Genomic DNA, 46,048 nt, shown 5'->3' on the forward strand with positions numbered 1-46,048 from the left:
ATCCGAAAAATTTGTTAGGCCGGACTTAAGTAGAACGGAGACACAGTGCGAAGGCCTTTTTGGATGGAAATGTATATTTCATAAGTATTTAACTATCAAATAATTACAAAATAACGTCAATGGTAGAGCAACGAAGGATCTTTTAGCCCAGATTTAAAACGTAACGCTAAGCTCTATGTGGTAATATTTACAACAAATTAGCATACAATGCTGATTACAGGGATAACTAAGTAGGCTAAAACTTAATGCTGATCTCTACTGAATCGGTTCCGTTTTTAGGTAACACCCAATCCGGACCTTCCTGTATTAACCGTTTGGCTTCTGCATCGGCCTTTTTGTTCAGCGATTTGATAACGGAAATGTTGGTAGGCCGTCCGTTGCTTTTAACTTTGAAACTTAAAATCACAAATTGTTCAGGTCCTTTAGGGTTATAAAGCTTATTGTTATGCGCTAAATACTGGCTATAGTTAACGGTAGAAACCGGAATAGGTTTCGTAATCTCATTCGCCGATTTTCCATCCAGGTTTTGTTCTGCACGCAGTGTAATTTTTGGTGCAGCGATGTTGTCTTTTTTACGCCCGTTCGAACCTGTGATCAACGCAATTTCGTTTAATGATTTATCGCCACTCAATGCATTTCTGATGGCATTAGGATCTTGCAGACCAGCCACAGGTAATTCTTTAAAGCCAATAGCATTAATTAATAGGTCTTTATCTTTGGCATTACTATCAGCAGGTAAATAGAAATAGCCTTTTGCATCGGTTGCCGTTACATTTTTGGAACCAGCTAATTTTACTACAGCTCCCTGAACAGGCTGTCCATTACTTTGATCTACTACATTACCACTAAATGCAATTTTGTTTGAGGTTACAGCGGGTTCGGCTGCCGCCATTGCCTCATTTAAAGTAACACCGCCCGGTTTGGAATCGCTAAGGCTTATGCGGCTCATTGCCTTTGCGCCATTATTATCAGCTGTGATTTTTGCGGCTTTTACCTCAGCATTTTGTTGCACTGTATTCTTTGCAGCAATGGTAGTTTTTGTATTTTTTGCCAGATCTCCCGTTTTGGATGCTGTAATTGCTTTATCAACTAAGGTAGCCTTAGTCGTGTTTTGCTTAACAATTTCTTCTTTAGCTTTTGTTTGGGCAGAGGCAATACCCGTGGTGCTATCTAAGTGAACCAATACACCTTCCTTTTGATGTGCAGCCAGTTCAGCATTTCTGCGGTTGGTTTCGCGCATAAAAAACAGAATGCTCACCGCAATAAAAGCTACTGTTGCAGTTGCCGCAATACTTAGCCTTTGGGTGGTAATGCCCCAAAGCTTACGCTTTACGGGCTTTTCTGATACACGATCGTAAAGTTGTTTTTGTAAAATGGACAGCGTTTGCCTGCGTTTTGGCGACTGCTTCAATCCTTCCAGAGCTTCTGCAACGAAAGGATCTTCCAAAGCCTGTTTTTCTACAAAATGCATAGCCCTCGCATCAAGCTTACCATCCAGGTAATCTTCCAGTACATCAATATCTAACCAATCGTTATTCACTACTGTTCTTCTCTATACAAATCTTTAAATTCCGCTTGCCATTCTGGATGTAACTCTTCACTTTAAGCATATCGTAACCCGTAATATCGGCTACTTCTTTATAGCATTTTTCTTGTAAATAAAATAAATCTACGCTTTTTCGCTGTTCTTCAGGCAAAGTTTCCATACACTTTTCCATAATGGTAAGCTGCGTTTCTTTTGTGTTGTCTATATCAAGATGCACAAAATCAGTATTTTCCACAAAAGTATCGTCTATGGATACATTATTTTGCTTAGCTGATTTCCGCAAGGCCATTAAACAATGGTTCCGCGTTAACACGTGGAGCCAGCTTTTAAAGTTCTGTACCTCATGTACTTTTAGCTTTGTTACCAGTTCTTCAAAAATCTGCATCACGGCATCCTTACTTTGCTCTTCATCTTTAAAGTAGTTTATACAAACCCCGAATACCAAATGCATGTATTTGTTGTAAAGCGTACCTAATGCATCCAGATCGCCCGTATTTTTATACTGGGCAATCAGTTTGGCATCGTCTTGCGGGGCGTTCCCGGCTGTGTTTTTTATAAACCTCAAAAATTGGTCGCTATTTCGAATTATCTTCCAAGTATAAAAAATATTTCTGAGTATCAATATGGAAAAACCCGAAGAACTACATCATCCTTAAAAATTTAAGACTATGAAAAAGCTTCTATTCTCTCTAATTGCAGTTTTTTTGCTGATGGGGTTCAAACAGTTTGATGGCCGAACGATTAACGGTGTGATTACCGATGCGACATCTGTTTTACCGGGGGCATCAATCATGACAAATTATAGTAAACGTGTTGCTACCGCAGATTTGAAGGGCAGATACAGTATCCAGATAACCGAGAAAGATACGGAGCTCAAGATCTCATATATTGGTTATAAAGCCCAAACCATAAAAATTGGAAAACGAAAAACGATAGACGTGATAATGGTTGCAGATAACACGACTTTAAATGAGGTTGTCGTTGTTGGTTATGGAATGCAACGAAAAAGTATAACGACATCATCTGTTGCTGTAGTTTCCAATCAGGCTTTAGCCGGAAGAGTTGCGGGATTATCTGTTTCGGGCGGGCAAAAAGGTATGGAGTACAGAAGCGAAGAAAGTTATAAAGGCGTTGCCGAAAATACCTTTCACAAAGTAAAAAGCGACCCCTTATCTACCTTTTCAATTGATGTTGATGCGGCATCGTATAGCAATGTCAGGCGGTTCATTAACGGAGGTAGCCTGCCTGAACAGGATGCGGTGCGGATTGAGGAGATGATCAACTATTTTGATTATGAATATGAGCAGCCAAAAGGTAATGATCCTGTTAATATCATTACCGAAATGGCTCCCGCACCGTGGAATAACACCCATAAACTGGTGCAAATTGGTTTACAGGCTAAAACTGTTACAGCCGAAAAGCTACCGGCATCCAATTTGGTTTTTCTGATCGATGTTTCCGGTTCGATGAGTGCAGCGAACAAACTTCCTTTACTGATTTCGTCATTCAAATTATTAACCGATCAACTTAGAGAAAAAGATAAGGTTGCAATTGTGGTTTATGCCGGAAATTCTGGTGTGGTTTTGCCTGCAACACATGGAAATGAAAAAATCCGGATTAAAGATGCCCTCGATAAATTAAGCGCTGGTGGTTCTACTGCTGGCGGACAGGGCATTAAGCTTGCCTATAAAATTGCTTCAGAAAATTTTATAAAAGGAGGCAACAACCGCGTAATTTTAGCTACCGATGGTGACTTTAATGTTGGAGCAAGCAGTGATTCGGATATGGAAAAGCTGATTGAAGACAAAAGAAAAAGTGGTGTGTTTTTGACCGTTTTAGGTTACGGCATGGGTAACTATAAAGATAGCAAAATGGAAATACTTGCCGATAAAGGAAATGGCAATTATGCCTATATCGATAATTTAACGGAAGCGCGGAAAGTATTGGTAAATGAATTTGGCGGAACCTTATTTACAGTTGCCAAAGATGTTAAACTGCAAATTGAATTTAATCCGGCTGAGGTTCAGTCTTACCGTTTAATTGGATATGAAAACAGGCTTCTGGCAAAAGAAGATTTTAATAACGATGAAAAGGATGCAGGAGAAATAGGTTCGGGCCATAGTGTTACTGCGCTCTATGAAATTATTCCGACGGGAGTTAACGACAGTTTTACCGTAGCTGTAGATGATTTGAAATATCAAAAAATAACGCCATCAAATACCAGCAATTCAAATGAACTGCTTACCATTAAACTTCGTTATAAAGAACCTTCAGGTAGCAGAAGTAAGTTATTGGTGAAAGCCGTAAACAAAAACACTTTAAACATTAATTCAACAAGCGATAATTTTAGGTTTGCTGCTTCAGTCGCTGAATTTGGCATGATTTTAAAAAGTTCAGCATTCAAACAAAAAGCTAATTTTGATCAGGTAATCGCTTTGGCCGAAACGGCAAAAGGGAAAGACAGGGAGGGTTATCGCTCCGAATTTTTAAGCCTAGTAAAATCGGCGAAATTAATGGCCAAAGATTTGCTAAGCATAAAAGATAAACTCATCATGAATGAAAAAAATTAATGTGGCATCTGCAACCCTGGCATTTCTGTTATTAACAAGCCTTAATGTTAGCGCACAGATCAAACTGAGCGATATCTTTAAAAAGGTAACTGAGAAGCAAGGTTCTACAACCGCTGCTTCGGGAACACCCTCTGCTTTTGAAATAGGACAGGGAATTAAAGAAGCGCTACAAATCGGTGTTTCTGCGGGCGCAGACAGGCTTTCGGTTAAAGATGGATTTTTAGGCAATCTGGCTGTTAAAATCCTGATGCCTCCTGAGGCACAAAAAGTTGAAAGGACATTACGTGGCATAGGTTTAAACAAGCTTTGCGATAATGTGATTGTAAGTTTAAACCGAGCGGCCGAGGATGCTGCTACTGAAGCAAAACCTATTTTTATATCGGCCATTAAACAGATGACCTTAACTGATGCGACCAATATACTTTTGGGTAATAAAGACGCCGCGACCGAATATTTTAAGCGAGTAACGACTGCTCAATTGATGCAAAAATTTAGTCCGATTGTAACAGCGAGTTTAAATAAGGTAAACGCGACCAGATATTACAGCGATTTAACTACACAATATAACCGTTTGCCCCTGGTGAAACCTGTAAACACCAACCTGACGGAATATGTTACACAAAAAGCAATAGATGGTTTATTTGTTGAGATAGCCAAAGAAGAGTTGAAAATCAGGGGTAACCTGAGTTCAAGAAGTACCACGCTGCTGCAAAAAGTATTTGGATACGCGGACAGGAAAAAGAGTTAATTTTGTGTGTTTCGTGCAGACACAAACCAGGGCGGAGGATTTTAAAGGTTGTAGAATGCACCGACTTTGTTAATAAACCTGATGGCAGCGGCAGCCCCGAAGCATGAGGGCTATAGCAAACAGCAGGACTGCAGTCCGCCAAAAAGATGTGCCCTTTCATTTTCAAAAAAAGATTATGAAAACCTCATCCTTTCTGTATACAAGGCCTTTTTAGACTTTCGAAGTTAGCCTTGCTCATTCCCAATACCAAACTTCGAAAGTTTGCCGAAAAAAAATAAAGAAATTTAAAGTAATATTGAGTCTCATCCGTTTACTTGGATATCAAGCAAAATTTAGTGCCAACAAACGAGCCTCAAAATATCATTTCAACGGTTGCCAATTATGGTAAACGCTTGTTCAGTTTCATCCGGGGGCGGGTGAATACGGATGAGGATGCAGAAGATATCTTACAGGATGTTTGGTTTCAACTCAGCAACCAACCCGAAACGGGCGCCATTGAGCAGATTAGCGGCTGGCTATATCGGGTGGCCAGAAATAAGATTACCGATAAGTACCGCAAACAAAAGGAAGAATCGTTAGAAGATTTCACCTTCGAAGGTGAAGATGGGGAAATCAATTTTAAAGAAATTCTACTGGCCGAAGCTTATTCGCCGGAAGAAGAAAGTTTGAAAAAACTGTTTTGGGATCAATTGTTTCTGGCACTGGAAGAACTGCCCGAAAATCAGCGCTATATATATGTTCAGAACGAACTGGAAGAACGTACCTTTCAGGAACTGGCTGATGAAAGCGGTGAAAACATCAAAACATTAATATCGAGAAAGGGTTATGCGGTAAAACACCTCCGTAACCGTTTACAAAACTTATATCAGGAGTTTATTAACTATTAAATTTACAGGCATGATGAATAGAAATTTTAATCGTGGTAAAAAATTCATGTTCTTTTTCCCTGTAGCGGTGCTTATTGCAGCGGTGCTGGGCTATGTAGTGATGTGTTTATGGAACTGGATTTTGCCGGAAGTTGCCCACACGGGGCGACTTAATTACTGGCAGGCCCTTGGTTTGCTTGTGCTGTGCCGGATATTGTTCGGAAATTTTAACAAAGGAGGACACGGTGGCGGCGGCTTCCGTGAGCGTGCGAAGAACATGCGTGCTAAATGGGATTCGATGAACGAAGAGGAGCGCGCAAAATTTAAAGAAGAATATAAGCGGAGGTGTGGCGGATGGCGCCATCATTGTAATAAGGAATAGCCTGGAAGCCTCGATTAATTCGGGGCTTTTTTGTTGTACTGACAAATCAAACAAGGTAGTGTTATCGACAACCGGAGCCCGGAATGGAGAGGTCTATCAAGGCAGATTTTTCACCCGAACTTTCGGGACTGTGCTTCAGGTGAAATGACGGTCGATTTTTCAAACGACTTTGTACTTATTCTATCGGCCGATCGGCGAGTTAATCTGTTAAAAGATCCTTCGATTCGCTACCATTGACAGAATCCTATAGAAGAATCGTCATTTCGACTGGAGCATGTCGATTTTCATCGGGAGCGAAATGCCCGCCTGTGCGGACAGGCCTGCCCGTACAGGCGGGGAGAAATCTTTTGAGACAGATTTAGCTTCGCTGATCACTTCGTGGTTCTCGACTGCGTTGCACTCCGCTCCAAATGACGACTTGGAAGAGGCTGTCATTCAAATTGATTTTTATAAAATAAATCTTATTCTATCGTCTGGTTTCTCGCCGACAGAGCGTTAGTCTGTTAAAAAGATCCTTCACTTTGTTCAGGATGACATGATTATGGAAATCTCTTCAGCATAAAAAAATCAAAATAATTTAAAGTAAAAATAAACTTACCCCGTCTTCCTCTATAAATAACAAAAAAACAGCGTCGTTAATTTAAAAAGCTTACAGTAAGTTAATTACGCTGATGATAAAACATTGGGAAATGAAAAAAATATTAAAAACTATAGGATTTGGGATGGTACTTGGAGCAATCGCTTTCTTCATCCCGTTTGTGTTCAAATTTATATTGGCCATTGCAGTGATCGGTTTGATGTTCAGGATTTTTTCTGGTAGGCGTCGCCATTATTTCTATAATCGCTTTAACGGTTTCGGGAATCATTATAGCCCAATTGTACCGATCGACAACCAATGGTACAGGCCAGCCATACAAGGCAGTGGAACAGTTAATTACATTAATATAAATGATTAAGAGGAAATGAGAACATTTAAAATATTATTGGCATTGGCTGTTGCCGCAGGAACATTCTACAGCTTAAATGTACTGGCCACTCAATATGGATACCGGGATCGGTTAGATTTTAAAAACAGGCATTATCACGGCGGTTGTGATCACGGTCAATACAGCAATCATGGCTTTAGTCATCATCGTACGCCGGTTTCGGACACCATTATTCCACCAGATAGTATAAACAAAGTAAGTAGATAACCCAGATGTCAAAAGTACTTTTTTTAAGCGATCCATCTCAAGCTGATGTTAACCCGATTTTGGGTATGGCAAACGAGATGATTAACAGGGGAGAGCAGGTCACTTTTTTTAGTTCGGATGAATTTAAGGCGCCCATAGAACAAATCGGCGCAGACTTTAAGGCCTATAATCAGGGGTTGAATATTTTTCAGGCGCAAGAGACTAGAAATGAAGAAGAACCACCCAAATCAGGATTGATCAGCGCCTTGCTGGAGCCGATGAAATTTATCGATGATATTTTGGTTCAGTTAAGGGGCTTAAAATTTGATTATGCGGTTTTCTCACCATCGTATCCCTATGCAAATATCATTACACAGTTGCTGGATATCCCTAAAACTAAACAAGTAGCTTATCATTAATATTGGCTTCGGCCGATAAATTAACAACGTAAATAACAATTAAAATTTAATCACATGTACAACGAATATAGATGCCATCAGGGCAGGCATGGCATTTTTGGCCGGGGAGCAGGAAAATTTAACGGCCCATTTGGTCACCATAAACATGCCATGTTTACTCAGGGCTTCAGAAAGGTGCCAGCCAATATAGAAGAAACAGAAAGTAATTTTATTATTGAGCTTTTTGCACCAGCTTTGGTTAAAGAAAACTTAAAAGTAGTAACTGAGGATGAAGTATTAACATTTCTTACGAACCCAAAGAAGATGCAGATCCTAGTAAAAAATATAGCAGGCGAGAATATAGCAACGGTGCTTTCGAAAGAGCGTTTAGTCTAAACGGAAAAATTTTGGTTGAAAATATCTCAGCCAGGTATGCTGATGGAATTTTACAGGTTACGCTACCTAAAAACCCCGAAACGAATATCCCAGAGAAATCTATTCTGGTAGACTAAGTTTCGTCTATTATAATTTCGAGGCCTCAATTGTTTAAGCAGTTGGGGCTATTTTGTTTTTAGTGCAAATGAATTACCCGGCATCATTTTTAAATGCTTATGTAAGAAAATAAATGCGGGTTTGTTATTAGCCGTATTTTAAGGTACTTTTGTTAAAAGACATAAACACAATAGATTGAATTTTAACGACTTTAATTTTAACCCCGATTTATACGAAGGCTTGATGGCCATGGGGTATAAAAGCGCTACTCCAATACAAGAACATGCCATTCCGGTAATTTTGGATAATCATGATCTGATTGCCTGTGCGCAAACAGGTACAGGAAAAACGGCCAGCTATCTTTTACCGGTAATGGATAAAATCAGCAAAGCAGCCGATAGACACAACAATACTTTAATCCTGGCACCGACACGAGAACTTGCACAACAGATTGATTTACAGGTAGAAGCTCTGGCTTATTTTACCAATATCAGCTCTTTGGCAGTTTACGGTGGTGGAGATGGCATTGCTTATGAACAGCAAAAACGGTCGATGCGAGAAGGTGTGGATATTATTATTGCCACTCCAGGCAGGTTAATGGCACATTTATCTTCAGGGGTATTAAAACTGGAACATTTACAGCATTTGATTTTGGATGAAGCTGATAGAATGTTGGATATGGGCTTTTATGATGATATTATCCGCATTATCAGTTACCTGCCCAAAAAAAGGCAAACGCTTTTGTTTTCAGCTACCATGGCTCCAAAAATAAGAGCAATGGCTGGCAAGATTTTGCACGAACCCAAACAAATTACCATTTCACTTGCTAAACCTGCTGAAGGGATTGACCAACAAGCCTATAATATTCATGATCAGCAAAAACAGGCTTTGTTAACGGAAATTTTCAAAAGCGGCCAATACAAAAGCAGTATTATTTTTGCCTCTACAAAAGAAAAGGTAAAGGCACTATATAAAGCTTTTAAAGGTTTAGGCATCAAAGCAGAAGCTTTTCACTCGGATTTAGGGCAAAAAGAACGTGAAGATATTCTGTTGGCCTTTAAGAACCGTAGATTACCTATTCTAATCGGAACGGATGTATTATCTCGTGGAATCGATGTAGAAGGTATCGATCTGGTGATCAATTATGATGTTCCTGGCGATCCGGCTGATTATGTGCACCGAATTGGTCGTACAGCACGGGCAGCAACAAAAGGTACCGCTATTACCCTGGTGAACGGACGAGACAAACGCAAGTTTGATAACATTGAGAAATTGATTGAGAAAGCAGTTCCGCGTATGCCACTCCCTGAAAGTGTATCTGCCATAGAAATTACACATGTAGAGGAAAAAAAGGCGCCGCATAAAGGAAAGAAAAAGGTTTGGCACAAAAAGAAAAAGCCGAAACCCTCAGTTTAAAGTATTTAAAACGCCATAAGACTGTTCTTACTGGCGTTTTTCTTTTATAGATTATCTTTGCGCTATTAAATGGCAAACTTCATTCTTATCGGTTTATGTATTTTAGTGGGTATTCTTTTCAGAAAGAGCAAATCTTTGCCTAAAGATGCACACAAAGGCATTAATGCATGGATCATCTATATTGCGCTCCCAGCCGTTTCGTTTAAATACCTGCCACATATTACGTGGACAAAAGAGCTGCTTTTTCCTGCTTTGGCCCCGGTTTGTATCTGGCTGTTCGGGTGGTTATTCATCACCGTTTACAGCCGTATCCGGAACATCAGCAAAGCAAGCTCTGGAGGTTTAAAACTAACCAGTTCTTTAAGCAATACATCATTTGTAGGTTTCCCGCTGATTTTGGCCTATTTTAGCGAGAAGGAACTGGCTATAGCCATTATCTGCGATCAGGTTACTTTTACGTTACTGTCGACCATTGGTGTTATTGTGGCCATCCGTTCGTCACAGCACCAAAAACTAAGCGCAAAATTAGTGTTTAAGAAGGTATTAACCTTTCCGCCGCTTATTGGTTGTGTACTGGCGCTAACCCTGCCAAGTTTCGTAAATCTGGTTCCACTAGATCCGTTATTCGAAAAACTAGCAGCTACGGTGGGGCCATTGGCTTTATTTTCGATAGGTTTACAGCTAAAATTTGGAGGCTGGTTTGGCGAATTGAAACATATCAGTTTTGCTTTACTATATAAACTGATTTTAGCCCCTTTGGTGGTGCTGCTGTTTGCTATAGTTTTAGGAATGAGTGGTACCATTACCAAAATAACGATTTTCGAAATGGCTATGCCAACGTTGTTGACCGCAGGGGTGGTAGCCGATCAGTATAATCTTAACCCAAAACTTTCCAATTTGATAGTAGGGATCGGAATATTGCTTTCGTTTGTTACCACGGGTTTCTGGTGGCTGGTGCTTACTTATTCGGGGCTGGTTTAAAATTGGCCTCTTTGTTTTACCACAGAGTTTAGCGGAGAGGTGACACAAAGAACACAGAGTAGGGTTATGTATAGGTGTAACTTAATCACGAAATTTGATGTATACCGCATATAAATACTAAGCTTTAACCTTAAAACATGCCCGGTTTCTCAGTATCCTTGGTGTAGAACTCGGTGTCCGCTGTGTTTAAAAACAAAAGCCGCAAAATTTCTCCTGCGGCTTCTCGAATAATTCAAATATAATTACAGCGCTAATTTCCTGGCAATTGCAGATGGGATACCTGCCTTGTTTAATAAAATTGCCGTTGTTTTATATTTTACGTAGTTTTTGGTTACGTATAGATAGCCTTTATAATCGTTGCTTGCACCCCATGAATTTTTAACGATATAATATTCTTTACCTGTCTGATCTTTCGCTAAGCCAACAATGTGCATGCCGTGATCATCAGTTGTCTGATAGTTATCAAAAGCAAGCTGGCGGTTTTCCTGCGTAATTTCCATTTCTGGCTGCGGGCCATTAAACATTTCTGCTTTTTGTTTCGCGGTCATTTCAGCAAAAGGGGTTTGCGGAACAAAGGCCACACCATTTTTCCAGCTGAAGTTTTTTTCGCTAACATCTGTAGCCCATGCCACGGTATAGCCACCCTTCAAAGCGTTATCAATAATGTCTGTTAACTCATTAACCTTTACGTTATAAACCTGATCGAAAGACCAGTTATCAGGCACCAATAAAGTGAATTTGCTGTAGAAGGGGTGATCGTTGAAAGACGAAAGTTCTATATAGTTATCGGGATTTAAACCCACCACTTCCTGAGCGAAAGTTTTTGGTGTATATTTTTTTCCATTATAGGTAAAGTTTTCAGGCACGGCGCCCAAATAAGCATCAATTACACTGGTATAAGCTTTTAACCAGTTTGGGGTTAACTCGCCATTAGCATTTTTTACAACAGCTTCTAAAACACCTTTTTCAATATCACCAAGTTCTGCAGTTTTATTGATTTTAGTGCCATAATTTAGCCCGGTGTATACCTCTTGTGGAACGGCACCATATTTCCTGTACATATTGATTACATCATGCAAAGCACCACCATCTCCCAGTGAAACCGCACCATGCATACGCACGTAATTTTTACCTTTTTCTACGTAGGCATTGCGGGCTGAAAAAAGCGGAGATAAGGTTACAGGCTGTTTACCCGCTTTAATCATTTCTGATTCCAGAAAAGAGTTAGTAGAATAGCTCCAGCAGGTACCTGAAGATCCCTGATTCTGAACCGGGGTATTGGCCAGGTTAATGACTTCGGTAAATCTAAACGAAGCTGCACTGTTTTCGCTTTGATTGTTTTTTAAAGAATTAACGAGATTGTCTTGCGCATAAGTCGCTGATACAGATAACGACAAAGCTAAGCCAATCACACTGATTTTGGTGTAGTTGATCATTTTTTATGGATAATTAATAATGGAGCGAATGTAAAAATACTTGGTGATTTAGCACCCCAAAATTTTGGAATAAATCGATAACATTGGTCATATTATTGCAACAATGTTGAATTAACATTCCGGTAAACTGATTGGAATGTTGGTTGCCAGTCCGCCATCAGATGTTTCTTTGTATTTTGCATTCATATCCAGGGCGGTTTCCCACATGGTATTGACTACGGCATCTAAGCTTACTTTTGCTTTATCAGGATTACTCTGTAATGCCAATTGGCTGGCCGTAATCGCTTTGATAGCACCCATGGTGTTTCTCTCGATGCAGGGAATCTGTACCAGGCCACCAATCGGATCGCAGGTTAAACCTAAGTGATGCTCCATGGCAATTTCTGCTGCCATTAAAACCTGCCGTTGCGAACCGCCTAAACATTCGGTTAATGCTGCGGCAGCCATGGCTGAAGACACGCCAATTTCGGCCTGACAGCCACCCATAGCGGCTGAGATTGTTGCTCCTTTTTTGAAAATGCTGCCGATTTCTGAAGCACAGGCAATAAACTGGATGATTTTATCTTCGCTATAACCATTACAAAAAGTAATAAAATATTGTAATACAGCAGGGATTACGCCTGCGGCACCATTTGTAGGTGCAGTTACCACACGACCAAAAGATGCATTTTCTTCATTAACGGCTAATGCAAAACAGCTTACCCAGTCTAAAATATAATTAAAGCCGTTTCCTCCTTTTCTGATGGCTTCTACCCAGCCGGTATAATCTGAATATTCATTTTTGCCAACTAATCGCTTATTCAGCGGAAACGCCCTTCTCGCTACATTTAAGCCTCCCGGTAGGAAACCTGTAGTATGGCATCCGCGATAAATACAATCGCGCATCACAGCAAAATGTTGTAGAATGCCTTTTTTCGTGTCTGTTTCAGTACGCCATGCCAGTTCATTCTCCATTACGATTTCGCTCACCTTTAAACCGGTAGATAAACACCAGTGTAAAAGGTCTTTTGCTTTATCTACAGGAAAAGGGAGGTCTACCTGGGCCTTTTTGTTATTGTCTTCGCCTTCTTTTACCACAAAACCGCCGCCTATAGAGTAATAGGTTTCAGAAAAGGCTTTTCCATCTTTTAAAAATGCCTGAAAAGTGACAGCATTGGGGTGGAAGGGTAAACTTTCGGAAAAAAGGAAAAGGAGATCGTTATCGTAATCAAAATCAATTATTAATTTATCGGCAAGATTTAACTTTTTATCTTTTTGAATGCTTTCGAAAGTCGGGGTAACCGCATCTACATCAAAAGTTACCGGATCCGCGCCTGTTAAACCCAATACGATGGCAACATCGGTTCCATGGCCTTTGCCTGTTTTTGCCAGAGAGCCATACAGCAATATCTTGATGCCCTCAACATTGCTGATGAGGCTGCGCTGTGTGAGCGAAGCCGTAAATTGCTGAGCAGCCCGCCACGGACCTAAAGTATGTGAACTGGATGGGCCAATACCTATTTTGAAAATATCGAAAACCGAAATTTGCTCCTTGATCATGATAAAAGTTAGTTACACAAAGCTAAGATTGTTTTTATGATTTGGATAAATTAATTTTGGCTGTGGATGGAAATGTTTATCTTCGAGAAATCTAATCCAAACGCTTCAAAAATGGAATTTAATTATAACGCTCAAGAAATCGACCTAAGCTATTGCCGTGCCAGTTCAAGCAAAAGATTTACCAATTATATCATCGACCTGGTCGCTTTTTACATTATCTTTTTTGTTGCTTGCATCGGTGTCGGAATTTTACTGCCTGGAATTTTAGATGGAGTTAATGATCTTGTCGACCGGTTAATCGCGATGGTTTGTTATGTCTTTGTAATGTGTTTAACAGAAGCTGTTTCACATGGAAAATCAATCGGAAAGCTGATTACGGGAACTAAAGCCGTAAACTTAGATGGTAGTGAGATCGATTTTGCGAAAGCATTTACCAGGAATATGATCCGGGTGATTCCTTTTAATGCAATCAGCGGGCTTGGTAATCCCTGCGATCCATGGCACGATCGGCTGTCGAACACGATGGTGATTGACGAGAAAAAACTAGCCTTGCAAACGCGAAAGGTAGAACTGTTTGATTCGGTTAAAAATCAAACTCAATAATATCTTTATCCATTAACATCCGTTCTACAAATTTCTGATGGTTTTTTGGTGTGCCTGTAGCCGTCCAGTTTCCGGTAATAATGTTGTTTGCCAGCTGATGTTTGCCGCGCTGGGGTTTAAGTTTGCTTTCTCTGAAAACTTCTTCGTAACTTTCTAAATCACTATTTGTATGTTGTTTTTTAACAATGCGATAAATCCGTTTGGTAAAACGTCGGTCGCCTATTTCTTCTAAAAAGGGGAAGATAATTAACGCCAGCATAACCACGGCGGTAACTCCAATGGCCTGTTCGTAGTAACCAGAACCTACAGCCATGCCGATGGCCGCCACAATCCAGATGATGCAGGCCGTAGTTAACCCTTTAACACGGTTTTCTTCTTTAAAAATTACGCCAGCACCCAGAAAACCAATACCGGTAACAATGTTCGAGGCAATGCGGTCTTGACTGGTTGGCCCTATTTTGATGGATAATATGGTGAATAGGGTTGCGCCTAAACCAATCATCATCATGGTTTTTAATCCGGCAGATTTACTCCTGTATTCGCGTTCTGCCCCGATTATACCACAAAGTAGCGTAGCCAACAAAAATTTATTGATTTCACTTTGTGTAATGAAATGGTTTTGTTCTATAATTTCGTTCATCGCCTTTAATTATCACCGGCAAATTAATAAAAATCATAACATCTTAATCCATTTGCACGGCCACCGTTTGAACTATTTGGAAAATATTTTTCGTAACCTACACCGATTTCGGACGTTCCACCGGTATTGCTATAATTAATTTTAGAAGTTGTAGCATCATGACTAATCCCCAACCGGAATTTTTCACCGTTGGTTCTCCGGTTAAAAATATCGAAGATTACAGAAAACACAATCGCATCATTCCCATTGGAATTCCCATCGTTGCGATACCAGATCCCCGCATTTATACTGGCATACTTATATTGCATGCCGGCACTAAATGATTTCACATTACCTTGTTTATACGCAATTATGGACGGGATAAGGTAATTTCCATCGCGATCGTACTCATCCGGTACCAAGGTTAACTTATAACTTAAATTGCCTGAAATGCGCATGGGTAACCTGGCCTGAAAACCAGATATGGATTCATCCGGACGGTTTAGGTGATGAACCGCCAATCCCATCATGAACTTTCCGACTACAAGGTTGGCACCAGCATTTGAATCGAAATAATAGCGGCTATCTACACTTGGCCTTTCTGCGCCCGATATACTGCCCGGAACATAACCTGTAATATCAATCTGATCGCCAAATACCAGTTTATCCCAATTTAGCTTTTGATTGGTAATGCCACCCTGTAATCCAAATGACAGGGCAAAATCGTTTCCACCAATGATATAGGAATAGCTTAATGCAATATTGTTTTTAAGCAAATAGGCTGTGCCTTCGCTGCTGCGGTTAAAAATGATCCCAATACCGCTGTTTAGTCTACTCAGATTGAGATCTCCTGAAGCAGTCATGTATGAATAATCGCTGGCCAAACCTGTCCATTGATTACGATAGAGCGCATTAAACCTGATGTCGCCTTCAAACTGCCCGGTAAGTGCCGGATTCAGGTAAATTGGCGCATTGTAAAACTGGGAGTAAATGTGGTCTTGAGCTAAAGCTGCCATTGGCAGTAACCAAAACAAAAACATGATTATCCTTCTCGCCATTATCTATCTGATTAAATATATTACGCCGGTTTTTCGGGGAGGGGATGAATCGTAAGTCATTCCTTTCCAGTCGCTTCCATTAATAAATTTGATATCTACTTTCCAGTAATAAACCCCCTGTGGCTGTTCTTGCCCCTTGTACGTGCCGTCCCAACCTTCAAGAGGCGCTCCATCATCCAGTTTCGTTGTTTCCCATAGTAATTCTCCCCATTTGTTAAAAACAGACATGTTCCACTCTTTTATGCCCCGACCTTTTGCTTTAAAGATTTTAATCTCATTTTTGGTGCTTGCAGGCATAAAGGAATTGGGAATGCTTAAATTTCCTGGTACACCGATAATTCTCACCGTTTGAAAAGTAGAAGCAGAACAGCCCTCTTTGTTCATTACTTTCAGGGTTACATCATACGTGCCTTCATTGGCATACGTATGGTTAGGGTTTTGTAAGGTTGATTTAACACCATCACCAAAAGACCACTCCCAGCTAACCGAGCCTGAGCCGATATCTTTAAAGCCAAAAGTATAATTTGGAACAGCTGATTCGTTCCCGGGACTGACCGTGAATGTGGCTGTTGGTGGCGCAACAATATGGATGAAATTGCTTTTTGTTAAGACCTGAGAACAATCCAATGCGTTGATTGCAGTTAAAGTTACATTGTAGTTCACATCCGATCCAATGTAGGTATGCTGTGGTTCAAATTCATTTGAGATAGGGGAGCCATCGCCAAAATCCCAGGCATAACCAATAGCTCCTACACTTGTATTTTTAAATTTAGCAACCAGGTTGGTGCAGCCGGCAGTTTTATCGGCACTGAAACTTACTGTAGGTTGGGCAAGTACGGTTACGCTCTCGATAGCTGAATTTTTCGAACAATCGTTTTCAGCATCTAACCTAATGGTGTATTGTCCTGGTTTAAGGAAAGTATATGGAAAAACGCCTGTATTGGTGGTTGGGACGACCACAGGGGCTTCTCCGGAGTCTTCGTTGGTAATGGTATAAACGAAGCGGCTCGCTCCGCTGGTATTATTTAAAAAGTTAACAGTCCAGGGGGCGCAACCCTTTTTCTCGTTGCCATTTACCACCAGGGCCGGTGTAATATCATTTGGCGATACCCTGATCACGACCGGGGTAGAAGTTGTCTCGCCACAGCTATTCTTAGCTGTCATATTAACAACAAAATCCTTTACCACAAGTGTTTTGAAGGTATGGCTTATTGTTTTCCTATCAGTTAGCGGACCTGATGAAGTACCATCACCAAAATCGTAGGTGTAGGTTGTGCCCGCACTTTCCGGGCTGGTATTGATGAAGTTTACCAGGAGATCAGCACATCCTGTTGTTTTATCAGGCGAAAATATGGCAACAGGTTTAGCATGTACAATAACCGTTGCAGATGTAACAACGGCCGGACCACACGGTAGGGTTGTGGTTAGCGTAATGGTATAGGTTTTATCTTTCCCACTTGGATCAGCCAGAAAAGTGATTGCTGCAGGTTGTGCAAGGGTAGAAGATTGTCCATTGCCAAAGTTCCATGCATAGGTGGCGCTGTTAAGTGGATTTGTGGTGTTGGTGAAAGTAACACTAAGCGGTCCGCACCCTTCTGTTGCGCTTTGTGTAAATGATGGTGTAACACCAGGAAAGGTGCTGAATACTTCGATTTTTTCATCCTGATTACAACCCAGGCTGCTACTAACCTCAAGTTTTATGGTTACGGTTTCATTGCCATTGTTAATGGTGTAACCCGGGAATGTTGGTCCTGTTCCAATTTGAACATTATTGGCAAACCAGGTATAAGTACCATTTCTATCAGGATATAGGGTTGCTGCAATATTGGTTGCATCGAGTTTAAAAGGCGCACAGCCGGTTTTGGTATTGTAGGTTATTTCTGCTTTTGCATTGGGGTTTACTGTTATTTTAATCTGATTGCTTAAACTGTTGCTGCAAACACCACTGGATACCGATCGGCGATAATAAATGCTTACGGTAGGTACTGGCGGCGTAAAGCTGACACTGTTTGCACCTAATACATCGCTCCAGTCGGCTCCATTTAAGCTTGATTGCCATTGATAGCTGTATGTTCCGCTACCGCCGCCTGGCGTACTACCGGTTAAAGCAGCAGCTGCCGTGCCGGTACAGATGTTTTGATCGGCAGAAATGGTATTATTGGTGATCGCTGGCAAAACGGTAATCTGTACCGAATTACTGAATGATGGACAAGAGGTACTGTTTACCACCCTTCTGAAGTAGCTTGAAACTGATGGTGTTATCGTTAAGTCTTTGTTAGTGGCCGAAGGAATGTTGACCCATGTGTTACCATCGGTACTGTTTTGCCACTGGTAAGCATAAGTACCCGCTCCTCCCGTAGGTACGTCGCCGTTGATGGTTGTATTCTGTCCTGAGCAGATAGGTACAGCCGATGCGTTGATATTATTGGTAACTACCGGATAATACGTAATGGTTACCTCATCTGTAGAAGGTGGGCAAGAGCCAAAACCAGTAATGGTCCACCTGAAAGTATAGGTTTGGCCAGGTACCAAACCAGTAACAGAAGTGTTATATAGGCTTGGATCGGTAATGGTAACACCTGTTTGGGCTGATGTGATCATCCACGCGCCACTATTAGGTGCCGGGTTATTTCCATTTAGATTAATGCTGCTTCCGGTGCATAAACTTTGGTCTGGACCCGCGTTGGCTACAACTGTTCCGGGATTTACCGTTATGGTGGTAACCGAAGAGAAAGCTTCTGCACAGCTACCACTTTGCACCACCGCACGGTACTGTGTGGTAATTGTTAAGTTAGCGTATACATACGGATTTGCCGTTGAAGTAATTGTAGACCAGCTTAGCCCATTATCAATTGATCTTTCCCAACGGATAATATTGCCAACCTGCCCTGTTAAATTGATGTTCCCACTATTTGCACCCGCACATAAATTGGCATCGCCTGTTGTAGTACCGCCAACACCGAGTGGGTTAACTGTGATTTGAACATCATCACTGGCTGTAGAACAGTTAGTATCGCTTATTGTCCATCTCAAGGTATAAGTGTTTCCTGCCTGTAAGCCATTAATTGTTGTATTAGCCTGTGTATCGTCAGCAAAAGTTACCGCTGTTGGCGCATTAACGATTGTCCACTTGCCCGTACCAACTGCTGGCGTATTTCCTTTTAAAGTGTAAGTGCCGACATTGCAGATGGCTTCGTCTATGCCTGCATTTGGCAATGTTGCACTTGGCAAAACTGTAATGGTAATATTTACAGGCGTACCTGGGCAGCCATTTATAGATACGGGCGTGATGGTATAGGTTACGTTGCCAGTGGTGGTGCCGGAATTGATTAAAATATCGTTTATCTGCGTTTCTGCTGATGCTACAGTTCTATTGCTGTTACCCGTAATGTTTCCGTTTACCGTGCTGCTGTAAATGTAATTTACCCCTGCAAAATTGCTTGATAAGGTAATGGCTGATGATGTTTTGTTACAGATGGTTGAACTGGCCGATGTAGCAGTAACAATTGGATTAGGCTTCACGGTAACCACCAGGTTAAACGGCGTTCCGTTGCAGTCATCGAAATGCGGAGTAATGGTATAGGTTACACTGGCATCGGTATTGGAATCATTGTTGGTAAGGACATCATTAATGTTTCCTGCCCCATTTGCGGTATATCCGGTTACAGACGATGTTCCGGTTGCTGTCCAGGTGTAGGTTACACCCGCTACGGCTGAAGTGGGGGTATAAGCTACGCTGTTACCGGTACAGATGGTTTTGGTTGCTGCACTGGTTACGCTGATGTCGGGTTTGATTTTTAAGATAATTTCATCGTCGATCTGATTACATGGAGCAGCCAACGTTGTAGTAACCCTTAATGTTAACGTAACTGTACCAGCTCTTTTTTCAGCCGATGTGGGCGTATAAACGGCATTTAAATCATTTCGGCCAGGCGCAAACGTTCCCTGTCCGCCAATCCAGGCCTGCGTGGTTGTGGTTCCGGTTACCGTGCCACTCAATGTAAAACTCGGGTCGTTAAAGCAAATACTTTGATCGGGCCCGGCATTAACTACAGGAGCGGTGCTGAAAGTGATTACCTGGGTATCTTCTGCTGTACCACAATTGTTTTTATGGACAACCTTTATCGTATAAGTATCGTAACTGTCGAATTTTATGGAAGGGTATTTAGAATTTGCCATTGTACCACCAGTAAAGCTGTATGTGCCAGATCCCGATGGCGTAACGGTCCAGGTGTAAGTGTCGGAAAGATCTTTTGTAGTACCGGTTATTAATGTTTTGGTTGGCCCGGTGGTGGTATTGTTAAAATCGTAAGTAGCAAGATTACATAACGTAATATCAGGTGAAAGAGTAGCTTTGGGGCTTTCATTTACTACAACAGTTTGTGGATTACTCGTAACGGTACCGCAGGCCGCCGTGCTGATGCTAAGTGTAATGGTATAGGTGCCAGGACTGGTAAAGTTAAACAGCGGTTCTTTGCTTGCTGCATTGGTGCCTCCTGCAAAGCCAACTGATGGGCTTACTGACCATGAATAGTTATTCGCTGCATTGCAGATATTATCTAAAATAGAAAGATCAGTTGCTTTTAACGTTGTTCCGGTACAGACTGTGTTTGATGGTAAACTGAAACCAGGCTTCGGTGGGTCCTGGATACAGATTTTCATTTCCACCGGATCGGCATTACATGCGCCTGAGTTATTTGATTCTAACCGGATAGTATGTTCGCCATGTGTAGTGAATTGATGTACCAGATTATATGACTTGGGTTGGTTTGCTTTTACAGGTACACCATCTACATACCAGTTATAAGTTACTTCATTGGGCGTACATCCTATGGTATTTGTGTTCGGATTTTCGCCAGCCGTAGAAGTGTTGACAAAAGTAATGTCGGAGTTGGTACAGCCGGGGCTATTAAAAGTAAAAGAATTTATCGGTTTAACCACAACTTTTGCCGATGAAGCAACCGGTGTTCCAACGATGCCGCAAAAGGCGTTCGATACATTGATGGATACGTCAAAAGCATTATAAATGGTTCCTGCACTAGAGGTTGAAACACTTCCGCAGGATGATTTCATGTAGGAGTGTGCTACCATGCCTCCATTATTGATAATCTCGCAGAGTGTGTAAGTAGTTGTAGATTGATCGCCCCAGTTGATGGTATAAATATTGCCTGGGAAATTGTTTTGAATGCCGGAAGGTGAAGTAACATCAACGTTAAAGGTTAAGGTTCCTAACGGCAAACATACCACGGTATTTCCTGTGTTGGCAAAGGCAGTGATGGTTCTGTTATTGATTAACAGGTAAGCTTTGGTGGCAACCGAACCGTCAGGCATTACTGCCTTGGTATAAATGGTATAATGCGATTGCTGGGCTGTAAAACTTTGTATCGGTGTAGGGAAAGACATTGTGGTTGTGCTACCGCCACTACCCTGATCGGTTATTGTTGCCGTAACATTACTATTTGCTGTAGATTCGTTATTGATCAAAAAAGAATTATTGGGCCTACTCATACAAGTGCCAAAAGTTTCTCTATTGTTATTATTTAAGTAGGTTGAGGTGAGCTTGGCTTCAACCGCTGTTCCGGCTTTAATCTCGAAAGGTGTAGAAGCAGCACTGACCGAAGTTGGAAAAGTTGTTTTTACACGAACACGATAGCCTGTACCCGGCGTTAGACCTGTAGGGAGCAATCCATTTACATAGGTGCTATAAAACCCTGTGTATGATCCAATAAGCGTTTCTGCTGCAAAACTTCCATTTTGATCTGATAAATAAAGTTGAAATTGATTTCCCTGAGAGATGCAGCTAGCAGGCATTTGAAAAGGAACGGCAATGGTGCTGCCTGGGGTATATGGTCCGGGATCTGCCATGCCGGTGGTTACCTGTGCAAAAACATTTGGCGCAAGCAGAAACATTCCAAAAAACAGGAGATAAGAAAGCCTTACCCTTTTACAACAAATCTTCATAAACCTCTAATAGTAGGGAATGATTTTATTGTGTTCCGGAAGCTTTGTCAGTTTAACTTGCTTTAGCCTAATATCAGAAATGAGTACTAGACTTGAGACACATCAATAAATATTCGATATAAGTTACGTAGTTTTCATGTTACATATACAAAATTTTACACCAAATAAACTAGATGAGTAGATTGTAACCGCGATAGGTTTCCTTTTGAGTGTACTAGGGGCAAAAAAAAACCCTCAGGGCATTATGCCAAGAGGGTTTTTTTACACGAAATCGTTTCGCTATAAGTGGATATTACATCATACCACCCATACCGCCGCCGCCCATTGGAGGCATTGGAGCACCACCTTCTTCAGGCTCATCTGCTAAAACAACTTCTGTGGTTAATAACATGGCTGCAATTGATGCTGCATTTTCTAGCGCTACACGGCTTACTTTTGTCGGGTCGATAACACCGGCACCGATTAAGTTTTCGTAAGCACCAGTACGTGCATTATAACCAAAATCTGCGGTGCCTTCTTTAACTTTTTGTACTACAATAGAACCTTCAATACCTGCGTTTTCGCAAATTTGACGCAATGGTTCTTCGATAGCACGACGGATAATCTGGATACCCGTATTTTCGTCTTCGTTAACGCCTTTTAAATCAGCGATAGAAGCTACCGCGCGAATGAAAGCTACGCCACCACCGGCAACAATACCTTCTTCAACAGCCGCACGGGTTGCGTGTAAAGCATCATCAACACGGTCTTTTTTCTCTTTCATTTCAACCTCACTAGCTGCACCAACATAAAGTACTGCAACACCGCCAGCCAATTTAGCTAAACGCTCTTGCAATTTTTCTTTATCGTAGTCAGAAGTAGTGGTTTCAATCTGCGCTTTAATCTGGTTAACACGTGCTTTAATATCATCTGTATTGCCTGCACCGTTAATTACAGTTGTATTGTCTTTATCAACAACCACTTTCTCCGCAGAACCTAAGTAAGTTAAATCAGCATTTTCTAATTTGTAACCTCTTTCTTCCGAAATAACGGTACCTCCGGTTAAGATCGCGATGTCTTCTAACATGGCTTTTCTTCTGTCGCCAAATCCCGGAGCTTTAACAGCCACAACTTTCAGTGAACCACGGATTTTGTTAACTACCAAGGTGGCTAAAGCTTCGCCATCCAAATCTTCAGCAATGATTACCAACGGTTTGCCTGTTTGAACAGTTTTTTCTAAAACCGGCAACAATTCTTTCATGTTGCTGATTTTTTTGTCGTAGATTAAAATGTAAGGGCTATCTAATTCAGCTTCCATTTTATCTGCGTTGGTCACAAAATATGGAGATAAGTAACCCCTGTCAAATTGCATACCTTCTACTGTTTTAACTTCAGTCTCAGTACCTTTTGCTTCTTCAACTGTGATTACACCATCTTTACCAACTTTACCCATTGCCTCAGCAATTAAAGCACCGATTACTTCATCGTTGTTAGCAGATATAGATGCAACCTGTTTGATTTTGTTATTATCTTCACCAACAGTTTGTGATTGTGTTTTTAAGTTTTCTACAACTGCAGCAACTGCTTTATCGATACCACGTTTTAAATCCATTGGGTTTGCACCGGCAGCTACGTTTTTAATACCTGTAGTGATGATTGCCTGAGCCAATACAGTAGCGGTAGTCGTACCATCACCAGCAATATCGGCTGTTTTTGAGGCTACTTCTTTAACCATCTGAGCGCCCATGTTCTCCACTGCGTCTTTTAATTCGATTTCTTTCGCTACAGTAACACCATCTTTGGTAATGGCTGGTGATCCGAATTTTTTATCGATAATTACGTTACGTCCTTTTGGACCCAAGGTCACTTTCACTGCATTTGCAAGAATATCAACCCCTCTTTTCAGGGCGTCGCGTGCTTCTACGTTATATTTTACTTGTTTAGACATTTTTTAAAATATTTTAAGTTTTAATGTTGAAAGGTTGAAACATTTCAACTCTTCCGATTTATATAACATTACAACGTTATGACGTTGTAACATTTCAATTTTTACCCAACAACAGCGTAAATATCGGTCTCACGCATAATGAGGTAATCTTTACCTTCGTAAGGGAATTCAGTACCGCCGTATTTACCATAAATTACAACATCGCCAACTTTTACGCTCGCTTTTTTACCTTCAGAATCTTCTTCAGAAACAGAAACTACAGTTCCTTTAGATGGTTTTTCTTTTGCAGTATCAGGGATATACAAACCTGATGCAGTTTTTTCTTCTGCTGCAGCCGGTTCAACGATTACTCTGTTCGAACTGCCAGCAATTGGTTTAAGGTTTAACGCCATAACTTTTATTATTTTTTTATTTTGATTTGATTTTTAACTGAGCATACAATTACACTTTTTATGCCAAGTGATTTTGAGGGACAAATTTTCACCAAACTGTCAATCTTTTCATGTTAAAGGTTCGTGAGCGTGTCAGCATGGCAGTATGTTAGGTTTTTTAACCTGGCTTATGTTTAATTTTTAGTATTCGCTGCGCGACTTTCATGCTAATCCGATATCGCTACCATTGACAGACTCCAATAGAAAAATCGTCATTACTTAGTCGGCTGAAAAAGCCTTTCTCGCATTTGACGATGCCTCTTGTCCTATCAATTTGCTAATTAGCTGTCATTGCTATTGATTTTTATTAAATAAATTATCCATCAGGGTGACAAACCGAGATTTACGGTAATTCCTTTTCTGTTAAATATTTCCAGTATCTCCGCGGTACATGCTGCACATGCAGTTTGGTGTTTTTACGAGCCACGATATTTGCGCTTTTAAAATAATCTTTCCAAAGTGTCGCATATAAGAATTCGTTTTCATCCATTAACTCTGATGCCGGATTTTGTTTACTTGCACCACTGGTAAAACTGATTGTAATTTCTTCAACAGCAATTAAATTATAGTGCAGGCCATATTTCCGTTTCAAATCATAAATTACCCATTGTTGGTCGGCATATCGGTTTTTAAAATGATTGGATATTAAAGGTAATACATTAAAATCAGGATCGATACCAGCATAATATATCCCATCGCCGGTTTTCTGAAAGCGGATAAAAGCTTCCATTCGGTGTTTTTCCCTTTCTACGCTTTTAGCATATTTAGAAAGGGCAATTACATGCTCGTTTCCATAGTTGCTTTCCGCGCCCGCAGCATGTTTAAAAATGTAGATTGAAAATTGAAAGAGGTGGTTGTAAACTTCCGGAATTTCGGATAAATAGCTGCAATAAAATTTGCGGAGCCATTCTTTTTTCAGTTTTTTCTGAAGTCCGGCCCAAACACGGTCTGCCTTTATTGTATCGGTAATCACGGTAAAACTTTCTGCAAAAACTTCAGGCTGAAACATCTCGGTTGATTGGAGCACCACTTTACCGGGCCTGCGCTCAAACCATTCAAAAACGGCTGATAATAGCCCTTGCAGTGAACCATCAAAAATGTAGGTCATTTGTGGGAGTAGTTTAATTGTCATTCTGAACGCAGTGAAGAATCCTCAGGGCAGGAAAAGCAGAATCCAAGAGCTACCTTCCGATTAAAAGATCCTTTACTCCGTTCAGGATAACAGCACGTTTAAAACAATATCATCTGGTTGCTATCCGTTTTTAAATATTTGCTCTTGCTTTCGGCCAGAATAAAAGCCTTGATTTGTGTGCCTTGATAGTCTTTTAACTGATAGGGGCTATCGGCACAGGTTATAAAATGTTTGGCTTTATTATAGGCTATCCCTATTTTTTTGAGCTGATCAATCCTTAGTTTACCAAACTTTCGGGCCTGTACAATCTTCTTTGCTGACATTACGCCGATTCCAGGTATCCGCAGAATCATTTTATAATCTGCCGTATTAACATCAACGGGGAAATGTTGCATATTTCTAATTGCCCAGCTTAATTTTGGATCAATATCAATATCAAGATTTGGGTTGGCATCATTTAAAATTTCCTGTACCTTAAAGCCGTAAAAACGCATAAGCCAATCGGTTTGGTATAAACGGTTTTCCCTTAACAAAGGTGGTTGTGAGCCGAGTATGGGCATCCGCGTATCGTTGCTAATGGGTACATAACCAGAATAATATACTCTTTTTAAGGAAAAATTTTTGTAGAAGGCATTAGCGGTATACATGATGTCTTTATCGCTCTCGGGCGTGGCACCTATGACCATTTGAGTGCTTTGCCCCGCCGGTACAAATTTCGGGATATGTTTGATTAATTTTTTATCTGCCGAAAACTGAGTAATCTGTTTTTGCACGAAGTCGAGTGGTTTAATCACATCGGCATGGTTTTTTTCAGGAGCCAAAAGTTTTAATCCGGCCTCGGTAGGCATTTCCAGGTTGATGCTCATCCGGTCGGCATATAAGCCCGCTTCTTTTATCAATTCATCGCTGGCGCCAGGGATAGTTTTTAAATGAATGTAACCATTGTAATTTTGCTCTAAACGCAATTTTTTTACCACCAAAAGCAGTCTTTCCATGGTAAAATCAGCATTTTTAAAAATCCCTGAACTTAAAAACAATCCCTCTATATAGTTACGGCGATAAAAATTCATGGTAAGATCTACCACTTCATCTACTGTAAAAGCTGCACGTTTGATATCGTTACTTTTACGCGAAACGCAAAATAAACAATCGTAAATGCAATGATTGGTGAGCAGGATTTTTAATAACGAAACACATCTGCCGTCTTCGGTATAGGTATGGCAAATGCCAGAAGTGTGGCTGTTGCCAAGCCCTTTGTTCTCATTCTTTCTTGTGCCTCCGCTTGATGAACAAGAAACATCATATTTAGCAGCGTCAGCAAGAATATTTAATTTTTCTCGGATACGATCAGACATAGGGAAATTTTTACTAACAAAGATAGTTTAATAACTAAAAATATTAGTAAATAAATTAATTTAATCTATTCGAATTTGGAATAATCGTCTAATTGAAAATTATTTACCTTCCCATTCCTTAAAAAAATGTTCCAGGTAAAGCAGCATAAAATGATGTCTTTCTTCTGCTATTGCTTTTCCTGCTTTCGTATTCATCATATCTTTTAACAGCAGCAGTTTTTCGTAAAAATGATTAATGGTAGGCGCTGTGGTATTTTTATAACTTTCTTTGCTGAGGTGTTCTTCTGGTAAAATTGCTGGATCGTAAAGTACCCTGTTTTTAAATCCTCCATAGGTAAAGGCCCTGGCAATGCCGATAGCGCCGATAGCATCTAAACGATCGGCATCCTGAACAATCTGCATTTCTTTTGAAGTAAAACCTGCGCCGTCAAAACTATTTTTGAAAGACATGTTCTGGATAATCAATTTCACATGTGCAATAACATCATTAGGAATAGCAATCGATGTCAGGAACGAGGCAGCCATATTTGGTCCCAGTTCTTCATCTCCATTATTGAATTTAGGATCAGCAATATCATGCAGCAAGGCAGCGAAAGCCACTACAAGTTCATCGCCATTTTCTTGTTGATTGATGTTCTGCGCAGTTTTAAAAACACGTTCTATATGAAACCAGTCATGACCGGCTTCGGCATTGGCTAGTGTTTCTTGAACAAAATTGATGGTTTTTTGAATGGCTGCCTGCATAGTTAAAAGTTTGCTCCAAAGGTATTGGAATTATCTGCAGGACACAAGAAATGATATCAACAGCAACGGTTTAGCTTGCCGTTGCCGTTCTTTTTTCATCATCAGCAATGATCTTGATCAAATCGCTGTGATTTAAAGTTAATAAATGTGGTACTTCAACCTCTAAAATTGCAGCAATTTGAAATAGACGGTCGATCGTTAATTTACTATAACCGAGTTCGATTTTGCTGTAGGCATTTTGAGATATTTTTAGTTTCGCCGCCAGATAATCCTGAGTGTAATCTCTGTATTCTCTTATTTTTCTAATATTCCCGGCTACGTTCTTGGTTTTTAAAGCTAATGCATCTTCCATAAAACGAATAAATTTTTAATGTTTTTATTTATGTACGAAACTTTCATTCCTCTAGATTTTAAGAGTATAAATTTTAGCACGATTAAGAATTACACGTAAAGGGATGATGATTTAAATATGATAACAAAAAAATAACCTAAAATGTTTAGGCATTTTAGGTTAGTCTATCATCTGGTTTTTGTTGTTTAGTTAGCAGTGGTGCTGTTTTAAATGTAGGGTTCTGAGATTAAAAAAAAGGGTTAGAAAAGAATAACCGTCAGGTATTAATATAAGCCCCAGTCATCTTCAAATTCATCTTTTTCGAAATGTTTAACCCATTCGATAAAGAGTAGGCGAAATTTTTCAATTTCGCCTAACACGATGTCTTTATATTCTGGATTGCATATTTCGAACATATCTGCTGCTCTTACCTGGGTTTCCAGTTCACGACAGTTGGTTCTGATGATAGAAGCATTTTCCATTCTTAAAATATACATATCTGCACCTTCTGCACCAACAATTTTTGGGCATAACATCAGGGCGTTTTGCATAATTAAGTTAGCAGTCATTTCAGCCATTTCTCCCTCCAATGTTTCGCAGAACAGGGCAGCATATTTGTACACGGCTCTTGCCTGGTTGTAGAGGCTTTTTGCCCTGCTTACTTTTAACCTAACCTTTTCGGCATCAATGCTTGATAGGTTTTCTTCAGCCTCATCATCTCGGCCAAACCGGCTAAAATGCTCCCATTCGGGCATATGATCCATGTCATCAAATTCCATATTCTTCAAAATTTCTACGTTATGGTACGTAATAGAGCGTAATATATTAATTTCAAACGAAAAAGACTATGCATCAGTTAATGGTGCCCGGCGAGAGCCTTCGTATAATTCATATTCCAATAAACGACAGTCTAATTTACCATTATAAAATTCAATTCTTTTAGCAGATTTTAACCCAATTTTCTTGGCAAGATCGGGGTTTCCGGTGAAAATATAGCCGGAATAGCCTTTGCATTTCGTTTTCATAAAATCACCCATGCGTTTATAGGTCAATTCCAGCTTGCTGTGCACACCTAAGCGTTCGCCATATTCGGGGTTGAAAACAACAACACCATGGCTATCTTCAGGCACTGTTGTCAATTCAAAATCGCATACTTCAAATTCAATTAAAGTATCAACACCTGCTGTTTTAGCATTTCTACGGGATACTTCAACTGCATCTTCCGACAGATCAGAAGCTACAATCTTAAAATCAATATTTTTAATTACCTGATCTTTTAAAATTCTTCTCTCGGCAAAAAAAACTTCTTCATTATAGCCTAAAATATGCATAAAACCATAATTCATACGGTATAAACCGGGGGCACGGTTGGTGGCCAATAGCGCTGCTTCAATAGCCAAGGTTCCCGATCCGCACATGGGGTTGATAAATGGTGATTTCCTATCCCATTTTGTTGCTAAAATAACCCCGGCAGCCAATGCCTCCAGCATAGGGGCTTTCCCTGGTATTTTACGGTAACCATGTTTGGCAAGAGTTTCGCCAGAGGTGTCCATAAAAACATCGGCATCAGCATCTTTCCAGTATAAATGCACTACAGTTTTATTGGCATCCGATCCAGAGTTAGGCCGGATACCTTTTTTCTCTTTCATGCGGTCTACAATCGCATCCTTTACTTTTAAGTTTGCAAAAAGAGGTGTGGTAATATTGGGGTTATCCACATTTGAAGTTACGGAGAAATAACCAGAAAAATCAATCAGTTCTTCCCACTCAATGGCTGCAATTTCTTTGTACAGATCATCTGGTGTAACGGCTTTGAAACTTTTTATGGCATATAGGATCTGACTTGCGCAGCGCAGGTTCAGATTAAGCTTAATGCACTCTGTGAGGGTAATATTGAGTTCAACTCCCGTAGCAAAAGACCGCTCAATGGTATAGCCTAAAGCCGTAACTTCTTCTTGTAGGTAGGGCGATAGGCGCTTATTGCAGGTAATAATAACCTTGCTTTTATTGTGGAAAACTTGCATCATAATATATGCGAAGTTATCAATAAAATTATAGAGATTTGATGTTTATAGTACATTAAGTAGTATTAGATATGGAAATTAAAGGAAAAGTACACGAAGTAGGTGCCACACAACAAGTAAGTGAAACGTTTAAAAAACGTGATTTAATAGTAGAATACGCAGAAAATCCAACATATCCAGAATATATCCGCTTTGAGGCTTTACAAGATAAAACTGCATTATTAGATACATTTAAAGCAGGCGATGAGGTTGAGGTATTCTTTAATTTACGTGGTCGCCCTTGGACAGATAAAACAGGTAAAACATCATATTTTAACAGCTTGGTTATTTGGCGTATCAATGCCGTTGCAGCAAGTGCTCCGGCAGCTACACCAGCTTATGCAGCTCCGGTTGACGTAAGCAATGCGCCAGGTGAAGATGATGATTTGCCATTCTAAATAAAGATTCTTTTTTAAGCAAACAATTTTGAACCATGCCGAGGCTTAGCCTCGGCATTTTTTTTGCTCTTGCAAAACTTCCGGGGTTTGCTGTGGCTCAGGCCGCGTAAACTTCAGAAGTCTAAGGTAATCACCAAATTTCGGAAGTCTTCCCCCTGTTAAAATATGTTAAAAACAAATACTTGGCTGAGCTAATCATTATTTTTGATATCTGTTTAAGATTATGCCCGGTTTTTTATTTTTTTAAAAGCCGATCTGGTTTATGAAAAAAAGAAGTTTTTGGTTGATTACGGTTTTAATGACGGTTGCGCTGCTTGGCGTATTTGTAATGCAATTGTATTACATACGGGAATCGTACAAACTAAAATCTCAGCTTTTTGATGAACAGGTAAATCAAACGCTAACATCGGTAGTAAATAAATTACAGCGTAGAAATGTTGCCGATCACTTAAACCGTAAAGATGCTGAAAATAAGTTAAAGCAGTTACAGGATTCGAGGCAGCGCGCATTGGACATTAAGGATTTAAGGCAACAATATGCACGGGAAGCCGAGCTGCGGCAAGCGGAACGCGAAAATCAGATTGAAAGCTACCTGAACCAGCAGGATAGTATTATCCGGGTATCTTACCGTGCGCCAAACGTAATTTCTGAGCGGGAGTATACATCGCTGACTTCGAAAAACGGAGATAAACTGGATTTGCAGATGGATGCGTTTATTGATATTAAGAGCCTTATTATTAAAGGTTATAGCATGCGCACAAAACCTTTTACAGCGCCACCAAAAGCATTTGAATTTAAAAGTCTGCAGAGTTTGCCAGACTCTTTGAGATACTTGGTTTTTGATCCCAGAAACGGCAACCCCGGTTTAGTAAGTGTTCCAAAAATTTCTGACGATCTGCAGAAAAAATTTCAACGCGAGGATGAGATTGAAAAGAAAAAATTAGCACTTAAGATTGCAGCACTGGGTAAGGATACATTTTCTTATACCCGCTCGAGTGTGGTTGAGGATGTATCGAAAGAACTTCAGGAAACCAATGTGCCGATTTATAAACGCATTAATTTTAATTCTTTGGGCCGTTTATTAAAACAAGAACTCTTAGCTAATAACATTACATTGGTTCCCTCTTACCGGATTTCGCTGGCCCGGAAAGACTCGACCATTTTTATGATGGCATCTCAGGTTAAGGGAGCGTTTTTACCCGAAAATACCTATAAAACACCCTTATTCGGAAATGATATTTTTCGCGATCCCGGAATGCTCTTCGTCAGTTTTCCGAACAAAAATTCAGCAATTATAGCTAATCTAAGTGCTACCCTTGCATCGTCTGTTGGTTTATTACTGGTACTTGTTTTTATCTTTTCTTATACGCTTTATGCTATTTTGAAGCAAAAAAAACTATCAGAAATGAAAACCGATTTCATTAATAACATGACCCATGAGTTTAAAACGCCGGTGGCTACCATCATGATTGCCAGTGAAGCTTTAAAAGATCCGGAGGTGACAGAAGATAAAGCCCGGTTAAAACGTTTGGCGGGAATCATTTATGATGAAAATGTTCGATTGGGCAGCCATATTGAGCGTGTTTTAAGTATTGCCCGCTTAGAGAAGGGAGAGCTTAAAATGGAGAACACAGAAGTAGATGTGAACGACTTGATTGTAATTGTGTTGGATAGCATGGAATTGCAGCTGCAGAAAAGGAATGCAGTTGTAAATGTACATACCGATGCAGAAAATGCTGTTGTTTACGGTGATGAACTTCACCTGTCTAATGTGATCTATAACCTGATTGATAATGCGAACAAATACAGTAGCAGTACGCCTGAAATTACCATTACTACCCGCAATGCCGGCAAGAATTTAATTATTGAAATAGCGGATAAGGGCATCGGCATGACCAAGGAGCAATCCAGAAGGATTTTCGATCAGTTTTATAGGGTGCCAACTGGTAATTTGCATGATGTTAAAGGCTTTGGCCTGGGTTTAAATTATGTTCAGGATATTATTAAGAAATTGAATGGAACGGTAAAGGTGAGTAGCGAAAAAGATAAAGGAACCACGTTCGAAATATCGTTACCTTTATAAAGGCTTAAACATAGATACAAAAGCCTGCTTATCAATATTGTTAAATGGAATGGTTTATTGGCTCGTAATAGAATTAATTACGCCACAACATAAATTTAATCTTCAAGTATATTCAGCATGAAAGGCTCAGTTTGGCAAAATGCCATGTATGCAATAAAAACAAGAAAATGAAAAAAATACTCCTGGTAGAAGACGACCCCAACTTAGGCTTATTATTACAAGATTATCTGCAGCTGAAAGGCAAGTTTGATGTAGTGCTTTGTACTGATGGGGAAGATGGATTAAAAGCATTTAATAAGCAAAACTTTGATTTATGTATTCTGGATGTGATGATGCCCAAAAAAGACGGTTTTACCCTGGGTAAGGATATCAGGAAAGTAAATACCCAGGTGCCCATTATTTTTGCAACGGCAAAAACCATGTTGGAAGACAAATCTGCTGCCTATGATTTGGGTGGAGATGATTATATCACCAAACCTTTTCGTATTGAAGAACTTTTACTGCGGATCAACGCGATGTTCAAACGGGTAGCCAATAAAACAGACAACAATGATGAGGCTGCTGAAACACAGTTCTCCATTGGCCGGTATCATTTCGATTATACTACCCAGATTATTACAGATGAGGGTCATCAACAAAAACTATCGACAAAAGAAGCCGAGCTGTTAAGGTTATTGTGTTTGAAAAAAAATACCGTTTTAACCCGCGAGGAAGCCTTGTTAAGTATCTGGCACGATGACAATTACTTTAATGGAAGAAGTATGGACGTGTTCTTAAGTAAATTACGGAAGTACCTAAAGGCCGATCCTTCAGTTGAGATTATCAATGTACACGGAAAAGGTTATAAGTTGTTGGTGAGCTAAATCTGGAGTTAAAGGCTTGAATGTTGTAAAGTTAAAATGTTCTTGGCGCCAAAATCTACTTTTCAACATTAAACCTTACAACTTTTCACCCTTCTTAAATATACAAATTCTCCTGGATAGCCGGAATGATTCCACGTTCCCGGGCCAGTTTAAATAAAGTATCAACAGCTTTACGGCCTTCTTCGCCAAGGTTGATGCTATATTTATTTACATACAGTTCGATGTGTTTGTACATCACACTTTCTTCCATGGCCTGTGCATGCTGGCGGATAAAGTCGATACCCGATTTTGGATGTGCGAAAGCAAATTCAACAGATTGGCGGATCAGGCGGTTTACCTTTAACTGTATTTCGCGATCTAAATTCCGGTTAATTACAATGCCCCCCAATGGGATGGCGCAACCCGTTAGTTTTTCCCAATAATCGCCAAGATCAACGATTTTGGTTAAACCTTTATCCTGATAGGTAAACCTGTTCTCGTGAATAATCAATCCCAGATCAATCTGTTCATCAAGTAAAGCGGATTCGATTTCTGAAAAAACGAGTTCCTGTTTGTTTTGTAGATGTGGATAAGCAATTCCCAACAAAAAATTCGCAGTAGTATACTTTCCGGGTATCCCGATTTCAAGTTCAGCGTTGGGGGTTTGGAGTTGAGGGTCATCCGGGCCTTCAAAATGCTTTTTGCTGATTAGTAATGGGCCAACACCGAAACCCAGTGCACTGCCGGCATCTAACAAAGCATACTGGTTCGCTACGTAGGCAAATGCATGGAAACTTAACTTGGTGATATCTAATTCGCCCCTGAGTGCCTTTTGGTTTAGCGTTTCAACATCATCATAAGAAACCTCAAATGTCAATCCTTCCGTATCAATCTTATGGTGGATAAGTGCGTCGAAAATAAAGGTATCATTAGGGCAGGGAGAAAATCCAAGTGTAAGTTTCATCTATTTATTTTTTTTCAGTTGTTAGATGGAGCCTTCGGCAATTAAAATAATTATTTTAATGGTGCCGAGTTCATCAATCAAAATTAAGTACTGTGGTAAACTAATCAGTCATAATCAGTTCATTTCTCCGATAAAGGCAATGGCCCAGTCATTTAAGTTTTTAATGGCCAAACCAATTTTCCAGTTGTCTTTATTTCTCGGTTCTACATAATTAGAGATACTTCTGATCTGCAAGCCAGCGATGTTTAGTTGTTTGCAGGCATAAAAAACAGCAGCGCCTTCCATGCTTTCGGTAGTCGGATTTAACCTTTTTATTAAGTTTTTAATGCTTTTTTCACTTCCCGTTACACAGTTCACGGTGATACCTCTTGCAATGGGGAGGTTAACGCCACTCCGTGTAGCAGAGGTATAGTAGCTCTCCCCAAAACCCAAATCACTGATGGTCAGAAATTCGTCTCCGTTTTCGGCGCCCAATTCGGCAAAAGTATCTTCGGTTATATTTAGTACGGTACCTAAGGCGATATCCTGATCGAAGCTGCCGGCAATGCCAAAATTTACCACGAGGTTGTATTTAGGTGAAAGATGTTTGCCCAGCGCAAAGGCTGTTGCTACCATCCCGACTCCGGTAATCAGCAGGTCGAAATTTTTGCTTTCTACAAAATTACTGTCAGGTAAGTTAAAATGCTGGTAAAAGAAGCTGAGTTCGGCTTTTGTAGCAGCAACAACTAAAGTTTTCATCGAGTAAAGTTAAGGAAATAGGTGGAATGTAAAATGGAACATGGATGGGCAAGGCAAAATCGTTGTAGTTTGCTGAAAAAAATGTGTAATGGAAAATGAAACCCGGATAATGCAGGTGGATAGATTTCAGATGAATTTGGGCGAGCCACGTCTACCTCATTCATTATCCCTCTTCCATCATCCATTTTATACGTATATTTGCATTTTATTTTATAGTAATGATTTACATAACGAGAAAAGCATCATTTAATGCGGCACACAAATTGGCGCGTACCGACTGGGATGATGATAAAAACAATGAGGTTTATGGTAAATGTGCCAACCCTAACTGGCATGGCCATAACTATTGGTTATATGTTACCGTTAAGGGCGAAGTAAATCCGGAAACAGGTTTTCTGGTTGATCTGAAATGGCTTAAAGACGTCATGAATGACTATGTGGTGGATAAGGTTGATCATAAAAATTTAAATCTTGATGTAGATTTTATGAAAGGTAAACTGGCTTCAACCGAAAACCTGGCCATCGAAATCTGGAAACAGCTTTGGGGTCCGATTGCGGAGAGCGGCGCGATTTTACATTGCGTAAAAATCTACGAAACCGAAAATAATTTTGTTGAATACTTTGGTTAAAAACCTAAATTAATGAGCAATAAAGACGTATTAAAAGGCGAATCGAGAGACGGTTATGTAAAAATAGACCGTTACAACGAAGATAAAATTGAAGCTGTAGCTACGCATTATAAAGATATTCTTGGCCAGTTGGGAGAAAACCCGGAGCGGGAAGGTTTGTTAAAAACGCCTGAGCGTGTAGCTAAAGCATTGCAATATTTAACACATGGCTATGATTTAAAACCGGATGAAATCTTAAAATCGGCTATGTTTGAAGAGGATTACAGCCAAATGGTGGTCGTTAAAGATATCGAAGTATATTCGATGTGCGAACACCACATGCTGCCATTCTTCGGTAAAGCTCATATTGCTTATATTCCAAACGGGCATATTGTGGGTTTAAGTAAAATTCCACGCGTAGTTGATGCTTTTGCCCGCCGTTTACAGGTACAGGAACGCTTAACTAACGAAATCAGGGATTGTATCCAGAATACCCTCAGCCCAATGGGCGTTGCGGTTGTGATAGAATGCCGGCACTTATGCATGTCTATGCGGGGTGTACAAAAACAAAACTCGGTAACCACCACATCTGCCTTTACCGGAACTTTTTTAAGTAATGATAAAACAAGAGCAGAGTTTTTGAGGTTAATTACCGCGAGTTTAGACTAACCCCCATCCCCCTGGAGGGGGTACGGATTTAACATAATTTTAATTAAATATTTAACTTCCCCTTTAGGGGATTAAGGTATGAAAGCATATATTTTTCCCGGACAGGGAGCACAGTTTGTTGGCATGGGCAAAGATCTTTACGAAAATCCCAAAGCAGCGGCGTTGTTTGAACAGGCCAACGAAATTATTGGTTTCCGCATTAGCGACATTATGTTCAGCGGAACAGATGAAGAACTTAAACAAACCAATGTAACCCAGCCGGCCATCTTTTTACACTCGGTTATATTGGCAAAGGTTTTAGGTGATGATTTTAAGCCGGACATGGTTGCAGGTCACTCTTTAGGTGAGTTTTCAGCTTTAGTGGCGGCAAATGCACTAAGTTTTGAAGATGGATTAAAACTGGTTATTGCCCGTGCAAATGCGATGCAAAAAGCATGCGAGGCACAACCATCAACCATGGCAGCAATTTTAGGTTTAGCTGATGATGTGGTTGAGAAAATCTGTAAAGAAATTGATGCTGTAGTGGTACCTGCAAATTACAACTGCCCGGGGCAATTGGTTATTTCGGGGAGTATAGAAGGAGTTGATCTGGCCTGCGCCAAATTAACTGAAGCCGGAGCTAAGCGGGCATTAAAATTAAACGTAGGTGGTGCATTTCACTCTCCTTTGATGGAGCCAGCAAAAATCGAATTACAGGCTGCTATTGAAGCCACCAACATCGCATCTCCAATTTGTCCTGTTTATCAAAATGTTGATGCGAAGCCATATACAGATCCAGCTGAAATAAAAGCCAATTTAATTAAACAATTAACCGGTGCCGTGCGTTGGACACAGACGGTAGGTAACATGCTCGCCGATGGCGCAACTGAATTTGTAGAGGTTGGTCCAGGCAATGTATTGCAGGGATTGGTTAAAAAAGTAAGCCGTGAGGTACAGACAAGTAGTGCTGTTATTGCGTAATTTATTCAAATAGAATATAATGCCAACGCCATAAACTCCAAGTTTATGGCGTTGTTTTTTATCAATATTTAATATCTTTATCCGTAGATGAAAATGAGCTTTGGTATAAAAATAAGATTTCTATTGCTTGTTTTGGGCTGTTGCCTTATTGCAACTTCTATTTCGCTGAGTCGGTTCACGACCAGAAGTGAACTTTTAGAACACGATGCAGCAGAAATCCAGCAGAACCTTTTGCTTAAAGAAAAAGCCGTTCAGGCATTTTTGGCCAATAAGCAAGAAGTGGCAAAAGCTAAACAGTTTCATTTAAATCCTAAAAATGCCCTTGATTTTATTACCTCCTATCGTGAGAGTAATGGAATAAACCTATTAACCTTTGAAAATAACCAGCTTAAGTTTTGGAGTACCTATAAGGTTTCTGAAATAGATCCGACCACCATAAAGGAAGGCAGTTCAGTGCTGTTTTTTTATAACGGCTGGTACGAGGTCATTAAAAGTACGCAGGGCAATTTCAGTCTTGTTTTCCTGATCTCCATTCAATCTCAATATCCCTTTAAAGAAACAAAGTATTTTAAGAATGATATTGATCCCATTTTATCCAAAACAAAAATACTAACCTTTGCCTCTTTTACAGATAAGGATGTTTATGTCGTAAAAAACCTTGAGAATAAGTTTCTATTCGGATTAAAAGTAAAACCTGGCTATGCAGAAACCCATTATTCAGGTACGCAGTTATGGTTTTTCGTTGCAGGCATGTTGTGCATCTGCATGTTCTTCAATTCTTTAAGCTCATTCATTGCCAGACGTGGACATATTGCATGGGGGACCTTTTTGCTGTTATTTTTCTTTTTAACATTTAGGTTAACAGATCTGTATTATGGTTGGTTTAACCACAGGTTTAGCTTAGATCTGTTTGATCCGAGGATATACGCAGATAATTTCCTGATGCCTTCACTAGGCGATTTTCTGTTAAACGTAATCGCACTCACCTGGTTACTTTTGTTTATGTATAACCATAAGGAACAATATAAATTTCCGGAATGGATTAAGCGGAGTAAAATAATTGGAATTGTGATCCAGGCTGGGTTAATGGTGCTGATAGGTCGAATTGTTTGGGATACGGACGATATCTTTTTCGGGTTGATCTTTAACTCAAAAATTAATTTCGATATCGTGAATATCCTTAAGCTTAGCGGTACCAGTTGGGTTGGGATTGTGATTTTATGTTTGGCCTGGTTCCAGATGTATCTGATCACCGCCGTTTCGGCAACAGTAAGCGGTCAGTTAAACGTTAGCAATAAAGAACGGGTAATTATTTTCCTGATCGGTTTTACAGGCGTTTTTATCTATAAACTGGTAGTCGGTTTTAATGCATTTTTTATTGTTTTTGCACTGGTATTATTTATAGTAGCCAGGGCTGTTTATTTAAAAGAAAAGAGCTTTTCAATCGGCATGTTTGCCATCGTATTTTTCTGTTTGGCTTTTAATACTTCAATTAAGTACACCAAATACAAAGACATTAAAGAGAGAAGTTTGCGCGAGCCTTTGGCCAGAAAAGTGCAGTCGTCAGAAGATCCGAATGCTATTGTTGCTTTAGGTGCTTTAGGCGATGAGATTGTTAAAGATAGTTTTCTGAAAAGTTATTATAGTCAAAACCGGAAGGGTAGTTATGCGGTACTCAAAAATCATATTAAAGATTATCTGGATGGCTATTTAAGCCGATACGATTATCAGATTTATCCTTATGATAAACTTGGAGTAGCATTAGGGAATGCTGATACGCCACCAATAAGCAAGTATAAAAATCTGGTAGAAGCCGGTTCTGTTAAAATTGATGGATCTAACTTTTTTTATCAGGTAAACAATACATTTGGTTATCAGGATTACTTTGGTATCATTTCGATAGTAGATAAGGGCAGCTTACTCGGCACATTGATTATCGAACTCCGGTCTAAGCCATATAATTATAACAATCGGTTACCCGATCTTCTGGGTGATCAGAAATTGATCAAAGACGAAGATTTTAAAGGTTATTCTATCGCTTTATACAGCAACAATAAATTACTTAATCAGTCTGGAAATTATACCTATCCTTTAGATGGAAGCATTTTTAAAGGTAAAAAAGATGATTTTACAACGAGTAATGATGATGAACTTCACTACAGTCATTTAATTTACAAACCTACCAACAGCAAAATGGTTGTGATTAGTAAAGAGAAAGTAGGGTATATCGAACGCCTGGCTGCACTATCCTTTTTCTTTCTGATATTTATCATCTTCTCTTTGTTGCTTTACGGATTGATTTGGTTGATTAAAAACCTTGATGACGATAAAGTAGGCTGGTTCAGCATCAATAGGTCTTTAATGATCAATGCCAATAAGATTTTGTATAAAACAAGGATTCAGGTATCTATTGTATTAGCGGTGGTAGCCACACTCATTATTGTGGGTTGGGGAACATACTATTATATGAACAATGAGTACCGTGGACAGCAAGATGCAATATTAAAAGATAAAATAAGGAAAGTTCAGCAGAATTTTGAAAAGCAGGTTTTTAGTAATGGCATTATTGAAAACGATGAAAATGCCGCAGCTGATTTTAACAATTTTGCCGATATCAATAATGCTGATTTGAATTTGTACGATCTGAGTGGCAACCTCATTATGACTACCTATCCCAAACTTTATAATTATAAAATTATAGGTAAAAAAATGGGACCTAAAGCTTTCTTCTCATTGAATGGTTTACACCGCTCCGAATATATTAACCTAAAAGAGAACATGGGCAGTTTAATTTATGCTGCTGCTTATGCCCCCATCAGAAATGCCCAGAATAAAACAATCGCTTACATTGGTTTGCCTAACTACTCTAACGAGGAGGAGTATAGTGATAAACTTGCACTTTTTGTAAGTAACCTGATTAATCTTTATGCACTGGTATTTGTAGCTATTGGGGTATTGGCCGTATTTTTGGCCAATCAGATTACAAGCCCCTTAACTTTTATTCAGGAAAGTATCAGTAAAACCAAAATAGGGCAGAAAAACGAGCCCATTGTATGGCGAAGGCATGATGAGATCGGTTCTTTGATTAAGGAATACAACCATATGATTGCTGCTTTGGAAGAGAGTGCGGTTAAGCTGGCCAGATCAGAACGGGAAAGTGCCTGGCGCGAAATGGCAAAACAAGTAGCTCACGAAATTAAAAATCCGCTGACACCTTTAAAATTGGGTGTTCAGTTATTAGAAAAATCGTGGAAAGAGAAAGATCCAAATTTCGAACAGAAATTTAATAAGTTTAGTAAATCATTTATTGAACAGATTGATAGCCTTTCTAAAATTGCTTCTGAGTTTTCTAATTTCGCCAAAATGCCCGATACCAATCTGGAACGGCTTTCTTTGCTTCCCATAATCGAGCAGGCAAGGGAAGTATTTAAAAGTACCGAAAATGTCACCATTGATGTGCTGAACAAGAGCGAAAAGGGCATTACCATCCTGGCCGATCACGATCAGCTGCTCAGAACGTTTAATAACCTGCTTAAAAATGCGATAGAAGCTATAGATGAGGAATCATTATGCTGTATTAGCATTATCGTATACGCAGATGCGAAAAATGCCTATATAGAAATAAAGGATAATGGAAAAGGAATACCACCTGCCCTGCAAGACAAAATATTTGTGCCGAATTTTACCACAAAAACATCGGGTACAGGTTTAGGTTTAGCTTTTGTTAAGCAGGCGGTAGAAAATGCCGGTGGTTCAGTTAAGTTTACCTCAATTAGCGGTTTAGGAACTACGTTCTATCTGAACTTCCCTTTGGCTTAAAGCATAAAAAGAATAACTGTTTAATGAGGATGGGGGAATTACCTTAACTCCAATTGTGCCTTGCCCATGGTATTACCATCTGCATATAAAATTACAGTATATATGCCTTTTATAAATGGCTTTGGGTTTGTCCAATCGATAACATAGGTACTGTCATCATTATTGTAGTTAATAAAAATAGAATGGCTGAACTGCATATCCTGCCCGTCAGCCTCGAAATGGTTTAGCTCATTAGCAAGCAGGTTTCCTGCCGGATCAAATACCCGAAGATAAATGTTGTGATGCCCTTTTTCTGCTAGTTGGTTTGGTACAATGTTAAAGCGTACGCTTAACTTTTCGGCAGTAGATGATTTGGTAACCTCCACTTTTTTGCCACTGGATTTTGTTCTGAATGCAATAATTTCGGCGGATTGTAACTTTAACGCTGCTGCCGTTTTCACTTTTGCATTTAAATTGGAATTCTCGTTCTCTAAGCTCGAAGCTTTATTGCTCATGTTTCTGAGCGAATTCTGTAAACTATCACGGCTGTTTTTTAGAAGGATATTGTCTTTCTGCAGCTGAATAATCTGATCATTGTAGTTCTTTACAAATGTTTTCAGTTCATTAATCTTTGCATTGGCCCGCTCGATCTCGGCCTGTGTAATCTGATTCTTTTCTAAAGCTTGCTTTAATTCTTCGATTTTTGTACGGGCAAGCTTCTGCTCTTCAACAAGTTTCTCATTTAAATCAAGGTTCAATGCATTAACCTTATCCAGTTCAACTTCTATCTTTTCTACCTCAAGCCGTAGTTTGTCTTTCTCAGAACTAATGGTAACAAATCTTTCATTTTGCTTTCGATCTTTAAAAAACAAATAGGCATTAGTGCCAATTAAAGCAGCAATAACGATGACCAGGAAGTAAATTTTGTTTCTATCACCCTTATTAATCTTTTGTGGTTCCATTTAATAACACTGTATCTTCTGTAAATTAATATACTTTTGTTCTCCATAGGTAAATGGGGTACACAATTAATTTTAGCAGGGCGTAAATTAAAATTTTTAATAAACTTATAAGAGTTTTTAAAAAAAATCGTTTACTTGCTAATGTTCGATTTGTAGGCAAATCTACACAAACACATAACCTGAATAAAAATAAGACAAGAAATAATGCTTAAAAACTTCCTATACGCACTTTTATCGATAACTGTAATACCTTATATATTAAATGCACAACCATTAGCAAAAATTGCACCAAAAAGGGAGTTTAGAGGTGTTTGGGTGGCTACTGTTACCAATATAGACTGGCCATCAAGGCCAGGTTTGAGCATCGATCAGCAAAAGCAGGAGCTTATTGGTATTTTAGAAAGGCATAAAAGCCAGGGAATGAATGCCATTATTCTGCAGGTTAGACCTGCAGCAGATGCATTTTACGCGAAATCCAGAGAACCCTGGAGCCAATGGTTAATGGGCAGACAAGGTTTGGCGCCTGCACCCGGTTATGATCCGCTGGCCTTTGCCATTAAGGAAGCCCATTTTAGGGGAATGGAGCTGCATGCCTGGTTTAACCCTTACCGGGCAAGCATGAGCAGCTCGGCCGTATTAAGCGAAAACCATGCGTATCGTAAACATCCAGATTGGTTTTTTACCTATGGCGGTAAAAAGCAGTTTGATCCGGGCATTCCGGAAGTAAGGGAATATATTGTTCAGGTAATTTTAGATGTAGTAAAAGGCTATGATGTTGATGGGATCCACTTCGATGATTACTTTTATCCCTATAAATTGGAAGGGCAGACCATTAATGATGGTAGCACTTTTAGCAAATACCCCAATAATTTTTCAGATATAAGAGATTGGAGGCGAAATAATGTCGACCTGCTCATCAAACAGCTTGATGATAGTATCCACCACTATAAAAAATGGGTTAAATTTGGTATCAGTCCTTTTGGTATCTGGAAAAATAAGAATGAAGATCCCGAAGGTTCCGCAACCAGTGGATTATCTAATTATGCAGAACTTTTTGCCGATAGCCGTAAATGGGTTAGAGAAGGTTGGGTAGATTATATTAATCCTCAGATTTATTTTACGTTTACGAGAAGAGTGGCGCCATATGGTGTTTTAGTTGACTGGTGGAGCAATAATACTTTTGGCAGGCATGTTTATATCGGGCAGGGAGCTTACCTAGTAAACTCGAGGGCGGAAGCCGCCTGGAAAAATCTAAGTGAAATACCCAGACAAATCAGATACATTAGGGATAACAACCGGATTCAGGGCAGTGTATTTTTTAGTTCTAAATCATTAAGTACAGTTGCTAAAGCAGTTGGCGATTCGCTAAAGAACGATTTTTATAAATACCCAGCTTTGCCACCGCAAATGCCATGGCTGGATGAGGTACCGCCAAATGAGCCTCAGGCACTAACTGCCGATGCACTGAAAGACGGGGTGCATCTAAAATGGCAGCTTCCATTGAAAGCGAAGGATGGAGAAACAGCCTCGGGATTTGTAGTTTACCGTTTTGATGAAGGAGAGAAAATTTCCATATTAGACCCAAAGAACATTGTTAAAATAAGCTTTGAAGATTATCTTTCATTTATTGATACCAATGTTGAAAGTGGTAAACGGTACAGCTATCTCGTAACAGCATTGGATCGGTTAAAAAATGAAAGTGAGCCTAGCGGACCTGTTGGTGTGGAAGTTCCTTTGGCAAAGGAGTAAAAAGGTTTCAGCTTTTCTTATTGGTCGATTCTCTCTCTACAACACCCGGATCAAGTACAATATGTTCCATATTGGCGTAAGGGCTTTCCTGATGAATCATTTTCAGGAACATTTTAGCACATTCCTGTCCCATTTGTGAAGCATGCTGATCAATGGTGGATAGGTTGGGCGTAATGTAAGCGGAGAATGCCTCGTTCGCAAAACCAATTACGCCTATTTCAGGAGGTGTTTCGTTGATCTCTTTTAACTTTTTAATTACACCTAGCGCCGTAAAATCATCACCGGCAATAATCGCATCGGGTTTATGGCTGCTGCGCATTAATTTGCCTGCACCAAATCGGCCGTCTTTGATAGATAAGCCGCCAAAAATAATATGGTCATTTATTACCGGAAGGTGATGATCTGCTAAAGCTGCTTTATAACCTTCTAACCGATCGTTAAATATTTTGATCTGATGAATAGTGGTTACAAACGCAATTCTTTGGTAACCCTGGTCAATTAAGTGTTTTGTGGCAATATAACCAGCCTTAAAATCATCAAGTGTAATGGTCGGCACTTTTAAATCTGTATCTACACGGTCAAATAATATGAGGGGCTTATTTTGCTTAATAATTTCATTAAAGTGTGAGGTGTTTTCTGTTTCTAAAGACATTGATGCCATAATGCCATCTACCTGCGCTTCCAACAGGGTTCTTACGCCATTAATTTCATTCTCCACTGATTCGTTAGACTGGTAAATAATCACACGATAACCACTGTCCTTCAGGCCATCTTCTATGCAGTGGATAATGGAGGCAAAAAAATGTGCCTGTACACTGGGCACAATTACACCAATAATATGGGTTTTACCAGATTTTAATGCTGATGCAAGTTTATTTGGGCTGTAGTTTAATTTTTTAGCCATTTCAACCACAGCCTTTCTGGTGGTGTCGCTTATTGCCGGAAAGCCACTAAGGGCCCTGGAAACAGTTGATACTGTAATGTCGAGCGCCTTGGCAATGTCGTATATGGTCGTTTTCTTTTTCAAATGGGTTGGAGAGAGACATTCAATTATAGCGTTTTTTTACTAAACCTTAATGATAATGTTTTTTTTGTACATAAAATATAACAATACATAAAAACCCAGTACATAGGTTATGGCCCAAACGAATGAAGCATTTATTGGGCTGAAAAATGGCGTGTAACAAGTACCGTATAACCAGACCAAAATGCCAGTCTTGGTGCCATCTGGCTTGGTAATCTGAATGAGGTTTAAGACCCGTGGCATTAATCCCGCCAAAAAGAACACCGTAATCGCATTTACACCATACACAACAAAAGGAGTAGTGAATTTTTTGTAGCCCTGTACATCAATAATCCAGTAACAAAGCGCTAATCCGATAGATGCCAGGCCACCCGTATATAACACAAAAGAACTGGTCCATAATGATTTGTTAATCGGGAACTGCAAGTCCCATAGTAGTCCTAAAATAACTGCTGTAATACCTATGGTAAATAACCAGGCCACTTTTGTTGCGTTGTCTACATCTTTTTTGCGCATCCAAACGCCAACCAGGATACCAAACAAACAGGTTCCTATGGCCGGTAATGTACTTAAAATGCCCTCCGGATCCCAGGTTTTTGATGAAGCCCAGGTATGTGCTTCTGTTAAAATTCCACGATCAATCCAGGCCGCTAAATTGGTTTCTTTTTCGAGATTGGGGTAACCCACACCAGGAACTGGAATAAATGTCATGAGTGCCCAGTAGAGGGCAAGGATTACAATTAAAGTTTTAAATATGGTTTTGTTTGAAAACTTAATAAAAATGATACTGCTAATCATAAAAACAATACCTATTCTTTGTAAAACGCCTAGCAATCTAACCGTTTGAAAAGCTTCAATAATGGTACTATCAGTTGTTAATGCACTGATGATCTTTCCGAAGATAGCCAGAAAGAAACCTAACAGATAAAGTATAATACCACGTTTAAAGGCTTTAATAATTGTTTTTTGATGTGTTGAGCGATCCGCTTTGCTGCTGCTCATGGCAAAAGCGATAGAAACGCCAACAATCCATAAAAAGAATGGGAAAATCAAGTCGGTAGGGGTACAGCCATTCCATTCTGCATGCTCTAAAGGCGCATAAATATGGCCCCAACTGCCCGGATTATTCACTAAGATCATCGCGGCTACGGTTAACCCCCTAAAAAAATCGAGAGATAGTAAACGTTGTTTAGGTTCAGTCATTGATTAGCTGGGTTTGGTTGAGCAACTAATTTAAACTATTGTTTTTAGAATGAGAAATAAATAAAAATGATAGGAGGTTTGTGTTGTTCTGGATAAGGTGAAGGAGCTTTTGCCAGATGTTAGTTTGTGGTTGTTTGTTCTTGTTAATAGATGCTTCGCTGCGCTACCATTGACGTTAATTTTTAATTATTTGATAATTAGTCACTTATGAAATATGCATTTCCATCCAACAAGGCCTTCGCACTGGGTCTCCGTTCTACTTAAGTCCGGCCTAACAAAT

40 protein-coding genes are annotated in these 46,048 nt (G+C 39.8%); 20 read left to right on the forward strand and 20 right to left on the reverse strand.

The annotated features are described in order from the left end of the window. Nucleotides 1–235: 235 nt before the first annotated feature. On the reverse strand, nucleotides 236–1,540 hold the full coding sequence (locus tag QZ738_RS04145) for a carboxypeptidase-like regulatory domain-containing protein (RefSeq protein WP_293784929.1): 1,305 nt from the start codon (nucleotides 1,538–1,540) through the stop codon (nucleotides 236–238). Continuing rightward, a complete protein-coding gene (locus tag QZ738_RS04150; protein WP_293784933.1) occupies nucleotides 1,533–2,111 on the reverse strand; it encodes a sigma-70 family RNA polymerase sigma factor in 579 nt (192 codons plus the stop codon). Before QZ738_RS04150 ends, QZ738_RS04145 begins: the two co-directional genes overlap by 8 nt. A gap of 103 nt (nucleotides 2,112–2,214) precedes the next feature. On the opposite strand from QZ738_RS04150, the gene QZ738_RS04155 reads away from it, so the two are divergent. The 11 genes from QZ738_RS04155 (at nucleotide 2,215) to QZ738_RS04205 (ending at nucleotide 10,571) form a co-directional block, all read left to right on the forward strand. Then, a complete protein-coding gene (locus QZ738_RS04155) occupies nucleotides 2,215–4,116 on the forward strand; it encodes a von Willebrand factor type A domain-containing protein (protein WP_293784936.1) in 1,902 nt (633 codons plus the stop codon). Next, nucleotides 4,103–4,864: a DUF4197 domain-containing protein gene (locus tag QZ738_RS04160; RefSeq protein WP_293784939.1), complete on the forward strand. Its 762-nt coding sequence runs from the start codon at nucleotides 4,103–4,105 to the stop codon at nucleotides 4,862–4,864. The genes QZ738_RS04155 and QZ738_RS04160 overlap by 14 nt, the downstream gene beginning before the upstream one ends. A 335-nt stretch (nucleotides 4,865–5,199) precedes the next feature. Beyond that, a complete protein-coding gene (locus tag QZ738_RS04165; protein WP_293784942.1) occupies nucleotides 5,200–5,751 on the forward strand; it encodes a sigma-70 family RNA polymerase sigma factor in 552 nt (183 codons plus the stop codon). A 10-nt stretch (nucleotides 5,752–5,761) separates the two neighbouring features. Next, nucleotides 5,762–6,112 (forward strand): hypothetical protein, encoded by a 351-nt coding sequence (locus tag QZ738_RS04170; RefSeq protein WP_293784945.1) that lies wholly within the window; start codon nucleotides 5,762–5,764, stop codon nucleotides 6,110–6,112. Between the two features lie 689 nt (nucleotides 6,113–6,801). Then, entirely contained in the window at nucleotides 6,802–7,068 is a 267-nt protein-coding gene (locus QZ738_RS04175) for a hypothetical protein (RefSeq protein ID WP_293784948.1), read from the forward strand. Nucleotides 7,069–7,074: 6 nt separating this feature from the next. Further along, a complete protein-coding gene (locus QZ738_RS04180; RefSeq protein WP_293784951.1) occupies nucleotides 7,075–7,305 on the forward strand; it encodes a hypothetical protein in 231 nt (76 codons plus the stop codon). Between the two features lie 5 nt (nucleotides 7,306–7,310). Further along, entirely contained in the window at nucleotides 7,311–7,703 is a 393-nt protein-coding gene (locus tag QZ738_RS04185) for a hypothetical protein (protein WP_293784954.1), read from the forward strand. 54 nt (nucleotides 7,704–7,757) lie between these two features. Then, complete coding sequence (locus tag QZ738_RS04190; protein ID WP_293784956.1) at nucleotides 7,758–8,078, forward strand: hypothetical protein; 321 nt, start codon at nucleotides 7,758–7,760, stop codon at nucleotides 8,076–8,078. Beyond that, nucleotides 7,985–8,194, forward strand: coding sequence for an Hsp20 family protein (locus tag QZ738_RS04195; protein ID WP_293785017.1), 210 nt, complete (start codon nucleotides 7,985–7,987; stop codon nucleotides 8,192–8,194). Before QZ738_RS04190 ends, QZ738_RS04195 begins: the two co-directional genes overlap by 94 nt. Before the next feature lie 175 nt (nucleotides 8,195–8,369). After that, a complete protein-coding gene (locus QZ738_RS04200) occupies nucleotides 8,370–9,590 on the forward strand; it encodes a DEAD/DEAH box helicase (protein ID WP_293784958.1) in 1,221 nt (406 codons plus the stop codon). A gap of 69 nt (nucleotides 9,591–9,659) precedes the next feature. Further along, on the forward strand, nucleotides 9,660–10,571 hold the full coding sequence (locus tag QZ738_RS04205) for an AEC family transporter (protein ID WP_293784960.1): 912 nt from the start codon (nucleotides 9,660–9,662) through the stop codon (nucleotides 10,569–10,571). A gap of 242 nt (nucleotides 10,572–10,813) precedes the next feature. Here the strand turns inward: QZ738_RS04205 and QZ738_RS04210 are convergent, their stop codons facing one another. Then, on the reverse strand, nucleotides 10,814–12,007 hold the full coding sequence (locus QZ738_RS04210; RefSeq protein WP_293784962.1) for a C1 family peptidase: 1,194 nt from the start codon (nucleotides 12,005–12,007) through the stop codon (nucleotides 10,814–10,816). Between the two features lie 111 nt (nucleotides 12,008–12,118). Then, complete coding sequence (locus QZ738_RS04215) at nucleotides 12,119–13,546, reverse strand: L-serine ammonia-lyase (RefSeq protein WP_293784964.1); 1,428 nt, start codon at nucleotides 13,544–13,546, stop codon at nucleotides 12,119–12,121. Nucleotides 13,547–13,657: 111 nt separating this feature from the next. On the opposite strand from QZ738_RS04215, the gene QZ738_RS04220 reads away from it, so the two are divergent. After that, the gene (locus QZ738_RS04220) at nucleotides 13,658–14,149 is read left to right on the forward strand and encodes an RDD family protein (RefSeq protein WP_293784966.1); all 492 of its coding nucleotides are present in this window, start codon (nucleotides 13,658–13,660) and stop codon (nucleotides 14,147–14,149) included. Here the strand turns inward: QZ738_RS04220 and QZ738_RS04225 are convergent. From QZ738_RS04225 to QZ738_RS04275, 11 genes are all read right to left on the reverse strand, one after another. Further along, nucleotides 14,130–14,789, reverse strand: a complete 660-nt coding sequence (locus QZ738_RS04225) for an MgtC/SapB family protein (RefSeq protein ID WP_293784968.1) — start codon at nucleotides 14,787–14,789, stop codon at nucleotides 14,130–14,132. The genes QZ738_RS04220 and QZ738_RS04225 overlap by 20 nt on opposite strands. 23 nt (nucleotides 14,790–14,812) lie before the next feature. Next, nucleotides 14,813–15,826: a PorP/SprF family type IX secretion system membrane protein gene (locus QZ738_RS04230; protein WP_293784970.1), complete on the reverse strand. Its 1,014-nt coding sequence runs from the start codon at nucleotides 15,824–15,826 to the stop codon at nucleotides 14,813–14,815. 3 nt (nucleotides 15,827–15,829) lie between these two features. Beyond that, nucleotides 15,830–21,787, reverse strand: a complete 5,958-nt coding sequence (locus tag QZ738_RS04235; RefSeq protein WP_293784972.1) for a PKD domain-containing protein — start codon at nucleotides 21,785–21,787, stop codon at nucleotides 15,830–15,832. A 292-nt stretch (nucleotides 21,788–22,079) separates the two neighbouring features. Beyond that, on the reverse strand, nucleotides 22,080–23,714 hold the full coding sequence (groL, locus tag QZ738_RS04240) for a chaperonin GroEL (protein ID WP_293784974.1): 1,635 nt from the start codon (nucleotides 23,712–23,714) through the stop codon (nucleotides 22,080–22,082). Between the two features lie 101 nt (nucleotides 23,715–23,815). Continuing rightward, nucleotides 23,816–24,106 (reverse strand): co-chaperone GroES, encoded by a 291-nt coding sequence (groES, locus tag QZ738_RS04245; protein ID WP_025141798.1) that lies wholly within the window; start codon nucleotides 24,104–24,106, stop codon nucleotides 23,816–23,818. Between the two features lie 382 nt (nucleotides 24,107–24,488). After that, nucleotides 24,489–25,253: a TIGR03915 family putative DNA repair protein gene (locus QZ738_RS04250; protein ID WP_293784976.1), complete on the reverse strand. Its 765-nt coding sequence runs from the start codon at nucleotides 25,251–25,253 to the stop codon at nucleotides 24,489–24,491. A gap of 122 nt (nucleotides 25,254–25,375) precedes the next feature. Beyond that, nucleotides 25,376–26,632, reverse strand: a complete 1,257-nt coding sequence (locus QZ738_RS04255; RefSeq protein WP_293784978.1) for a putative DNA modification/repair radical SAM protein — start codon at nucleotides 26,630–26,632, stop codon at nucleotides 25,376–25,378. Nucleotides 26,633–26,731: 99 nt separating this feature from the next. Beyond that, nucleotides 26,732–27,376 (reverse strand): HD domain-containing protein, encoded by a 645-nt coding sequence (locus QZ738_RS04260; protein WP_293784980.1) that lies wholly within the window; start codon nucleotides 27,374–27,376, stop codon nucleotides 26,732–26,734. Between the two features lie 70 nt (nucleotides 27,377–27,446). Further along, nucleotides 27,447–27,728 (reverse strand): helix-turn-helix transcriptional regulator, encoded by a 282-nt coding sequence (locus QZ738_RS04265; RefSeq protein ID WP_293784982.1) that lies wholly within the window; start codon nucleotides 27,726–27,728, stop codon nucleotides 27,447–27,449. 263 nt (nucleotides 27,729–27,991) lie between these two features. Further along, entirely contained in the window at nucleotides 27,992–28,495 is a 504-nt protein-coding gene (locus QZ738_RS04270; RefSeq protein ID WP_293784984.1) for a hypothetical protein, read from the reverse strand. A gap of 57 nt (nucleotides 28,496–28,552) precedes the next feature. Beyond that, nucleotides 28,553–29,731 carry a class I SAM-dependent RNA methyltransferase gene (locus tag QZ738_RS04275; protein ID WP_293785019.1) on the reverse strand — a complete coding sequence of 393 codons (1,179 nt, stop codon included), beginning with the start codon at nucleotides 29,729–29,731 and terminating at the stop codon, nucleotides 28,553–28,555. 71 nt (nucleotides 29,732–29,802) lie between these two features. Here QZ738_RS04275 and QZ738_RS04280 point away from each other — a divergent pair, with 71 nt between their 5' ends. The 3 genes from QZ738_RS04280 to QZ738_RS04290 all read left to right on the forward strand — a co-directional run bounded on the left by QZ738_RS04280 (nucleotide 29,803) and on the right by QZ738_RS04290 (nucleotide 33,114). Then, the gene (locus tag QZ738_RS04280; protein ID WP_293784987.1) at nucleotides 29,803–30,168 is read left to right on the forward strand and encodes a DUF3127 domain-containing protein; all 366 of its coding nucleotides are present in this window, start codon (nucleotides 29,803–29,805) and stop codon (nucleotides 30,166–30,168) included. 262 nt (nucleotides 30,169–30,430) lie between these two features. Beyond that, nucleotides 30,431–32,251, forward strand: a complete 1,821-nt coding sequence (locus tag QZ738_RS04285) for a sensor histidine kinase KdpD (protein WP_293784990.1) — start codon at nucleotides 30,431–30,433, stop codon at nucleotides 32,249–32,251. 167 nt (nucleotides 32,252–32,418) lie between these two features. Beyond that, nucleotides 32,419–33,114 (forward strand): response regulator transcription factor, encoded by a 696-nt coding sequence (locus tag QZ738_RS04290; RefSeq protein ID WP_293784993.1) that lies wholly within the window; start codon nucleotides 32,419–32,421, stop codon nucleotides 33,112–33,114. A gap of 94 nt (nucleotides 33,115–33,208) precedes the next feature. Here the strand turns inward: QZ738_RS04290 and QZ738_RS04295 are convergent, their stop codons facing one another. Both QZ738_RS04295 and mqnB read right to left on the reverse strand, forming a co-directional pair. Further along, entirely contained in the window at nucleotides 33,209–34,057 is an 849-nt protein-coding gene (locus QZ738_RS04295; protein ID WP_293784996.1) for a 1,4-dihydroxy-6-naphthoate synthase, read from the reverse strand. Nucleotides 34,058–34,171: 114 nt separating this feature from the next. Next, entirely contained in the window at nucleotides 34,172–34,795 is a 624-nt protein-coding gene (gene mqnB / locus QZ738_RS04300) for a futalosine hydrolase (protein WP_293784999.1), read from the reverse strand. 218 nt (nucleotides 34,796–35,013) lie between these two features. Here mqnB and QZ738_RS04305 point away from each other — a divergent pair, with 218 nt between their 5' ends. The 4 genes from QZ738_RS04305 (at nucleotide 35,014) to QZ738_RS04320 (ending at nucleotide 40,851) form a co-directional block, all read left to right on the forward strand. Then, nucleotides 35,014–35,424: a 6-carboxytetrahydropterin synthase gene (locus QZ738_RS04305; protein ID WP_293785001.1), complete on the forward strand. Its 411-nt coding sequence runs from the start codon at nucleotides 35,014–35,016 to the stop codon at nucleotides 35,422–35,424. Between the two features lie 12 nt (nucleotides 35,425–35,436). Next, nucleotides 35,437–36,072, forward strand: coding sequence for a GTP cyclohydrolase I FolE (gene folE / locus QZ738_RS04310; RefSeq protein ID WP_293785003.1), 636 nt, complete (start codon nucleotides 35,437–35,439; stop codon nucleotides 36,070–36,072). A 78-nt stretch (nucleotides 36,073–36,150) separates the two neighbouring features. Next, entirely contained in the window at nucleotides 36,151–37,032 is an 882-nt protein-coding gene (fabD, locus tag QZ738_RS04315; protein WP_293785005.1) for an ACP S-malonyltransferase, read from the forward strand. 87 nt (nucleotides 37,033–37,119) lie between these two features. Beyond that, complete coding sequence (locus tag QZ738_RS04320; RefSeq protein WP_293785007.1) at nucleotides 37,120–40,851, forward strand: HAMP domain-containing sensor histidine kinase; 3,732 nt, start codon at nucleotides 37,120–37,122, stop codon at nucleotides 40,849–40,851. A 38-nt stretch (nucleotides 40,852–40,889) separates the two neighbouring features. Here QZ738_RS04320 and QZ738_RS04325 read toward each other — a convergent pair whose 3' ends face one another. Then, entirely contained in the window at nucleotides 40,890–41,792 is a 903-nt protein-coding gene (locus QZ738_RS04325; RefSeq protein ID WP_293785009.1) for a hypothetical protein, read from the reverse strand. 204 nt (nucleotides 41,793–41,996) lie between these two features. Here QZ738_RS04325 and QZ738_RS04330 point away from each other — a divergent pair, with 204 nt between their 5' ends. Beyond that, a complete protein-coding gene (locus tag QZ738_RS04330; protein ID WP_293785011.1) occupies nucleotides 41,997–43,541 on the forward strand; it encodes a family 10 glycosylhydrolase in 1,545 nt (514 codons plus the stop codon). 7 nt (nucleotides 43,542–43,548) lie between these two features. Here QZ738_RS04330 and QZ738_RS04335 read toward each other — a convergent pair whose 3' ends face one another. Both QZ738_RS04335 and QZ738_RS04340 read right to left on the reverse strand, forming a co-directional pair. After that, nucleotides 43,549–44,568 carry a LacI family DNA-binding transcriptional regulator gene (locus QZ738_RS04335; RefSeq protein ID WP_293785013.1) on the reverse strand — a complete coding sequence of 340 codons (1,020 nt, stop codon included), beginning with the start codon at nucleotides 44,566–44,568 and terminating at the stop codon, nucleotides 43,549–43,551. Nucleotides 44,569–44,607: 39 nt separating this feature from the next. Then, nucleotides 44,608–45,768, reverse strand: a complete 1,161-nt coding sequence (locus QZ738_RS04340; protein WP_293785015.1) for a DUF5009 domain-containing protein — start codon at nucleotides 45,766–45,768, stop codon at nucleotides 44,608–44,610. Nucleotides 45,769–46,048: the final 280 nt, after the last annotated feature.

The sequence above is a fragment of the uncultured Pedobacter sp. genome, from assembly GCF_913776295.1.
Lineage (GTDB): Bacteria > Bacteroidota > Bacteroidia > Sphingobacteriales > Sphingobacteriaceae > Pedobacter.

Bases quoted from the DNA above. Each gene is read 5' to 3' on its own strand.
- groES (WP_025141798.1), bottom strand. From the start codon at position 24,106: ATGGCGTTAAACCTTAAACCAATTGCTGGCAGTTCGAACAGAGTAATC.
- QZ738_RS04320 (WP_293785007.1), top strand. From the start codon at position 37,120: ATGAAAATGAGCTTTGGTATAAAAATAAGATTTCTATTGCTTGTTTTG.
- groL (WP_293784974.1), bottom strand. From the start codon at position 23,714: ATGTCTAAACAAGTAAAATATAACGTAGAAGCACGCGACGCCCTGAAA.
- QZ738_RS04290 (WP_293784993.1), top strand. From the start codon at position 32,419: ATGAAAAAAATACTCCTGGTAGAAGACGACCCCAACTTAGGCTTATTA.
- fabD (WP_293785005.1), top strand. From the start codon at position 36,151: ATGAAAGCATATATTTTTCCCGGACAGGGAGCACAGTTTGTTGGCATG.
- QZ738_RS04215 (WP_293784964.1), bottom strand. From the start codon at position 13,546: ATGATCAAGGAGCAAATTTCGGTTTTCGATATTTTCAAAATAGGTATT.
- QZ738_RS04285 (WP_293784990.1), top strand. From the start codon at position 30,431: ATGAAAAAAAGAAGTTTTTGGTTGATTACGGTTTTAATGACGGTTGCG.
- QZ738_RS04170 (WP_293784945.1), top strand. From the start codon at position 5,762: ATGATGAATAGAAATTTTAATCGTGGTAAAAAATTCATGTTCTTTTTC.
- QZ738_RS04280 (WP_293784987.1), top strand. From the start codon at position 29,803: ATGGAAATTAAAGGAAAAGTACACGAAGTAGGTGCCACACAACAAGTA.
- QZ738_RS04340 (WP_293785015.1), bottom strand. From the start codon at position 45,768: ATGACTGAACCTAAACAACGTTTACTATCTCTCGATTTTTTTAGGGGG.
- QZ738_RS04205 (WP_293784960.1), top strand. From the start codon at position 9,660: ATGGCAAACTTCATTCTTATCGGTTTATGTATTTTAGTGGGTATTCTT.
- QZ738_RS04330 (WP_293785011.1), top strand. From the start codon at position 41,997: ATGCTTAAAAACTTCCTATACGCACTTTTATCGATAACTGTAATACCT.
- QZ738_RS04305 (WP_293785001.1), top strand. From the start codon at position 35,014: ATGATTTACATAACGAGAAAAGCATCATTTAATGCGGCACACAAATTG.
- QZ738_RS04190 (WP_293784956.1), top strand. From the start codon at position 7,758: ATGTACAACGAATATAGATGCCATCAGGGCAGGCATGGCATTTTTGGC.
- QZ738_RS04265 (WP_293784982.1), bottom strand. From the start codon at position 27,728: ATGGAAGATGCATTAGCTTTAAAAACCAAGAACGTAGCCGGGAATATT.
- QZ738_RS04295 (WP_293784996.1), bottom strand. From the start codon at position 34,057: ATGAAACTTACACTTGGATTTTCTCCCTGCCCTAATGATACCTTTATT.
- QZ738_RS04235 (WP_293784972.1), bottom strand. From the start codon at position 21,787: ATGAAGATTTGTTGTAAAAGGGTAAGGCTTTCTTATCTCCTGTTTTTT.
- QZ738_RS04175 (WP_293784948.1), top strand. From the start codon at position 6,802: ATGAAAAAAATATTAAAAACTATAGGATTTGGGATGGTACTTGGAGCA.
- QZ738_RS04210 (WP_293784962.1), bottom strand. From the start codon at position 12,007: ATGATCAACTACACCAAAATCAGTGTGATTGGCTTAGCTTTGTCGTTA.
- QZ738_RS04250 (WP_293784976.1), bottom strand. From the start codon at position 25,253: ATGACCTACATTTTTGATGGTTCACTGCAAGGGCTATTATCAGCCGTT.
- QZ738_RS04260 (WP_293784980.1), bottom strand. From the start codon at position 27,376: ATGCAGGCAGCCATTCAAAAAACCATCAATTTTGTTCAAGAAACACTA.
- folE (WP_293785003.1), top strand. From the start codon at position 35,437: ATGAGCAATAAAGACGTATTAAAAGGCGAATCGAGAGACGGTTATGTA.
- QZ738_RS04230 (WP_293784970.1), bottom strand. From the start codon at position 15,826: ATGGCGAGAAGGATAATCATGTTTTTGTTTTGGTTACTGCCAATGGCA.
- QZ738_RS04220 (WP_293784966.1), top strand. From the start codon at position 13,658: ATGGAATTTAATTATAACGCTCAAGAAATCGACCTAAGCTATTGCCGT.
- QZ738_RS04160 (WP_293784939.1), top strand. From the start codon at position 4,103: ATGAAAAAAATTAATGTGGCATCTGCAACCCTGGCATTTCTGTTATTA.
- QZ738_RS04225 (WP_293784968.1), bottom strand. From the start codon at position 14,789: ATGAACGAAATTATAGAACAAAACCATTTCATTACACAAAGTGAAATC.
- QZ738_RS04325 (WP_293785009.1), bottom strand. From the start codon at position 41,792: ATGGAACCACAAAAGATTAATAAGGGTGATAGAAACAAAATTTACTTC.
- QZ738_RS04185 (WP_293784954.1), top strand. From the start codon at position 7,311: ATGTCAAAAGTACTTTTTTTAAGCGATCCATCTCAAGCTGATGTTAAC.
- QZ738_RS04275 (WP_293785019.1), bottom strand. From the start codon at position 29,731: ATGCAAGTTTTCCACAATAAAAGCAAGGTTATTATTACCTGCAATAAG.
- mqnB (WP_293784999.1), bottom strand. From the start codon at position 34,795: ATGAAAACTTTAGTTGTTGCTGCTACAAAAGCCGAACTCAGCTTCTTT.
- QZ738_RS04180 (WP_293784951.1), top strand. From the start codon at position 7,075: ATGAGAACATTTAAAATATTATTGGCATTGGCTGTTGCCGCAGGAACA.
- QZ738_RS04255 (WP_293784978.1), bottom strand. From the start codon at position 26,632: ATGTCTGATCGTATCCGAGAAAAATTAAATATTCTTGCTGACGCTGCT.
- QZ738_RS04155 (WP_293784936.1), top strand. From the start codon at position 2,215: ATGAAAAAGCTTCTATTCTCTCTAATTGCAGTTTTTTTGCTGATGGGG.